This window comes from Butyricimonas synergistica DSM 23225, assembly GCF_000379665.1.
Lineage (GTDB): Bacteria > Bacteroidota > Bacteroidia > Bacteroidales > Marinifilaceae > Butyricimonas > Butyricimonas synergistica.
The window spans coordinates 1-57,671 of record NZ_KB903361.1 but is presented as its reverse complement, the minus strand read 5'-3'; the positions used below and the strand labels follow the sequence as shown (position 1 = coordinate 57,671).

At 47.7% G+C, this 57,671-nt stretch carries 52 protein-coding genes, 1 tRNA gene, 1 rRNA gene and 1 pseudogene (1 of these 55 running past the window's edge); 31 read left to right on the top strand and 24 right to left on the bottom strand.

Annotation, left to right across the window (positions count from 1 at the left end; translation table 11 throughout):
- On the top strand, nt 1-143 hold the 3' portion of the coding sequence (locus A3CY_RS0112265) for a zinc-dependent metalloprotease (protein WP_018338222.1). The gene continues 2,521 nt to the left of window position 1, outside the view; only the last 143 of its 2,664 coding nucleotides appear in the window; its start codon lies off the left edge, out of view; the stop codon is at nt 141-143.
- 255 nt (nt 144-398) lie between these two features.
- Here A3CY_RS0112265 and A3CY_RS0112260 read toward each other — a convergent pair whose 3' ends face one another.
- From A3CY_RS0112260 to A3CY_RS0112205, 12 genes are all read right to left on the bottom strand, one after another.
- Complete coding sequence (locus A3CY_RS0112260; RefSeq protein WP_018338221.1) at nt 399-2,570, bottom strand: S46 family peptidase; 2,172 nt, start codon at nt 2,568-2,570, stop codon at nt 399-401.
- A 76-nt stretch (nt 2,571-2,646) separates the two neighbouring features.
- Nucleotides 2,647-4,596: a 4Fe-4S binding protein gene (locus A3CY_RS0112255; protein ID WP_018338220.1), complete on the bottom strand. Its 1,950-nt coding sequence runs from the start codon at nt 4,594-4,596 to the stop codon at nt 2,647-2,649.
- Nucleotides 4,597-4,620: 24 nt separating this feature from the next.
- On the bottom strand, nt 4,621-6,198 hold the full coding sequence (locus A3CY_RS0112250) for a DUF6850 family outer membrane beta-barrel protein (protein ID WP_018338219.1): 1,578 nt from the start codon (nt 6,196-6,198) through the stop codon (nt 4,621-4,623).
- A gap of 26 nt (nt 6,199-6,224) precedes the next feature.
- Nucleotides 6,225-7,433: a DUF4876 domain-containing protein gene (locus A3CY_RS0112245; RefSeq protein WP_026207611.1), complete on the bottom strand. Its 1,209-nt coding sequence runs from the start codon at nt 7,431-7,433 to the stop codon at nt 6,225-6,227.
- A 12-nt stretch (nt 7,434-7,445) separates the two neighbouring features.
- Nucleotides 7,446-10,292 carry a TonB-dependent receptor gene (locus tag A3CY_RS0112240; RefSeq protein ID WP_018338217.1) on the bottom strand — a complete coding sequence of 949 codons (2,847 nt, stop codon included), beginning with the start codon at nt 10,290-10,292 and terminating at the stop codon, nt 7,446-7,448.
- Nucleotides 10,293-10,333: 41 nt separating this feature from the next.
- Nucleotides 10,334-10,621, bottom strand: coding sequence for a hypothetical protein (locus A3CY_RS0112235; RefSeq protein ID WP_018338216.1), 288 nt, complete (start codon nt 10,619-10,621; stop codon nt 10,334-10,336).
- Nucleotides 10,622-10,694: 73 nt separating this feature from the next.
- The gene (locus A3CY_RS0112230; protein ID WP_018338215.1) at nt 10,695-11,285 is read right to left on the bottom strand and encodes a Spy/CpxP family protein refolding chaperone; all 591 of its coding nucleotides are present in this window, start codon (nt 11,283-11,285) and stop codon (nt 10,695-10,697) included.
- Nucleotides 11,282-11,884 carry an RNA polymerase sigma factor gene (locus A3CY_RS0112225; protein WP_018338214.1) on the bottom strand — a complete coding sequence of 201 codons (603 nt, stop codon included), beginning with the start codon at nt 11,882-11,884 and terminating at the stop codon, nt 11,282-11,284. The genes A3CY_RS0112230 and A3CY_RS0112225 overlap by 4 nt, the downstream gene beginning before the upstream one ends.
- Before the next feature lie 97 nt (nt 11,885-11,981).
- Nucleotides 11,982-13,661 (bottom strand): metallopeptidase TldD-related protein, encoded by a 1,680-nt coding sequence (locus tag A3CY_RS0112220; protein WP_018338213.1) that lies wholly within the window; start codon nt 13,659-13,661, stop codon nt 11,982-11,984.
- Between the two features lie 36 nt (nt 13,662-13,697).
- A complete protein-coding gene (locus A3CY_RS20970) occupies nt 13,698-15,383 on the bottom strand; it encodes a TldD/PmbA family protein (RefSeq protein WP_018338212.1) in 1,686 nt (561 codons plus the stop codon).
- A gap of 364 nt (nt 15,384-15,747) precedes the next feature.
- The gene (locus A3CY_RS0112210) at nt 15,748-17,178 is read right to left on the bottom strand and encodes a bifunctional metallophosphatase/5'-nucleotidase (RefSeq protein ID WP_026207609.1); all 1,431 of its coding nucleotides are present in this window, start codon (nt 17,176-17,178) and stop codon (nt 15,748-15,750) included.
- A gap of 34 nt (nt 17,179-17,212) precedes the next feature.
- Entirely contained in the window at nt 17,213-18,262 is a 1,050-nt protein-coding gene (locus tag A3CY_RS0112205; RefSeq protein ID WP_051082726.1) for a tyrosine-protein phosphatase, read from the bottom strand.
- A gap of 172 nt (nt 18,263-18,434) precedes the next feature.
- Here A3CY_RS0112205 and A3CY_RS0112200 point away from each other — a divergent pair, with 172 nt between their 5' ends.
- From A3CY_RS0112200 to A3CY_RS0112190, 3 genes are all read left to right on the top strand, one after another.
- Complete coding sequence (locus A3CY_RS0112200; protein WP_018338209.1) at nt 18,435-18,746, top strand: hypothetical protein; 312 nt, start codon at nt 18,435-18,437, stop codon at nt 18,744-18,746.
- A 77-nt stretch (nt 18,747-18,823) separates the two neighbouring features.
- Nucleotides 18,824-19,627 carry an AraC family transcriptional regulator gene (locus A3CY_RS0112195; RefSeq protein WP_026207607.1) on the top strand — a complete coding sequence of 268 codons (804 nt, stop codon included), beginning with the start codon at nt 18,824-18,826 and terminating at the stop codon, nt 19,625-19,627.
- Between the two features lie 26 nt (nt 19,628-19,653).
- Nucleotides 19,654-20,019 (top strand): VOC family protein, encoded by a 366-nt coding sequence (locus A3CY_RS0112190; protein WP_018338207.1) that lies wholly within the window; start codon nt 19,654-19,656, stop codon nt 20,017-20,019.
- 40 nt (nt 20,020-20,059) lie between these two features.
- Here A3CY_RS0112190 and A3CY_RS0112185 read toward each other — a convergent pair whose 3' ends face one another.
- A complete protein-coding gene (locus A3CY_RS0112185; protein WP_018338206.1) occupies nt 20,060-21,349 on the bottom strand; it encodes an MATE family efflux transporter in 1,290 nt (429 codons plus the stop codon).
- 188 nt (nt 21,350-21,537) lie between these two features.
- Nucleotides 21,538-22,308, bottom strand: coding sequence for a GNAT family N-acetyltransferase (locus tag A3CY_RS0112180; RefSeq protein ID WP_018338205.1), 771 nt, complete (start codon nt 22,306-22,308; stop codon nt 21,538-21,540).
- Between the two features lie 57 nt (nt 22,309-22,365).
- Between A3CY_RS0112180 and A3CY_RS0112175 the strand changes: the two genes are divergently transcribed.
- Nucleotides 22,366-22,875, top strand: coding sequence for a YbaK/EbsC family protein (locus tag A3CY_RS0112175; protein ID WP_240388157.1), 510 nt, complete (start codon nt 22,366-22,368; stop codon nt 22,873-22,875).
- Here the strand turns inward: A3CY_RS0112175 and A3CY_RS0112170 are convergent.
- Nucleotides 22,805-24,925 carry a HelD family protein gene (locus A3CY_RS0112170; protein WP_018338203.1) on the bottom strand — a complete coding sequence of 707 codons (2,121 nt, stop codon included), beginning with the start codon at nt 24,923-24,925 and terminating at the stop codon, nt 22,805-22,807. The two genes, A3CY_RS0112175 and A3CY_RS0112170, sit on opposite strands and share 71 nt — an antisense overlap.
- 203 nt (nt 24,926-25,128) lie before the next feature.
- Nucleotides 25,129-25,896: a LuxR C-terminal-related transcriptional regulator gene (locus A3CY_RS0112165; protein ID WP_026207606.1), complete on the bottom strand. Its 768-nt coding sequence runs from the start codon at nt 25,894-25,896 to the stop codon at nt 25,129-25,131.
- A 125-nt stretch (nt 25,897-26,021) separates the two neighbouring features.
- On the opposite strand from A3CY_RS0112165, the gene A3CY_RS0112160 reads away from it, so the two are divergent.
- Entirely contained in the window at nt 26,022-27,167 is a 1,146-nt protein-coding gene (locus A3CY_RS0112160) for a bacteriophage abortive infection AbiH family protein (RefSeq protein WP_240388156.1), read from the top strand.
- A gap of 227 nt (nt 27,168-27,394) precedes the next feature.
- Here the strand turns inward: A3CY_RS0112160 and A3CY_RS0112155 are convergent, their stop codons facing one another.
- Nucleotides 27,395-28,438 carry an alcohol dehydrogenase gene (locus tag A3CY_RS0112155; protein ID WP_018338200.1) on the bottom strand — a complete coding sequence of 348 codons (1,044 nt, stop codon included), beginning with the start codon at nt 28,436-28,438 and terminating at the stop codon, nt 27,395-27,397.
- Nucleotides 28,439-28,996: 558 nt separating this feature from the next.
- Between A3CY_RS0112155 and A3CY_RS0112150 the strand changes: the two genes are divergently transcribed.
- Nucleotides 28,997-29,308 carry a hypothetical protein gene (locus A3CY_RS0112150; protein ID WP_018338199.1) on the top strand — a complete coding sequence of 104 codons (312 nt, stop codon included), beginning with the start codon at nt 28,997-28,999 and terminating at the stop codon, nt 29,306-29,308.
- Nucleotides 29,309-29,554: 246 nt separating this feature from the next.
- On the opposite strand, the gene A3CY_RS0112145 is transcribed toward A3CY_RS0112150, so the two are convergent.
- Nucleotides 29,555-29,627, bottom strand: a tRNA-Phe gene (locus tag A3CY_RS0112145).
- A gap of 317 nt (nt 29,628-29,944) precedes the next feature.
- Here A3CY_RS0112145 and A3CY_RS20965 point away from each other — a divergent pair.
- Nucleotides 29,945-30,238: an RNA recognition motif domain-containing protein gene (locus A3CY_RS20965; RefSeq protein ID WP_040371738.1), complete on the top strand. Its 294-nt coding sequence runs from the start codon at nt 29,945-29,947 to the stop codon at nt 30,236-30,238.
- Nucleotides 30,239-30,312: 74 nt separating this feature from the next.
- On the opposite strand, the gene A3CY_RS0112135 is transcribed toward A3CY_RS20965, so the two are convergent.
- From A3CY_RS0112135 to thiL, 4 genes are all read right to left on the bottom strand, one after another.
- Nucleotides 30,313-32,823 carry a heavy metal translocating P-type ATPase gene (locus tag A3CY_RS0112135; protein ID WP_018338197.1) on the bottom strand — a complete coding sequence of 837 codons (2,511 nt, stop codon included), beginning with the start codon at nt 32,821-32,823 and terminating at the stop codon, nt 30,313-30,315.
- Nucleotides 32,824-32,907: 84 nt separating this feature from the next.
- On the bottom strand, nt 32,908-33,483 hold the full coding sequence (locus A3CY_RS0112130; protein WP_018338196.1) for a helix-turn-helix transcriptional regulator: 576 nt from the start codon (nt 33,481-33,483) through the stop codon (nt 32,908-32,910).
- A 14-nt stretch (nt 33,484-33,497) separates the two neighbouring features.
- The gene (locus A3CY_RS0112125; RefSeq protein WP_018338195.1) at nt 33,498-34,100 is read right to left on the bottom strand and encodes a hypothetical protein; all 603 of its coding nucleotides are present in this window, start codon (nt 34,098-34,100) and stop codon (nt 33,498-33,500) included.
- Between the two features lie 10 nt (nt 34,101-34,110).
- Nucleotides 34,111-35,163 carry a thiamine-phosphate kinase gene (thiL, locus tag A3CY_RS0112120; protein ID WP_018338194.1) on the bottom strand — a complete coding sequence of 351 codons (1,053 nt, stop codon included), beginning with the start codon at nt 35,161-35,163 and terminating at the stop codon, nt 34,111-34,113.
- Nucleotides 35,164-35,391: 228 nt separating this feature from the next.
- Here thiL and sufB point away from each other — a divergent pair, with 228 nt between their 5' ends.
- The 9 genes and pseudogenes from sufB to A3CY_RS0112070 all read left to right on the top strand — a co-directional run.
- On the top strand, nt 35,392-36,837 hold the full coding sequence (gene sufB / locus A3CY_RS0112110; protein WP_018338192.1) for a Fe-S cluster assembly protein SufB: 1,446 nt from the start codon (nt 35,392-35,394) through the stop codon (nt 36,835-36,837).
- 40 nt (nt 36,838-36,877) lie between these two features.
- Nucleotides 36,878-37,645, top strand: coding sequence for a Fe-S cluster assembly ATPase SufC (sufC, locus tag A3CY_RS0112105; protein ID WP_018338191.1), 768 nt, complete (start codon nt 36,878-36,880; stop codon nt 37,643-37,645).
- A 6-nt stretch (nt 37,646-37,651) separates the two neighbouring features.
- Nucleotides 37,652-39,013: a Fe-S cluster assembly protein SufD gene (gene sufD, locus A3CY_RS0112100; protein WP_018338190.1), complete on the top strand. Its 1,362-nt coding sequence runs from the start codon at nt 37,652-37,654 to the stop codon at nt 39,011-39,013.
- A 3-nt stretch (nt 39,014-39,016) separates the two neighbouring features.
- Nucleotides 39,017-40,237 carry a cysteine desulfurase gene (locus A3CY_RS0112095; RefSeq protein WP_018338189.1) on the top strand — a complete coding sequence of 407 codons (1,221 nt, stop codon included), beginning with the start codon at nt 39,017-39,019 and terminating at the stop codon, nt 40,235-40,237.
- 5 nt (nt 40,238-40,242) lie between these two features.
- Entirely contained in the window at nt 40,243-40,659 is a 417-nt protein-coding gene (locus tag A3CY_RS0112090) for a SufE family protein (RefSeq protein WP_018338188.1), read from the top strand.
- Nucleotides 40,660-40,665: 6 nt separating this feature from the next.
- Nucleotides 40,666-40,980: a metal-sulfur cluster assembly factor gene (locus A3CY_RS0112085; RefSeq protein ID WP_018338187.1), complete on the top strand. Its 315-nt coding sequence runs from the start codon at nt 40,666-40,668 to the stop codon at nt 40,978-40,980.
- Nucleotides 40,977-41,894 carry a tRNA epoxyqueuosine(34) reductase QueG gene (queG, locus tag A3CY_RS0112080; protein ID WP_018338186.1) on the top strand — a complete coding sequence of 306 codons (918 nt, stop codon included), beginning with the start codon at nt 40,977-40,979 and terminating at the stop codon, nt 41,892-41,894. The genes A3CY_RS0112085 and queG overlap by 4 nt, the downstream gene beginning before the upstream one ends.
- Before the next feature lie 118 nt (nt 41,895-42,012).
- Nucleotides 42,013-42,348, top strand: a complete 336-nt coding sequence (locus tag A3CY_RS0112075; protein WP_018338185.1) for a hypothetical protein — start codon at nt 42,013-42,015, stop codon at nt 42,346-42,348.
- Nucleotides 42,345-42,497, top strand: a pseudogene (locus A3CY_RS0112070) (nucleotidyl transferase AbiEii/AbiGii toxin family protein); the annotation flags it as partial. The gene A3CY_RS0112075 and the pseudogene A3CY_RS0112070, both read left to right, overlap by 4 nt.
- A gap of 116 nt (nt 42,498-42,613) precedes the next feature.
- Here the strand turns inward: A3CY_RS0112070 and A3CY_RS0112065 are convergent.
- Nucleotides 42,614-43,186 (bottom strand): RNA polymerase sigma-70 factor, encoded by a 573-nt coding sequence (locus tag A3CY_RS0112065; RefSeq protein WP_155828314.1) that lies wholly within the window; start codon nt 43,184-43,186, stop codon nt 42,614-42,616.
- Nucleotides 43,187-43,244: 58 nt separating this feature from the next.
- Nucleotides 43,245-44,276, bottom strand: a complete 1,032-nt coding sequence (locus A3CY_RS0112060) for a PDDEXK nuclease domain-containing protein (RefSeq protein ID WP_018338182.1) — start codon at nt 44,274-44,276, stop codon at nt 43,245-43,247.
- A gap of 123 nt (nt 44,277-44,399) precedes the next feature.
- On the opposite strand from A3CY_RS0112060, the gene A3CY_RS20960 reads away from it, so the two are divergent.
- From A3CY_RS20960 to A3CY_RS0111990, 14 genes are all read left to right on the top strand, one after another.
- Nucleotides 44,400-45,482 carry a FecR family protein gene (locus A3CY_RS20960; RefSeq protein ID WP_018338181.1) on the top strand — a complete coding sequence of 361 codons (1,083 nt, stop codon included), beginning with the start codon at nt 44,400-44,402 and terminating at the stop codon, nt 45,480-45,482.
- 153 nt (nt 45,483-45,635) lie between these two features.
- Nucleotides 45,636-49,115, top strand: coding sequence for a SusC/RagA family TonB-linked outer membrane protein (locus tag A3CY_RS0112050; protein ID WP_240388155.1), 3,480 nt, complete (start codon nt 45,636-45,638; stop codon nt 49,113-49,115).
- A 4-nt stretch (nt 49,116-49,119) separates the two neighbouring features.
- Nucleotides 49,120-50,823, top strand: a complete 1,704-nt coding sequence (locus tag A3CY_RS0112045; protein WP_018338179.1) for a RagB/SusD family nutrient uptake outer membrane protein — start codon at nt 49,120-49,122, stop codon at nt 50,821-50,823.
- 2 nt (nt 50,824-50,825) lie between these two features.
- Nucleotides 50,826-51,500 (top strand): fasciclin domain-containing protein, encoded by a 675-nt coding sequence (locus A3CY_RS20955; protein ID WP_018338178.1) that lies wholly within the window; start codon nt 50,826-50,828, stop codon nt 51,498-51,500.
- Nucleotides 51,501-51,517: 17 nt separating this feature from the next.
- Nucleotides 51,518-51,958 carry a hypothetical protein gene (locus A3CY_RS0112035; protein WP_018338177.1) on the top strand — a complete coding sequence of 147 codons (441 nt, stop codon included), beginning with the start codon at nt 51,518-51,520 and terminating at the stop codon, nt 51,956-51,958.
- A gap of 403 nt (nt 51,959-52,361) precedes the next feature.
- A complete protein-coding gene (locus A3CY_RS20950) occupies nt 52,362-52,712 on the top strand; it encodes a LytR/AlgR family response regulator transcription factor (protein WP_018338176.1) in 351 nt (116 codons plus the stop codon).
- 175 nt (nt 52,713-52,887) lie between these two features.
- Entirely contained in the window at nt 52,888-53,037 is a 150-nt protein-coding gene (locus A3CY_RS22970) for a hypothetical protein (RefSeq protein ID WP_018338175.1), read from the top strand.
- 59 nt (nt 53,038-53,096) lie between these two features.
- Nucleotides 53,097-53,360 (top strand): hypothetical protein, encoded by a 264-nt coding sequence (locus A3CY_RS20945; RefSeq protein WP_018338174.1) that lies wholly within the window; start codon nt 53,097-53,099, stop codon nt 53,358-53,360.
- Nucleotides 53,360-53,986 carry a DUF6266 family protein gene (locus A3CY_RS0112020; protein WP_018338173.1) on the top strand — a complete coding sequence of 209 codons (627 nt, stop codon included), beginning with the start codon at nt 53,360-53,362 and terminating at the stop codon, nt 53,984-53,986. Before A3CY_RS20945 ends, A3CY_RS0112020 begins: the two co-directional genes overlap by 1 nt.
- Nucleotides 53,983-54,369 (top strand): 3TM-type holin, encoded by a 387-nt coding sequence (locus tag A3CY_RS0112015; protein ID WP_018338172.1) that lies wholly within the window; start codon nt 53,983-53,985, stop codon nt 54,367-54,369. The genes A3CY_RS0112020 and A3CY_RS0112015 overlap by 4 nt, the downstream gene beginning before the upstream one ends.
- Nucleotides 54,370-54,384: 15 nt before the next feature.
- Nucleotides 54,385-54,990: an N-acetylmuramoyl-L-alanine amidase gene (locus tag A3CY_RS0112010; RefSeq protein WP_018338171.1), complete on the top strand. Its 606-nt coding sequence runs from the start codon at nt 54,385-54,387 to the stop codon at nt 54,988-54,990.
- 33 nt (nt 54,991-55,023) lie between these two features.
- Nucleotides 55,024-55,662 (top strand): DUF6266 family protein, encoded by a 639-nt coding sequence (locus A3CY_RS0112005; RefSeq protein WP_018338170.1) that lies wholly within the window; start codon nt 55,024-55,026, stop codon nt 55,660-55,662.
- Nucleotides 55,663-55,768: 106 nt separating this feature from the next.
- Complete coding sequence (locus A3CY_RS0112000; protein WP_018338169.1) at nt 55,769-56,905, top strand: AAA family ATPase; 1,137 nt, start codon at nt 55,769-55,771, stop codon at nt 56,903-56,905.
- Between the two features lie 486 nt (nt 56,906-57,391).
- Nucleotides 57,392-57,671, top strand: a 16S ribosomal RNA gene (locus tag A3CY_RS0111990); the annotation flags it as partial.

Below are 57,671 nucleotides of genomic sequence, written 5' to 3'. Positions count from 1 at the left end.
CATTCGGGTACAATCAGGCTATGTTGAAACGAGTTATTACTTTGTTGAAGGGTAAGTTGGCATCGGCTAACCGTGATGACAGAGTGCATTACGAAGGGTTGATATCCATATTGGAAGCAATGATGAAGAATGCTAAAGAGTAATTTCACGTTTATTTTATAAGGTAAGGAGGTTGTTCCGAAAGGGACGACCTCCTTTTTTTGATGATTGATTTTGTCGCGTCGGGTAAAAAGAAAGCGACCCCGCGACGGGGTCGCTATGTCAAGGAATCAAACTAAGATCACTTTTTTTGGTGCGTGCTTCAGTGACCGATTGATTAAAAACATTAAATAATCGTAGTGTGCTTTTCGTATCAAGATTACTCACTCCTTGACAAATACAAATATAGTAATTTTTTATTATTCAACAATGGAAATTTCTTTCAGTATATTTGATGCTCCCGCGTAATTGTCTAAAATCCAGAGAACAAAGCGAATATCCACGCAAATACTTTTATTGTATTCGGGATGAAAGTACAAGTCGCCAGCCATGGATTCCCAGTTGCCGTCGTAGGCGAGCCCGATGATTTCTCCTTTGGCATTCAACACTGGACTGCCGGAATTGCCTCCCGTGATGTCCAGATTGCAAGCGAAACTCGTGTATAATTTCCCGTCTTTATCGGCATAACGTCCCCAGTTGCCTGTTTGGAGGGCAGCTAGGACTTCGGGAGTCAGGTCGAATTCCGGGTCGTCTTTCACGTATTTTTCTTTATAGCCGTCGACCGATGCCCGGTAGGAGTACGTGACTCCGTCCTTGGACGAGTAGCCGCCGATGTTGCCGTACGTGATTCGCATGGTCGAGTTGGCATCTGGGGGAAGAGTTTTATCCCGGTTCATTTCGAGCAGGGCTCTCGTGTACAGTGTGCGTAAGTAAGCATTCTTTTTCTCGTTGTCCCGGATGCCGTCCCGTAGATTTTGATTGGTTTCCCGTGTGATGCGGGAAAGTGAATATACCGGGTCGTTTGCCAATAGTTCAAGGGTGAAATTTTTCAATGCCGCGTACAGGCGCTCCTGGTTTGCCAGAAAAGAGCGGGCGTACAGGGAATCGGCTAAACGGGCGTAGTCGCCATTGTATTCTTTTACCAGGTTGGCGACTTCTGCGGGTAGATGTTCCGGTTTCACTTTTTTCACGTAAATCGGGAAGATGGCGGCGAATACTTTTTTGTCTGTCGCTTTGTCATAGTCCTTGAAGTATTTCTCGCAATATTCCCGGAAACCGTCACATTGCGTACTTTGGGGGTCTAACGTGGTGATTTTTTCCCGGATCATGGAGGATTCCAGCCCCCGGACACGCATGGCAAGGCGCATGATGTCGGCACCGTTGACCACCGCTTCCTTGTAATAGACGTCCGACGTGATGTAAGGTGATATGTTGTCGTAAGTGGCTTTCAATTCTTCCAGGAGGTTGCCATAGCGGGCTTGACGGTCGGGATCGGCTTTTAGCCAGCGAGCAAGTCGTTGTTCCTCTTCCGCTTTCCGGGCGGCTACCCGGTAGCGTTTCACGTACTCGGTTTCCCCGATGGTAAATTTCCACGGGTTGCTGATGGAGAATGCCTTGTAGGCGTACTTGATGTTGATTTCCGGATCGGCGTTCATTGCCTCGTTGAGAATGTCGAGCTTTTTGGTTCTGACTTCGATCATGGCGGGATTGGAACGTTCGATTTTTTCGCTGACCCCCCACGAGGGAGTGTAGCGGGAAGTGGTGTACGGGTAACCCAAAATCATGGCGTAGTCACCTTCTTTTATCCCTTTGGTCGAAACCGGTAGCACGTACCGGGGGGTGATCGGGGTGTTTGACGGGGAGTATTCTGCCGGATTGCCGTCTTGATCCCCGTATACGCGATACATGGTGAAGTCCCCTTTGTGTTGTGGCCATGTCCAGTTGTCCGTGTCTTTCCCGAATGCCCCGAAGCACGTGGGGGGAGCGAACACCAAACGTACATCTTTGAAAATACGATAGAAGTAGAGGTAATATTTATCCCCTTTCATGATAGCGTTGCAGGAAACTTCGTAGCCTTCCTTGGCGTAACGTTTCTCGAGCATAAAGTTTACTTTCCGCATGGAATAGATGGGAAATTCTCTTTCCGGAGCGTGTTTCTTCAGTTCTTCCCGGTATTCGTCGGTAACGTCGATTACCCGATCGAGGAACAGTACCACTTTGCCGGGCAGGGGAATCTCTTCCGCCCGGGTCTTTGCCTGGAAGCCGTTGCGCAGGTAATCATGTTCAAGGGTACTTAGTTTTTGAATATCGTTGTAAGCGCAGTGGTGATTGGTGATCATCAGTCCTTGCCGGGAGATCATGCTTCCCGTGCAGGTGCCGTAGTCGATGGCGACAATGGCGTCTTTTATCGAGGGTTGTTCCTCGTTGTATATCTGCGAGGCTTTTAGTTTCAGCCCGTGGGATTTCATCGCTTTGTAGTTGGTCTGTGCCATGAGTTGCACGAGCCACATTCCCTCGTCCGCGGAAGCGATAGAGGGAAATGCAAGGCATAGGATGAGTATCAGACTTTTAATCTGGCGTATTGGTGACATGGTGATAGATTTAATGATTTAGTGATTCGGTGATTTAGCGATTCAGTGATTATAAGAATCACTGAATCGTCAATTGTTAAATCGCAGAATCTATTGTTTTTCCCGGTTGTTTGAAACTGAGGGTCGGATCCATATCTTTCACGGAGCCGTCCTTGAAGTGAATCGTCCATTGGGGCGATTGAAGATATTCCCATATCTTGTCGTCATCGAGGACGTCTTTCACGTAAGTGATGCGGATGACGGACATATCGCCGCGGAGAGCCGTTTCGTAAGCCAGGATACCGGGGTTATTGGAAAGGAAGCTGCCCAGGTAAGGGAGTTGGCGTTGGATCAATGGTTTGTCGATTCCGGGGTAGTCCATCTCGTAGACGGCTGTGGCGACGTTTGTGTCATATTTATCCTTGTTGCCTTTGAACGCGGAGGATGTTTTCGGGAACATATATTCCAGGAACTCCTGGCGTCCTATCGTGTCCACTTGGTCGGATACGCTGGTCAACTCGTAGTTGCAGATGATCTCCTTGACACCGCCGCCGTGTACCGGCATTTCAAACTTGCGGGTTTCCACGATTCCTTGCAGTTCTTTTTTGTCGATCGGTTTGTTCACGTCCATGTATAACTTTACTTTCACCGGGCAGCCATATTCGGACACGATGCCGTAGAAGCCTTCTCTTTCCTTGATGATGTTACCCAGGAAGGTAATATCCATCCGGTCGAAAAGTTTATCTACCTCGAGGGTGACAATCTTCAGTTGCTCCACGTTTGCCGGGGGCGTGTTCAGTTTGCGTTTCGTGGGGGTGAACATACTCTCCTCCACTTTTTCTTTGGTTGTTTCGCTCGGGTCGTAATGAATCACAACGGCAAAACGGTTCACATAGGTAGTTACCCCGTAGACTCCCGGCACGGTACGCATCTTGTTCGCGAAGGCTTTCGAGCTGCCGAAACATTTCACGGTGCGCATTCCGTCCCGTTCAAAGGATTCCAGGCGTTCGATTTTTGCCTCGTTACCCCAGCGCTCGTCGATAGTCGGTAATTCCCAGTGTTGTGACATCCACAAGGCAAGGAAGAACAGGACGATTACCAGGATAACCGGCACCCAGCGTAAGCCGGGACGGCGATTGATATTCAGTGATTTTTCGGGACAAGAGGCGATACATTCGCCGCATAGGGTACAATCCACGTGTTTTACCACTTTCATGCTCTTCACGTCGATCTGCTGCGGACATTTCCGGCTACAAGCCCCGCAATTGGTACACGTCGATTCGTCTTTCGTGATGCGCAGCAAGGGGAACACTTTGCTCTCGTAGTACACGATCTCGAAGATATAGCATACCACGCAAGCCACGCCCAGTAACCATACCCACGGCATGGATAAGCCGAGCGCCCCGGCGATCAGTGAAAGGACTACCAGTCCGGCGAACGTGAGGGTGAATTTGAAAATGTTGCTCAACGCTCCCAGCGGGCAGATGTATTTACACCAGAACATATTGATGAACAAACTGCCGAGGAAGAGCAGGAGCATGGAGATAACCGTCATCCAAGCCGTGATTTCTCCTCTGAACCCGGTAGCCATAGCGTAATAGGGGTCAAAGTTCTTGCAGAAAAGTTCACTTGTCGTGATGGTCATGTAGAATATCCAGAACAGGATGATGTACTTGAATACCCGCAACACTTTGTCCGCCACCGACCCCATGGGAATCTCGTATTTAATCTTCATTTTTTTGCGAAGGACGCTCATCCACTCCGTGATGGTGCCGAGAGGGCAGACGTACCCGCAGAATAGTTTGCTGAACAGGATGACCCCGATTGCCAACACGATACCTATCATGATCTGCACGATAGACATACTACAAGCGAGAGTGTTTGAATTCAGGAAGGTTGCCAGTGATTCCAGTCCACCTAGCGGGCAGTATGCTTCAACATCGGCGGGCTTCCCTCCAAAAAATACTTTCACGATAAATCCGACAATGAGTGCAATCACACCTAATTGCAGTACATGCCTCCATAAATTCTTTTTAATTTTGCTCATGATGTTTCTTTAGTTTTATGTTATTTAGAATGAAAATCCTAACATTACTTTGACCGTCGTCCGGTCGTCGTTTTTGAAACTGCCGCTCAGAGCCCTTTTCCACGTGGCGTGGGCGTCCGCGTACAGGTTCATGCCTTTCTCCTTGTTCAGGAAATAGGTATAGCGGGCTTTCAGTTGTCCAGTGAATTTGTCTGCCGTGATGTAATCGAATTCACGTTGCAGCAGGTCGGTACGTTGTTTGTAGAGGTCTTCCCCCGTGATCTCGTCCGACACGCTCTTTGCTTTCAGCATGGTGCCGTCGCCCACGGCGTAGGCAACACCGATACCGCAGTCGAACATCCCTTTTTTGCATTGGAAATTCTTGTTGAAGGCGGCGTATCCTTCTGTGTTTTCCCATTTCTGGGAGTATTCCACGGGGTAGAGGCGGTACGTGTTTTCCACGTTGAAGCCTTTCACTCCCATGCTGGCGTTCCACGAGTTGTCGAGTGTGGCACGATCCCGGTAGAGGGTATAGCTCACGTCGTAAGTGGTGGCGTCCTGCGTGTTTTTGTTTTTCTTCCCGTATTGGATCCAAGTATTGTAACCGTCGACGAGTTCATTTTTTTGCATATTTTCAAATCCGTGTGTTTCATTGAAATGTGCTTCCCCTTTAATCACGTGGTGAAAGTTATTCCCGTCGATATTCATTTGTCCGTTGTAGGAATAAGTGGTGCGTTCCATGTTGCCGCCCCTTTGTCCTTGCACGTAGTTTATCCAGATGGATTGGTCGGCTTTCTTCCCGGTAAACTGGTTTAGGAATCTTACTTTTCCGGTTGTCAATTCGAATTGGGCTGCCCCTCCATAAGTGTTCGTCGTGTAATTGCGGTCTTCCGAGTAATTACTGGTTGTGATGGAAGAGGTGTAAAACCATAACCCCTCGAAATAATAGACTTCGTGGTTGATACCTTCCCCGAAAAGTTTGCTGGTCACTTTTTCCGTCATGCGCTGGTACAGGAAGTTTGCTCCCAAGTTGAAATATTTCGATTTGTACATGGCTCCCGGGTAGATCTCAAATTCCATGTAGGTATTGGTGTTCCGCACGTCCTTTTTCTTGGAATTGGAGGCAGCCTGATAATGGACGTATCCTCCGACTGCCCAATGTTCACCGAACGTGGTACCCACACCCGCGTCTAATATATAGGATTCCAACGTCTGGCGTCCGGGTACGGAATCAGCGAGGAAGAACGGTGTCGCGTAGGGATCGAGTACGCTCGACCACGATTTGTTTTGCCGGTGGATGTAGTCGAAGGCGAATTTCCCGTAGAAGTAGACTTTGTCGATCTTCCGGTAAGATTCAGCCAAGATCTTCGTGCCGAAGGCAGAAGTCGGGTCGAACACGTTTCTGAAATCCCCTTTGTCGTATTGGAATCCGATTTCGGCAAGGGAGAAGTCTGAAAAACGGTTGAACGTCAATCCCGAGGCATTGTGCGAGTTAATCCACGGGTTGTCTGCTTTCAGACACTCCATGTTGTAGATGTTTTTATCCTCTTTTTGAGCTGAAAGCGATAATGTGCTGCCCAAGATGAGGCTTAAACCTAAGGTATATATTTTATTGAATTTCATAATACTTGCGTTTTAGGGTTATGACCTCATTTGTTTTTCCAGGAAGGTACTGTTGTTTCCAGGTCTAAGGTTGAATTGTTCGTGTCCTGGTAAATGATCCTTCCATCCACGACTTCCTCGACTTTCCTGATGGCTGCCAGACCACATCCGGCGGCACCACCCTCGATGAAGAAGTATCCGGCGTCGACACGGGTTACCAGGCGTTTGTTGTTCTTGTCGGCGCTGGTGACACACTCGATTCCGTCGAGAACCCATTGTTTTGGTATTCTCAGGTAATCCAATGATGATGAGGTTCCGCCCGGTGCTTTAGTAATGTTTTTGGGGTTCGCCACGTATTGGGCGGCGGTTACTCCTTCTATCTTGAATAAGATCATTGCTTTAGCGGCATTTGCAATCGGGAATGCTTTGGTATTTTCCTTTGTCCTCCATATGCACTCCAGGTGTTTTACGCCGATGGCTGGTTTCTGTACTTGGGCGGAACTCATATCGAATTTCTCTGTCCAGAATGCGTAATCTGCTTTTGACAGGTCAATGGAATTGGGATGAAGTGCCTTGTGATTTATTGCCGAGTAAGCGATCACGCACTCTTCTCCCGGTTGCAGGGGATAGTCTTTGCCGGTTCCCGGGAATTGCCATGCCATTTGATCTAATGGTATTGAATCCATGAGGACGCCATTATTGTAAACGAATTTGCTGGGCGAGTTACTGGTCATCGGGGTTACCATCCCGATACAAATACTATCGAGGTAAGCCACTTTGTTCGAGTTGTTGTAGATGCTCAGGTACGTGTCGTACGTGTAATTTTTCCCGTCATTGCCGATGCATCCGAAGTGATAGAATTCTTTGATAATTACTTGAGCCGTGGTCGCCGTGATAATTTCCATCGGGAAAGGTGTGGCGGCTTGTGCCTCTGTTTCGCGGGAAAGGACGATGTTCTCGAAACGCCCGTTAAAGATGTGGATGACCCCATCGTCCGCGATATGCTTGTGTTGGAAATTTGCTTCGTAGAAGCCGTATTCGGCGTTGAACGAGGCGATGCCATTCGCGTCACAGTTGCTCTTGTATTGTACGCCGTTCGACGTGTTTCGCAGGTTTACCACGATGGGTGTCCGGTCCATGTCGGCAAATTCTTCCGGGAAATCCAGTTGGACTTGAATGCCCGTGTATATCTTTTCGTCTTTAAGGCAGCTCGTCATAAAGAATAGAGCCAAAAGAGTGTATATGTATTTTTTCATGGTATTCAGAGTTTAGAATTTTAACTTGAGTTCCGCGCCGAAGCTGATGTCGGAGTTCATTTTTTGGTGTTGTCCCGTGGAACGGAAGTAGCGTTTCGGGGACGAGTTCGTCAAGTTGTTCACGTAGAACGAGAATGTTGTTTTCTTCCCGATCTCTTTCGTCAAGTGTAAGTTCATCATGAAGTAAGGATCCAGGTTGTCCTGCAACAAGAATTTCGGCTTGGAGCTAAGGATCAGGTTTTGGAACTCGGGCATCTTGGCGTGTTCGTCCGTGAAGGTATAGACATTACCCGCGAGATCCATGTAATGGGTCGGGTTGATGTACTTGTTATGTTGCGAATCCTTGTTCGGGTTGCCGGGGACGATGTTGCCTGCCTCGTCTTTCATGTAGATCATGTTCTTCCCGTTGTAACTGAAGGTACGTTTACTGTTGTCTACCCACACGCATTGCGTGGTGAGGCTTATGATGAACCGCAGTTTGGGGATGTGCGTGATGATTTGGAAATTCGTGTTGAAACGTTGGGCTGTTCTTCCGTTGTCGACACCGTTGTCCGTTCCGGCATAGATACCGGCGTAGGCGTAAGAGGTGGTCGACTTGTCACGCATAAGCGGGCTTTGGTCTGTCCGCTTCTCGTAGCGGTAAGCCCCGGTAGCGATCAAAGAAGTCCGTATAGCGGGTATCATCCCAAAGTCGAGGGTGTATTCCACACCCCATTTCTTGATGCGGTTGCCGTTGCTGGGACTGTCGTAGGAGATGAATATGGAGTCCTGGTATGATTCCGCTATTTTGCCGTCGTCATAGACGATTTCCCCGTTGATGTATTCCGGTTTGGTCACGATGTTCAGGTCTTTGTGTCGTGTCCAATGGAACGGAATCACTTGTTTGCTGGTGCTGAACGCGTCTTTCAGGTTCTCGCGGTAGTACGCTATGTTTGCCCGTATCCCGTAGAGGTTGACGTCCACACCGAATTCCATGTTGGTGCTGACCGGGGTTTTCAAGTCGGGATTGTCCGTCGGGGTGACCTGCGTGTGATACACCGCGAGCGTTGTGTCGCCGTTTATATACTGGAAAGCGATTCTGTCCGTGTATCTCGGGTCGGGGTACAGGTAGTACATGGTAGGCATCTTGTGCTGTATACCCCATCCTCCCCGTACACTCAGGTGTTGCAAGCCGCCTTTTTTCCATTTCTGGTCGTAGAGTACTACCCGGGCGTTGAAACGGGGATCGACCATGATGTCATAGTCCGCGGCGTCCGTGCTGATATTGGACAGGCGAACCCCGGTGGAGAGTTCAAAGAATTGTTGTTTACTCAGGGGGATGGTCAATTTGTTCTCCGCGAAGAAGGAATACTCGTGGATGGCGGGAATGTCTTTGAACGAGCGGGGACGTAACCCCGAAGCGGGTTGGTATTGCCCGTATTGTTTCCCGTCGCCTTCATTGCCTTTTACTTTCCATTCGGCACCGATCAGGGCACTGTTGTAGAGAGAGCCGTATTTGCCGGACAGGTTGGCTACCACTTTGGCTTGGGCGCTGTAAGGCTTTCCTTCAACCCAGAACGTGCTGAAGTATTGTGCCGGGAGGAATGTCCCTACATTGGGACCAGTTTCGGTTGCCGACGTGGTCGGTTGCATACTCCCGGAGTTCCATTTCTTCTCGTAGTTGTATTGTTTGCCGTATGACCCGGCTAACGTGTATTTCAGGTTCGTGATCCATGCCTTGTTCAGCATCCAGTTCCCGTAGAGGTTCAGGCTTGCCTGTTTGTCCTCGGCTTTGTACAACCGATCTTGTTTCATGTCGGGATCTTCTTTCTGCTTGTCGAGGGTCATGTGACCGTTGAACTTGGCGTTGAAGCTAAGCGGTGTCCGGTCTTTGTTGAAGGTGTTGGAATAGCCCAGCCCCAGCGTGATCCGGTTGAAGGTCGTGGAGGGCGAGCGGTTGTCTTTGTTGGAGTAGGAGTAGTCCATGTTGGCGTTGAAGAATCCTTTGTTCTCCCCGAGGGCGAATCCTTTCGTGGCGCTCACCTGTTTGATGTTCGGGTCGGTTTTGAACCCGACTTCGAGGGGTGCCTGTCCCGCTCTCGTCTTCACGATAACGGCTCCGGAGGTTAAGTCCCCGTATTCGGCGGAAGCGACCCCGCTGATGACTTCTATCGACTCGACGTTGTTGATCGGTATCTGACGGGTGTCGATACCTCCCTCGCTGCTCGTGGAGAAAGCGTTGTTGTCCGATGAGCGAGTCTGCATATTGGCGTCATTCGAGAGTTGTGCCCCGTCGATGATGATGGCGGTTCCCAGTGCGTTGGTCGTGTTCGGGACAGCCGTTCCGTTCGTGATAGGGGGTAAGTCACGGATGGTGATTTGGTTGATCTTTGTCAACGACGGGTTGAAGGTCAGCACTCCGGGGAGCAGCTGCATGATGTCGGTGAGGCTGGTCGCCTGCAAGTGGTCGATAGCCGTTTTGTTGATCGAGTAGGAACTATTCAGTTTCCCTCCCGATTTGGCGGTCACTGTCACCTCGTTGATGGCGAGCGATTCTTCTTCCAGCCGTAGTTTGTAGTTCAACACGTCTTTCGTGAGTACCATTCTCATCTCGTAGTCCTTGTACCCGAGGCACGAGGCGGTGACGGTGTATGTCCCCGGTTTGATATTTTTGAAAGTAAATACGCCTTCGAGGTTCGAGGTCGTCCACATATTCAGTTCTTTGATATGGACTACCACGACCGGGAGGGTTTCTCCGGTTTTGGAATCAAGGATAGTACCCTCGAATTTTACCTTTTTTTCCGCTTCCTGTGCAGTTACAGGAAGTTGACTTGTGATAAAAATGCACAAGCATAGAAAAATGAAACGATAAAGACTCATAGTTAATTGTGTTTGTAGGTTAAGTTGGTATTAGGTATTCGTCAAAACAGATTGATGTCCATTTTCTCCAGGTTCATGTCGTCGAGATGGTATTGCCCGATCCATTCTTTGAGCATCGAGTCACGGCTCTGCGTGTGCTCCACGTAATGTTGCAACCCGAGCATAATCATCCCCATAATGATGCCGGCTGCCACGCTCATCCCGAGGTAACGTTTCTTGAACTGAAACTCGTGTACGCGCAGTTTGGAAAGGCAGGCGATCACCTGATCCGTGAAATCGGGCGATACCGTCCTGACTCTATCTTTTTGAATTGCATTTTCCCACTTCATGACGCTTGATATTAGGTATTTGTTTGTTTAGACAACGGGTGGCAAGATTACTTGCGCGGGGTATTCGTTTTTTTTACAGCAGGGAATCTCTTTCTTGCTGTCGGAGCCTGTCCTCGGCTTGGTTGTCGTAAGTATAGGCTTTCGTGCAGCGTCGGCATTTTTCCTTTTTCTCGCTTTTGCTGCATTTGGTTTTGCACTCTGAGCAGTGTTTGTCGATCTCCAGAATGTCGATAAATATCTTGTTCAGTTTCTTGGACTGTTCCGGGGTACAGATTTTTTTCACGTTCAGCAGGTGGTATATGGTCTGCTTTTTCAACGCCCGGTGCAGGAACCCGACCGACCTCGCCGTGTTGGTCAGTTCTTCCATGGAGGGTTCGGGTTTTGCCAGTTCGTGTAGTAGCCGGTAGCGGTTCTGGCAAAGCAGTTTCAGAACGGTTTCGTGCCTTTTGAGCACTTGTTGGTCCAGTTCCATGAGTTGGGCGTATTGCTCGTCCGTCAACTCGAGTTCTTCTCTTAAAAATTCCATGTTCAATTCTTGGCTCGTGTTCTCTGCCGGTTGTTCCCGGCTCGTGTTTTGCCACAAGAAAACCAGAAGAGCGGTATTTACCATCAGAAAGATGATATTAAACCAGTAAAATAACTTGTTCTTGCTACCCGTTGTCATGTCAAATCGTTTTTATAGTTACTGAAATATTTTTCCAAATAGCTTTTTGCCCGGAACAGGAGGGATTCGACGGAAGCGAGGGAGATGCCCATAATTTCCGCTACTTCCTTGTAGGGGCGTTCTTCATATTTATTTAAAACCAAGGCGATCCGCTGCCTTTCGGGCAGGTTCTTGATCGCCTGGTGGAGATGTGATATGATTTCTTCTTTCTCTATTTTCTCTTGTGCCAGATCGTCTTTCGAGGCGATGGAGATGGAGGAGTCCCCCTCGAGGCGTATCCTTTTCATCCTGTACCGGACGGATTTCTTGTAATTGATGGCTTTGTTGACGGCTATGCGGTACAACCACGTGGAGAGTTTGCATTCTCCCCGGAATTTGTCGAGGGATTCGTACACTTGTATGAATACTTCTTGTGCGAGGTCTTCGGCTTCTTCCTTGTCGTGAACAAAAGCGTAACAAGTGTTGACGACGATCACTTTATAATCGTCTACCAAATCCTTGAAGGCTCGTTGGTCGCCTTCAAGGATAGCTTTTATTCTCAATTTCTCACACATGCACAACTTCCGGGTCAAAAAACAGTCAATCGATGGTATCGCCAAACGCGATATTTTTAGTCTTTACAGCTACACGACTGTTTCTTGTATTGTTTTGTATATTAGAATGTTGATGAATCGATACGATGCAAATATAATAGAATTATTCAAAATAAATTGTTAACGGGAACCGGAGTGCCGGCTCGCTTTCTTTCTTTACTTCCGCTTTTTTGATTTCAATGTCTTCCAGCAACAGGGCAGACGGGTAGATAATGGACGACATCACTTCCCCGTCCAGCAGGTAATTTGCCACGTTTTCTTTGTTGGAAATAGCGCTCAATCTTCTCAGGTGCGACAGCGTGATCGGCATGATCTCTCCTGTGCGCACGAGGGTTTCGCTGCCGTCTTTTACGCTTACCTTATAGATACGGGTGGCGTTCCCGGCAATCTTGCGTACGATGTAGGCGTGCGGCAAGCCTTCCGATTTGGCTATTTTCAGCAGGTTCTTTTTCAGTGTTTCCGGTTTCACCGCGTTCCTCGCCGACACGTGGATGGTGCCGGGGGCTGTCTTGTACGCTATCTCCCGGGCAGAAACGATATACCTCGAACTTCCGGTCGTGTTCTCGCAATTCAGCGTGGGAACTCTCCCGTTCAGCAGATTTTTCAGGATGCCGTTCTCTACCAGCGTGACTTCCTGTGGCGGGACTACTCCCTCGGCGTCGATCTCGTAGGCTCCGTGCAGTGGGGTGTTGTTGTATTTACCCAGCGTGCTGTAATTCTTGACGGTCAGCCGGTTGTCGATGATCTTCAGACCCATGCGGGGTGCGATGGAGTTCACTTTGTATTGCGATGCCGTGCGGGGATCTTGCGGGGTGCGGTAGGCGAACAGTCCTTCTTGGCTCAGCAGGTTCTCCCGCAGGATAGAGGCAGCGGCACTTCCCTCGAACAGGACGGGACCGCAGTAATACGGGTCGATGGTTTCCGCCTTTTTCAGTGCGGTGAGTTGTTCGGCGAAGTTCTCGATTCTGTTTTTCAATTCTGCCAGCGACGGCAATTCTTCCGGTACGCGAGCCGTGATTCCGAGGGCATCTTTGATTTGCATACCGTCTTCCGTGCGGGTAGTGGCTTCGGCATGAAGGGTCACGACGCGTACGGGCTGTTTTACCACGCTGCCCTCGGAGGTCGTAAGGTACACTTCCATGTCTGTACCCGACAGTTGCACGGAAGAGTTATACAGTTCCGGGTAGGAGGCGAAGATTGCCGATAACACCCGCAGGTTGTCTTCCCACTGTTCCCGGTTATAAACGAACGGCACTTGGGGCGTGATGATCTTTTCCCGGGCTTCTATCTGCACGAGGTCGGGGAGTCGGGTTTCTTCGTCCGTCTGCACGTTCCGTTTCTGCATACTTCGTTTGGTAATCCATTCGCGGGAGGCATTCTTGTAGGCGTAGTCCGTGGCGAGCCAGTAATCTTGGCGGAGCAGGTCGTAATCCGGTTCCATGGACAGGATTACCCGGGTATGCCTGCCGAGGTAACGGCTGTCGCTGTTTTCCTTGTAGTCGCCCAGCAGTAGTTTGACGGAACCTACCAGCTGGTTCGGTTTCTCGGTCGATCGTGTGATGGCGCCCAGGGTTGCCGTGATCTCGAAGTGATGGGATGCCTCGGTAGCGTACGAGATAAAGAACGGTTTCTGCACCTTGGGCAGGCTCAGTTGTTCCATGTTGCGCCGCAACTCGTCTTGCATGGCTTTGATGATAACGTTGTCTTTGTCCGTCTGGGCGGACACGGGGGATAGGCTTCCGAGAAGGAAGAGGAATACTATATAGAGGATAAATCTTTTCATGTCATCAAGGGTTAAAGGTTTGTACTTCGGTTATTCTCATGGTTTCTCCAGAATAGGGGGCAGGTCGGAGGCTTTCGCCTTGCGCTGCATTTCTACTTTTTGGACGAGAATAGTCGGAGAGGTGGCTGTCACCGGGATTCCTCCCGATTCAGCCCCGCACGTCCCGGTAAATATCTCGGGTACTTTGCCGGCGTGAATGATGTTCGAGAACATGGAGAGGGGCGTCCCGATGAGGTCTACTCCCCGCACCAGCTTGTCGGGGCGACCGTCGGCATATACCTCGTAAACCTCGAGGGGCGTGACGTTGAAGGCGTTTGCCCCGCGACGGTTGGTCATCGTGAAGCCTCCTGTCACGCTTTTGAAGAAATAGCCCCGGTCTTTGCCTTGTTTCTTGATCTCGGCAACCAGCAATTGGCGCAGTTCTTCTTCTGTCTTTGGGTCGGAACACTCTACCACAAGGTTGGATTGCCGCGACACGGGATCGTACCCGATGTCGGCACGGGCGTGCCCGTTACTGCGGGGATGCGCGTCGAGGGGCGTCCGGGTCATCAGGAAGTCATTTAGCTTGCCGTCGATCACGACGTCCACTCTTTCCGCTTTCACGCCCTGGTCGTCATATTTGTAATAGCCGTTCATGTCCTGCGCGGCGTAGTTCTTGAGTGTCGGGTCGGAGAATACTTGCAGGTGGGCGGGCAACACGTATTCGCCTACCATTTTCTTGAATGTCTGGGCGTCCTTGTCGCTTTTCATACGTTGTCCCTCGATGCGGTGACCGAATATCTCGTGGAAGAATACCCCGCTGGCACTGCCCGACAGGATGGCGGGTCCCGTGTAGGGATCGACGATCGGGGCGTCCCGCAAGGCGATCAGTTTGTCCGCCATCGTGTTGGCATCCTTCACGATCCGCTCGTTCGAGGGGAGTCCCTCCGGTGTATGGGCGAAATAGGAAAGCACGAGTGGCAATTCCATGCCGTCGTCCGCTTTCGTGGCGCCCTGCACCATGATGCGGGCATACGTGAGGTTCTGCACGACTTCCGTGCCTTCGGTGTTCAGCACGTAGATGCGTTTCACCGTGTAGCGGAAGGATGCGTCCCCTCGCAATATCTTGGGATGTTTCTTGAATACTGCCGAGATTTCTTTCAGTCGCTTTTCCCACGCGTCGAGGTCTACGGTCGTCCGGTCGGCGGGAAGCGGAGCCTCGTAGTATTTTTCCGCGGGAGCCCCGGAGAAACAGGGAGCCTTGTCCTCTTCCGCCACGTTGATCGTGGTTTCGGCTCTTGCCGTCTGGTAGGCGTCGATGGCGAACTTGTAACGATTGTTTACCTCGTGCCAAATGGCTTGCCGTGTGGCGTTCTCGCCGTCCTCGTCCGTGGGAAGCACGGCGTATGACGGTCCGTGGAAACGGGAAATGGAGGTTCCCATCTGCTTGATCTTGAAGTTGTCAAACTCGGGACTACCGATTCTGATTTGTGGTACCAGCGTGCGTTCCCGGTTATTCTCTTTTGCGGTCAGTACCCCGAAGGAGGTGACCACCCGGGCATACTGTTCGTCTACCACCCGGTAGTTCATGTAGTACGGGGGAAATTCTTGCTTTTTCAGCTCGTCCATTTGGGCGTGTAGTTCTTTTCTCAGAAAATCCGTGAACTTGTCCTGTGCACCGGACAGGGAGGGAATCAGAAGGATGGATAGTATCCCTAAAATAATGAAACTGGTTCTTCTCATGGTTTATGTTGTTAGTTTTTTCTCTTTTCGTCACGGGTTTGGACAACCGGGAGAGATAAAACTTGCGCGGGAATAGGATAAAAAAGTTATATCTGTACATTAGTAGCCCTATTTCCCGGGATGAGCTGGCTTTTTGGGTGAGTTTTGAGTGGCTATTAGGCGGGTTTCTACAGGCATCGCCTACTGTTCGCCCGTTTATCGCCTACTGTTCGCCCACGTTTTAGTATAAAATAAGTAAATTTAACGTACTCGATATTTCAGTTGTTTCGGGCAATTCCCGGTTTATTCATGGGTTAAAGAAATGCTTGCGGATAGTTCAACGCGGGTATTAATTACGTGTAACGCCGGAGTGTGGGTATGTGATTTATAGAGGAGCGTGTTGCTTGAGGTAGGTAAGCAGGGTTGCTATGACGGAAATTTCCGAGTGTATCCCGTTGCCTTTGCCGGGGAAGTCGTAGCGGGCGTTTATGTAATCGTTGAGGGCGACTTTGTAACGTTTGTTTGGCACGAGGGGAGTGCCGGACGGGTTGCGGAGGAGGACGTCGATGCCTTTGCCCGAGGAGTCCCGGACGATGGTGAAAGTGCCGCCGCCCATGAAGAGGTCGTCGAAGACAGTGGGGAGGAGTTCGTTGAAGCGATTGAGTAGCAATTGTTTTATGTCGTCGACAGTCATCTCCTGGACGACGATGTGATTGCTGAAAGGTTCGATGGCGAGCAGTGTCTTCAATGTGATGTCACCAGCCGGGATGCCCGATACGCGAATTCCCCCGCGGTTGTAGAAGGCGAAGTCGCAGAGGACGGCTTGCCGCATGGCGGAGGTGAGGAGGCGGGCTATCGCCTCGACGGTGAGGGGACGGGAGGTGGTGCCGACGATGGTGTCGAACCGGGGGGTGTCACGGAAATGCCTCACGAGGGCAAGGGTGGCGGGATGAAGCACGGTGATGGTGTCGATAGGAACGCTGCGATACGAGCGTTGGGTGAGTTTTTTGCCGGAGAATTTCAGGATGGTAATCCCGGCGTGGGTTAATGTCGCCCCCGTCTGTCCGATCATAACGTTGTTTACGATCTTGGGCTTGTCGAGCAAGGTGTGGGTGTGCCCGCCGATGATGACATCCAGCTCGGGCATATGCGTGGCTAGGATGGAGTCGGAGTGGATGCCGAGGTGGGTAAGACCGATGAGGGCATCGCATTCTTGTTTTAAATACTTGTAGCGGGAGGCGGTCTGTCGGAAGTCGTCGAAGGTGATGCTGTCGAAGTGCGTGGGATTGGCGTCGGGCGTGCCCTTGCTGGTTTCGACGATGCCGAGGAAGCAGAGCCGTAGCTCGCCGACGGTGATGGTGTGGTAAGGCGGGACGGTGTCTAGCTTGGCTCGGGAAGAGTTGATGTTGGCACAGACAATGGGGAAGGATGCCTCGTTGATGCGTTGGCGGAGAATCCGCTGCCCGTAGTCGAACTCGTGGTTGCCGAACGTGCCGACGGAATAGCCGAGCGAGTCCATGATGGTGATGATCGGTTTACCCCGTTCGTCGGCGTAATCGACGTAGGGATCACCCGTGAAACGGTCGCCGGCATCGACGAGGATGACGTTCGGGTGGCGTGCCTTTACGCGCTCGACAAACGTTGCCAGTTGCGGGAATTGGTCGATGTGCCCGTGGATGTCGTTGGTGGAGATGATGACAATTTCCTTCTCCGTGGGTTTACATCCGGCAAGCAGCAGGAGGAAGAACAAGAGAATGTCCCGGAAGTAAATACCGGGACGGTGTGTTGCCCGTTTGTTCATGTGTTTGCTTTTCATGGCTCGTTTTATCGGGCGGCAAAGATAATCAAAATTAGTAGAGGAACAGCTCCTTGAAGCGGGGGATGTCTACATTTAATTCTTTGACGAGGAAATTCTCCACGGTGCCGTGGTCTTGTTTTATCCGGTCGATTGCGGCTTGCAGGAATTCCCGTTTTACCGTGAGCACGGATTTAAGACTGGGGTTCTGCGCCAGTTCCTTGGCGTATTTATCGCCGAGGTAATGGTTGGAGGCGAGGTAATCATTCATGATGACCGCCTCGTCGACGCCCAGTGCGTAGAGAATGAGGGCGGCAGCCGTGCCCGTGCGGTCTTTTCCGGCAGAGCAATGGAACAGTAGGGGGGTGCGGGTGCTGTCTTGCAAGAAGTGGAAGAACGTCCGGTAGCGGTCGATGAATGCCGGTTCGGTGACGAGGTGGACGTATATCTGTGTCATGAGGCTGTCCAGTTGCACGGGATCGAGTTCGGAGAAACTGACGAGGGACAGCACGTTGCCCGGCTCGATGGATAGTTTGTCGGCGTGGCGGATGGAGGCAGGCAATTTGTCGGGAGCGTTGGCGATCTCGTTAGGTCCCCGGAAATCCACGACGGAGGTCACGGGGATACTAGACAAGTAGTGCAGGTCGTCTTCCGTGAGGTGATGCAGGTCGTCGGAACGGAACAGCTTGCCCCACTTGACGTGCCGCCCGTCACGGGTGGGAAAGCCTCCCAGATCCCGGAAGTTGTAACCGCCTGCCATGGGGAGTTGCCTTTCCGAGAAAGTGAACGTTTCTTTCGGGGTGACGAGCCGGTAATATTTTTTTTCCGGGGTGGGAATGGTAATGCGGTGGGGCATTTTGCTACCGGAATTGCCCTTGGTGAGAGGGGATTGCATGGCGTCGAGCGCATCAATGGAAGAAGCCTCGAATAGTGCCCACTCTCCATCTATTTGTAGGATGATTGTTGTTTCTTTGGTATTTTTATTGGCAGTGATCTCTGCCATGCCAGGCAGGGCGTGCCCAATAGTGATCGTTTTGTCAGGTGTCTTGTCTTTGCATGAATGGCATACGATGGTTGTGGTAATGATAATGATGGCTATTCTCATAGTGTGTTAATCGTGTTGGTTTTTACAAATATGCGAAAAATATTTTAGATACCTGCGGGGGAATGTCATGTATCTTTAAAAGTTTACAATAAATTCTTAATGTTTTCATAACATGGGTTTCGTGGTGTGATTTTTGTCATAGAGGTATGTATAACCCCTTAAAGATAAAGTTATGAAAGCAGCTTTGTTCCTTGAAAATGACCGCCTTTGCAACCTCGACGAGAACGTGCGCAGAAAGGAAATCAGAATCTCAACCATTACCACGGAAGAAGATAAAGTTGTTTCTATTAAAAACAGCGAGGTGAAGATCCGTAACTTTAATTCTTTTATATCGTGGCTTGTTGATCGCGGGATTAAGATGGTTTACGTTTCCGGTATTGACGAGAAGATTAAGCGTTTTTTTGAACAAGTCAAGATTATCGTGAACGTGAAGGAGAAGTCGGATCAGACGCTTTTGCTGTCAGAGATTACTTCAAGGGACTGAAAAAATGTCCCTTTTTTACAATACATCAAAGGTGTAATGCGTTATCTTTGTTGTATTGTTTAAAAATCTGTTTTTGAATGCAATCATTCCGAATGATAAAACCCGCTCCGGCTTTGGCTCCTTATGTCCGGCATTACTGGATTTTGGAGATTGACGGGGTTGTGCCCGTCCGTGAACGGGTGTTGCCTATCGGGTGCGTGCAGCTGGTGTTCCACAGGGGGGAGTCGCTGTTTCTGCCAGAGGAGGGACGGTTGCAGCCCCGGACGATGATCTGCGGGCACACGGTGGGGTTCTCGGATGTCCTCTCGACGGGACGGCTGGAGATGATTACCGTGGTCTTTCAGCCTCATGCCGCCAAGGCTTTCCTGCGTATCCCGGTGCGGTTGTTCCACGGGCAGAGCGTGGCGATGGACGAGGTGGAAGATAAGGAGTTCAAGGAGCTGACGAGGCAAGTAGGCGACGCGGAGGAGCATGATGATTGCATCCGATTGATAGAGAGTTTCTTGATTCGCCGTTTATACACGTTCCCTGAGTACGAGATGAAGCGGGTGGCAGCCGTGTTGCACGAGATCGAGGTTTGCCCGCGGGTGGATATTCCTCGCTTGTCGAGTGTCGCTTGTCTCGGGGACAAGCAGTTGCGGCGGGTGTTCACGGACTACATGGGAACGACACCCAAGGAATTCGTGCGGATCGTGCGGATGCAGCGGGCGTTGTTTATGTTGCAACAAGACGTGGCGACACCCTTTGCGCAGGTGGCTTACGCTTGCGGGTTTTCCGATCAATCCCACATGATCCGAGAGTTTAAACTTTTTTCCGGTTATACCCCGGCGGAATATCTTGCCGTTTGCGCACCTTATTCCGATTATTTCTCCCGTATGTAAAGGAGATAACCAATAAAGAAAGCTATATGAAAAATTTAATTGCGTTTTTTGAGATTCCTGCTGTCGATTTCCAGCGGGCTATCGATTTCTACGAGAGTGTACTCGATCTGGAACTTACTATCTTTGAATATGAGCACGAGAAAATGGCGTGTTTTGTCGAAGACGGGCAAACGATGGGGGCAATTGCCTCGGTTCCTGATTTCAATCCTTCCGCGGGCGGGGTGCTCGTGCATTTCCGTTGCAAAAGTATCGAGGAAAGCATCCGGAGGGCGCGGAAAAAAGGGGGAGAAGTGGTCATCCCGAAAACAAGGATAGAATCGGATTACAAGGGACATTTTGCCGTGTGCACGGATAGCGAGGGGAATCGCTTCGGGCTGTACATGGATAGGTGAGGTCTGTAAAGTCTTACAGGCTTTACAGACCTTATGGACTTTATAGACTCTTTTTTAAATACAGGTACGATTGAATGCCCTGCATGGCAACAAACACGTACTCTGCCATCAAGTACACCGCTAACGGGGCGGTGAAACAATAACAGAGCAGGTAGAGATAAATCAGGTAGACGGCGATGGTGGTCACCTGGAAGATGAAAGCCGTTTGGGTGTCGCCCGTGCCGGATAAAGCACTGATATACACGTAGCCGGGTACCGCGAAGATGTAGTTTAGCAGCATGACGATGAACGGGGTGAAGGCAATTCCGACCAATAGCGGGTTATCCGTGTAGCAGCCTATGATTTGCCGGTTGAGCAGTATGGCAAGCGCAATCAGTGGCAAGCCGATGGCGTACCCCAGCTTTAGTATCTTGCGGCAAAGCGGGAAAAGTTGGTCGCTCTTGCCCTCGCCGATCAAGTTACTCACGAGAGATGCCGTCGTGGCTCCCAGCGAATTGACGATCACGAAAAAGATCGTGGAAACGCTTCTGGTGATGTTGGATACCGCCAGTTGGACTTCCCCGAGGCGTTCGATGGCGATAAAAAACAGAAACCACGGTGCCACGCTGACGAAGGAGTGCATCATGCTCCACTTCGAGAGATGGAGTATGGCTTTCAATAGTTTTCGGTCGTAGACGGCTTGCAGCCCGTATTTTACCTTGTCCGTTTTGCAAAGCGTGTAAATGACCACGATGAGCAAAGAACCTGCCTCCGCGAAGGAGGACGCCATTGCCGCTCCCGATATGCCGAGGTCGAACGTGAAAATGAGCAGGTAGTTGCAAGGGATGTTGATGAGGACGGCGATTATTGCCGCCAATGTCAGAACCGTGGTTTTGGTGATTCCGACGTAAAAGGAACGGAATGCCAAAAATGGAAACGAGAAGAGTAGCCCGAAGCACCGCCAGTCGAGGTAATCCACTACAGCTCGGTAGATTTGGGGCGAACGGATAAAGTATTTCAAGAGAGTTGGGGACACGAGGGCGGAGATGAAGATGAGGGTTACTGCCAGTCCATCGAGGAAGAACAAGCCTTGAAAGAATGTCCTGCCTGTCTTTTTATATTGTTGCTCCCCGTTGCGGCGTGCGATCATGACTTGCAGCCCGAGACTGAAGCCGAACCCCAGGATATAGATCGCCATGTAATAGACTCCCGCGAGGGCGGATGCCCCTAGTTCCACTTCGCCGACGTGCCCGAGAAAAACGGCATCGGTGATATTGATTAATTGTTCCATTAATATGCTCATCATCACGGGATAGTTGATGAGCCAGATTTGTTTGTAAGTATAATTCATCGCTCAATGAGAATAGCACGAATGATATAGGGTCATTCGTTGATGTAAATAATTGAATATAAAACTCTCTGCCGGCTCGGGATGATCCGTTACGGCTGAATAGCTTTGTTTGGTAAGTGCTATTCGTGGAGCGTAGCTATATGCAGAGTTTCATAAGTCGATGAATGTTCTTTTGTTCAATGTTCGCGCTACAAATGTAGCGATAATTTGTCAAACCTGCTATCCATGCAGGCGCTGATGTCCGTCGTGATGAATTTGCCGTTGTAGAACAGGCTGAATATCGTGGCGGGAGTCGGGGCATTTTGGGCTTGCTCCATGGTTTCCAGCTTGATGATTTTCAGCGGGATGTTTCTGTTCCGAGCCGTTTCGACCAGTGATTCCCGGATATGGTATTCCGTGAAAGGACAACGATTGGAGTAGTAGACGACCAGTCCCTCTTTGTCCGGACATTCGCCGCTTAGCACGCTGGCGTTGAATTTGGGGGTTGCCGCTTTGGGGGTGATCTTTTTCACGAGAAGGCTAAATCCGGAAGGGAGTTTCTCCACGGCTTCGAATCCTTGCAGGAGGAACCATTTGGTGTCGCCCATGAACGGGAATTTCTTCGTGCCGACCACGGTCGCCAAACCGTCTTTGCCTTGTGCTATGGCATCGTTGATGGCGCTTTGCAGCAAGGCTTTGGCGTATCCTTTGCCCTTGTATTGCCCGGCAACCCAAAGGCAGTTGATCATCAGATAGCCGGGAGCCTCCACCGGGAGCCATGCTTTTTCCGCGGGACCGTATTCAATGAAGACCTTTGCCCGTTCGTCAAGTCGGCGGAAGACGTACCCGTTGTCAAATTCCTTTTTCAGCCATTCCTTTTTCAGCGCGTAGCTGTCCTTGCATTTCTTGTCGGAAAAAGCGCAACAGATATGTTCTTTGTTGATGTTCTCCCGGGTCAGGGTAATGAATTGTGCTTCCATGCGTTCAGCAATTTTGTTCCCGGCAAAGGTAGTTTATAATTGTCTGATTGCCTATATTTGCCAGGTAAAATAAAGAAGAGAGGTTCGCTTATGTCATTGGAAAAAGTAAAACAATACTTCGATACCCTCGGTTTGGGACAGCGGGTGATGGTGCTGGATCAATCGAGTGCTACCGTCGAGGAAGCGGCTGTCGCGGTCGGTTGTGAGCCGGAACGGATAGCCAAAACGATGTCGTTCCTGCTGGGCGAGGAAGCCATACTGATCGTTACTGCCGGGGACGCCAAGATCGATAATAAAAAATATAAGGCACATTTTCACCAGAAGGCGAAAATGATTCCGGGAGAACTGGTGGAACAATACGTGGGACACGCTCCCGGAGGCGTGTGCCCGTTCGTGATTCCCCCGGGGACGAAGGTGTTTCTGGATGTATCCCTCAAGCGCTTTGATGTGGTTTATCCGGCAGCGGGAACGAGTAACAGTGCCGTCGAATTGTCGATCAAAGAACTGGAAGATTGCTCCGGGTGCACGGGGTGGATTGACGTGTGCAAAGACTGGTCGGGGGAATAAAACGGCTCGCTTTCCCGTGGCAAGTGAGTGTCAGCCGGTGCATTGCCCGGGTGGCGGCGACGTAGAGCATACTCCTGTCGATGGGGGTGTTGTAGTTTTTGTCGTCCGTCCGGGGGACGATTACCTCATCGAATTCCAGCCCCTTTGCCATGTGGGCTGATGTGACGATAATGCCTTTGGCAAAAGCGGAGCTTTGGTTGGAAAGGAAATAAATGCCGTCCGTGTATGTCTTGAGTTTTTCGGTCATCTCCTTTGCCTGTTCTTCGGTTTTGCATATGATCCCGAGGGATTTGTGGTTCGATGCCTTGAATATCGATAGCAGACCGGCGATGCCGGCAATTTCTTCTCCCGGGTCGGTGAATTGAAGAATGGCGGGGTGTTCTCCGTGGCGCATGACGGGTTCCAGCTCGTCGTTGGTCTGAATCTTTTGCGCGAAATCGGTAATCTCGAACGTGGAACGGTAACTTTTGCATAGTTTCATCACCTCGCCCGTGACGAACGCTTTCCGGATCATGTCGGCAGTCGACGAACCGTAAGGATTCACCGATTGGCAGGCATCCCCGAGAATGGTTTTTCGGCAGGGATAAAGTTTTTGGATGACCTTGTACTGTACCGGGGAATAATCCTGCATCTCGTCGATCAGGAGGTGTTTTACCCGGTGGCAGGCTGCGTTCCCGTCCAATGCCATGTGCAAGTACGCCAAAGGTGCCAGATCGGCGTATTCCAACGTATGGTTCTTGCGCGTCTTGAACATCTCGGGCTTCCCGATCCACCCGAAGAAGTCTTTGTACACTTGCAGGTCATTGTTGCCCGTGAACATTTTCTGTATCTCCTTCTTCAGTAGATTCCTCTCCGCCGTGGTTACCGTGAAACCGTATTTGACTTTCATCCGGTCTAAAATATAGTCCGTCATGGTTTCAAATCGCTGGCGCATGGGATAGCGGTTGAATCGCCGGAACTGTTCCTCGATAAATTCAGCTGGAATGGTAATCAGCCGCGTGAGTTTTACATCCGTCGCCTTGAAATAGTGGTTCTCCATGTACAGGATAAATTTGTCCAGCAGCGAGATGAACTCGAACGACGCCTTGTATTGTATCCGCACGATAAAGTCCGGGGCGGGTTTCCCGAGTAATTCCGTTACTTGATCGAAGAAATTGCGGTAGCGGTATTTATGGTCGAGTATCCCCGAGAGAATCTGTTCCATGCTGGTTTCGGGTACGGTTTCTTCGCCGAGTTCCGGAAGCACGTTGGAAATATAATCGGCAAAGACCTTGTTGGGCGAAACGATCAATATATCCTTGGAAGAAATATCCCCTTTCAGGGCGTAGAGCAGGTAAGCGATGCGATGCAGGGCGATGGAGGTCTTGCCCGATCCTGCCACTCCCTGTATGATGAGCACGGGGGCATCCTCGTTACGGATAATCCGGTTCTGTTCCCGCTGAATCGTGGTCACGATGTTTTTCATCTTGTCGTCGGCGTTGGCACTCAACTCCTTTTGCAGGATGTCGTCGTGAACGGTCAGGGAACTCTCTATCATGTATTCCATTTTCCCGTTGCGAATGCGGTATTGCCGTTTGAGCGAAATCTCCCCGCAGATCTCTCCCGCCGGGGAAAAATAAGCTGCTTCTCCCAGTTCGTAATCGTAAAACATACTCGAAACAGGAGCCCGCCAGTCATAGATCAGGTTCATCTTTTGGTCGGCATCGTAGAACGTGTGTATCCCGATATAGAGAGGCATCGTTGCGCTGCCCTCTTTCCTCTCCCTGAAATCTATCCGCCCGAAATAGGGAATATCCAGAATCTTCCCCAACCGCTCTCGTTTATGAATCACCCCTTCGCCCGATGCAAAATGGCGCAGGATGCTCTCCCGCATGGAGCGTATCTCGTGAGGGTCGATGTCCTTGTTCGACCATAGGTAATCCTTGTACTCCTTCAAAGTATCCACGTGCTCTTTTACCGACTTGTCCGTGTTGTTTATCGTATCGTTGATGATACCGATGATCTGCCGTAAATACTCTTTCTCCTGTTCTTCTGTCTTGTTGAATATCATATACCTCTCCTTAGTTATATAAAAATGCACGAAAAGAGGAACAAAGTTAATTCAACAGGGGGAGGCGGTAAATAGTTATTTATAGCTATCTCAATAATCCACGTGACAATATTTTTTTGATGTTTTCTCTTTTAGTACCTTTTCGGGTATCGTTTTTATTTTGAAGAGTAAATTGATACCCTTTCGGGTATTTTTTAGAGCAATTATTTTAAAAGCCCTAAATCTATTCCTTTATTGATCGCTTCAATCGAATTCTGCACGTCTAGTTTGCGAAGAAGATTCTGACGGTGAATATTCACCGTGTGGATGCTGATACTGAGTTTGCAAGCGATCTCCTTGCTTAGCAATCCACCCTGTATCAAGTGTAGTATTTCTATTTCCCGTTCGGTCAAATTGATTTGCGGTGAGGATAATAGAGTCGGGGAGAACATATCCCCGTTTTTAAGATTAAGCACCGTGCAGTCTACCTGCCCGTGTTCTTTTTGGTCGGCAGCGATATCCATATTCCCCACGACCAACCACGCTTTTCCCGTGCGCTCCTGTTCTAGCACCTGTTGCCTGCTGACCACCCGTACGTACTGTCCTTTGGCATTCTGCACCCGAAAACTGTAAATATTGCAATAATCATTCCGCTGTTCGAGAGGTAAACTATATATAAACCGGCTTAGTTGTATCTGCAATTTTTCCAGTTGCGAGAAATCATCCGGGTGGAAACGGGACTCCAAATAATCCCCCTGTCTTTCCAGCGTGTTGATTTTACGGCTGTCATACCCTAGTAAATCCGCGAAATTCGAGGAAGCGAAAACATATTTGCCTTTATATACGTCAACCACAAACGAACAACTCCGGCTGATTCTCTCCATTTGGTGTAACACTGCCTTATCCCGCTCCCACACGGCATAATCAATATCCTCTGCCGCCAGGCATTGCCTTGCCCACATTTCTTCCCGGGTGATGTTGGTTGGTTTCATAATATCAAAAATACTATAAATTTCTGACAACAAGGAATCTTTATTCAAAAAATCTTTTCATGCACGAGTATTCGCATTTATCAGTCACTTTGTCTAACTTTACCTTATCGTTTATATTTGCCTTTATGCTTAAGAACTTGATTAACGGAGAACCTGTCAGGCATCTTTACGTGATAGGAAATGGATTTGATCGATACCACGGGGCGAAATCCACTTATTGGGATTTCAGGGGGTATTTAATCAGACATGATGACTTTGCGCTAAAGATGTTTGAGTTGTTTTTCGGGTCAAGGTCAATGATGAATAATTTTCAGTCTATAAAAGATTATTTGCTTTGCCTGCAATACGGGCGTGCTTTGTTTGCGCCGAGGAATACGTGGGCTTGTAAATGCTTGTGGAGCGATTTCGAGAGATACCTCGGCGGGTTGAATCGGGAACGGGTATTTGACTTCGTGGATGAGGATCTATCGGAGTCGGAAGAAGGTGGCTCTTGTGCGAATTTTTATGCGATTATAGAGCGGGTGAGCGATATTGTGAAGGCGTGTTCTGTCGAGATGCAGTATCATTTCCATCGCTGGATCAATACCGTGCATTACGAGAAAGGATTTAGGAAGAAGATGTTACAACTTGATGGGAATGCGGCTTTTTTGAACTTCAATTATACATTGTTTCTTGAAACTGAATATGACATTCCACGGGAGCAAATTGTGTATATACATGGAGATCGAAGACAACGGTTTGGTAAGCTGGTGCTGGGACATCGTGTGGAGGATGATGAGGTGGCTTTTGATGAGTGGATTCATAAAAACAGAAACAGAAGAAGGTATCGTCCTAATTTGAAAGGAAAAAACGGAAGGTATTTTGCGAATGACAAGTTGGTTTATTTGGCTTTCTTTTCGGAAAATGAAGCTAAAGGTAATTGGCGCTTGCCTGTTAGGTATTATGCCGTGGATTTGATAGAAGAACGTTTGGAGGGTTATTACAAAGAAAACGTGAAACGATGCGGAGAGATTATAGACCGGAATTTGGGATTTTTCAAGTCATTGCGGGAATTGCGGGAGATAACGGTACTTGGACATTCTTTGAGCGACGTGGATTTACCCTATTTTAAAGCTATTCTTGAGAATGTGGTCGATCCGAAATATTTGAAATGGCAATTTAGTTACTATAATGATGCTGATATATGTAGAATTAAAAGGTTTTGTCGACAACTGAAAATCCCTGAAGGGAAAAATGTCCAGTTGTTCAGTATGTCGGATTTAAAGCGTTAACTGGACTTGCGCCTATTTGCGTACCCTATGAACCCCAACTCGGTTGCGTGGTACGCGACTTGTTAATTACATCCTTGGGATGAGAATTCTACTGTATAGGCGTATTTGAAGTTCTACTTTTGCAGGACTTGTTTTTGAAAACCAAAGTCGTCGGTAGGTGCGTCAGGCATTCGAAAACTACTTGTGAATGGTTATGAGGATAGGTGAAAATCTATCCTCTTTTTAATTCAGCTTTCTTTCCCTGTTATCGCTACTTTTATCACTCCATCTCGTTTATTCTCGAAAATGCGATACGCCTCTTCTATTTCGTTTAACGGGAATTGATGAGTGATGAGTGGGGTGGTATCAATTTTGCCTTCTTCTATCAAGTGAAGTATTTCGGCGCAATCGCAACCATCCACGCCCCCGGTTTTGAAAGTAAGGTTTTTGCCGTACATATCGGGTAAAGGTAGGAATTGCGGTTTGTCGTAAAGAGCGACCACGGTTACGATGGCGTTGGGACGGGCGCATTCCCATGCCATATGGAAGGTGTCATCGCTTCCGGCTACTTCCAGTACCACATCAGCCCCTCCATGGTCACTGTGTTGAAGCACAAATTCTTTGCATTTTTCCGGTTCTGTCACCAGTACATCGGGGTAGTGGTCCCGGACAAATAGTATCCTTTCCGGGGACTTTTCGCAGACAATAATTCGTTTCGGTTTCTTCAGCATCACGCAAAGCAGGGTACATATTCCGGTGGGTCCGGCTCCAATGATGAGTACGGTATCGTCTTCCGTGATCTCCGAAATACGTGTAGCCCAAAATCCGGTGGCAAGTACATCGCCCACGAAAAGAGCCTGTTCGTCGCTTACCGTATCGGGGATGCGGTTGAGTCCGCTGTCTGCATAGGGGACACGCACGTGTTCAGCCTGTCCGCCGTCAATGCGGCACCCCAAAGTCCAGCCGCCATTGGGATCGGAACAGTTGTTCACGAATCCCTTTTTGCAGAAAAAGCACTCTCCACAAAAAGTTTCCACGTTCACGACCACCCTGTCCCCGGGTTTCACGGTAGTAACGTCACTCCCCGTTTGTTCTACAACGCCCACCATTTCGTGCCCAACGGTAATGCCCGGTACGGCACGGGGTACACTTCCGTGTTTGATGTGTAGATCACTGGTACAAATACTTCCAAGCGTGACCCGCACGATGGCATCTCGTGAATCCTTTATTTGAGGTATCGGCTTCTCTTGGATTCTGAAGTTCCCTTTGCTTATGTATGTGTATGCTAACATTTAATCGTAAATATATACTTTGATGTTGAAACGAATAAGAAACATTTTTCTTATCGGGTTTCAAATATAGGTTTTTAATCTCAAAAGAGAGATTTTGGAAGTTCTGAATATGACCTTTTACTACTGAAATCCCAAAGAAGAGCCGAGGAAGTTCTTGGGAAAATAGACTATGTGGGCGTTGTATGAACAGTTTCGCTCCTATGTTTCTATATGAAAGATTATAGGATCTTTACAGGAGAAACGGAGCAAGAACGGAGGTTGTGTAGGGTTACTGTATTTCTTGGGTAGGATTACAGTGGGTCTTCAGTAGGTTCTCGTGTAAAAAAGGAACGAATACGACTTACCCGATGAGTGCGATTCTCTGTAAAAGGTACTTTTTCTTTGATTGTGCTCGTGTCTGGATTATTAATAACTATAATTTCCGCGTGTAATTGTATACTTTTTACGGGAAATGCCAAGTGAGATTAACGTGTAAAGAATAAACCTTTTTGCTCCTTTGTCCGTATAGAGCGGTGTAATTTATGAAATATAGCATATACAATTTATTAAGAGAAAAGAATGAAAGCAGCATTGTTTTTAGAAGATAACCAACTTTGCCACCTTAGTGGAAATATAGAGGAAAAAGCAATAAAAGTATCGACGATTACGACGGAAGACGATAAGGTTGTTTCTATAAAAAACAGAGAGGTGAAAAACTGGAATGTGAATTATTTCGTCCAATGGCTTGCGGAGTGCGGGATAAAAATGATTTATGTTGCCGGAATTGACGAGAGGATAAAACGTTTTTTTGAACAGATGAAAATTATCGTGAACGTGAAAGATTCGTCAGATCATCCCCTATTAGTGAGAGAGATTACCTCTTGGGGGTAAAGTAGGAATCCCGGGTTTGTTTCCGGTTTAAACATGGTTTAAACGAAGGTCAATCGAAAAATCTGTGAGTGAAACAATTTGTGAGCCATAGTTTTTTCGATTGCTCTTTTTTATGAGGAGTTGTTGTTGAAATGTACGCGACAAATGTTGGATGGGTGTTCCAGTTGATCCGACAAAACCATTGAGAATCATACAAAATGAGGCAAAAAGAAAAAAGAGTTACTTTTGTAACTCTTTTTCTTTCAGTGGTGCCACCAGGAATCGAACCGGGGACACAAGGATTTTCAGTCCTTTGCTCTACCAACTGAGCTATGGCACCAGCGTTATGTTTTAACGGGTGCAAAAGTAGGGGAATTTTTTGAAATTACAAGCGATTGTGAAGAAAAAATAGGAATGTACACAAAAAAATAGGGGAAATAATGAGGGGGGGGAGATAGGCTATGTGATTTTCGGGGGGAGTATGGAGGGGTAGATAAATTTATATAGGATGATGAAAAAAAGTGATATTAATTTTTGATTATTAATAAATTAGTTATATTTGCTGCGGTAGAAGTTAAATAGTTGTTTATCGTTGAAACCAAAGATATATCTCTACGTACTCTTCTACATGTATTATTAATTTTAATTATTTTTATTGTGAATATTTTTGTTGCAAAGCTAAGTTCCACCACCACGAGTGAAGACTTGCAAGCTCTTTTCGCAGAGCACGGTTCTGTTTCTTCAGCCAAAGTAATCATGGACAAAGAAACTGGTAATTCTAAATGTTTTGGTTTTGTTGAAATGGAAGATGAAACAGAAGGTTTCAACGCAATCAATGCTTTAAATGAAACTGATTTTCAAGGAAGGAAAATTGTTGTTAAAAAAGCAAGACCGAGAGAAGAGGGAGGCGATAATAGAGGTTATAGAGCACCGAGAGAAAGAAGATTTTAATGCCAATCGCTAAGATTAAAAAAGCCGTGCATTCTAGTTGCACGGCTCTTTTATTTTAGTCTTTATCAAATTATTTACTCGTGCAGTTTGTAATCTCCTGCTTTATCGGTCACGACTTGCTGTAATTCGCTCAATGGCAATTCGCCTTTTGTGAATTCGATCGTGGCAGCCGGGGGATCCAGTGTTACGACTGCTTTTACCCCGTCAATACTGTTCAGTGCGTTTTCCACGTGTGTACGACAATGGTTACACATCATTCCGTCTACTTTGAATGTCTTTTTCATTTCTTCTTTATTTATTAGTTCAACTTCTTTTGATACGATATTTGTCTTGTCGGGACTCTCTTCCGTGTGGGTTGAGGGGATGTTGCTGCGGGAAACGGAGCCTATCTTTTTACGTTTCAGGCGCAGGCTGTTGCTGACGACGCTCACGCTGCTGAATGCCATGGCAGCACCTGCGATCATTGGGTTGAGCAGAAAGCCATTGATCGGGTATAGTATGCCTGCCGCGATAGGTACGCCGATCAGGTTATAAATGAATGCCCAGAACAAGTTCTGCCGGATGGTTTTCACTGTGAGCTGGGAGAGGCGGATAGTTTCCGGGATTTTCATCAAGTCGGAAGCGAGAATCGTAATCATGGCGGTATCCATGGCGATGTCACTTCCTTTGCCCATGGCGATACTCAGGTCGGCTTGTGCCAACGCGGCGCTGTCATTTATGCCGTCCCCGACCATGGCGACTTTCCGACCTTCCTGTTGCAGCTGTTTTATGAAAGTAGCTTTATCCTGTGGAAGGACGCCCGATTTGTAATGCTCGATGTTTGCTTTTCGGGCAATCTCCCGGGCTGTGTCCGCGTTATCTCCCGTCAGCATATGAACGGTTATTCCCATTTTCCGCAATAGGGCGACCGCTTGTGGGGAGGTTTCTTTTATCTTGTCGGTTATGGCGATCACGGCGATGGCTTTTGTCGAGTTGCCGAACCAGATGACAGTTCTAGCTTCTCGCGACCATTTATCGGCTTCTTGTAGCAAGCTCGTGTCGATGCTGATGCCGTTGCCTGCAAGCAAAGCAGCCGTCCCGGCGTAATAAGTTTCATCACCTACCGTACCTTTTATCCCTTTGCCCGGGATGTTCTCGAATCCGGAGACCGTGACGGTGCTTTCGTTTTTCAGTTCGTTTACCACGGCTTCCGCCAGCGGGTGTTCTGACAGCCGTTCGAGGCTATACAGAATTTCCCGTGCATTCCCGAACCCTTCGCTCCACCGGGTGTCCACGACCACGGGATGTCCCTCGGTGATGGTTCCCGTCTTGTCGAGCACTACCGTGTCTATCTTGCGCGCAATTTCGAGGCTGGTGGCGTCTTTTATCAGAATGCCGTGTTCCGCTCCTTTGCCGATGCCGACGATGAGGGCAGTTGGGGTCGCTAACCCGAGGGCACAGGGACAGGCGATGATAAGCACGGTGACCATTGCCAGTAACCCGTGGGTAAACCCGTCCGCCGGGGCAAACAGCCACCAGGCTATAAATGACAAAACGGATATGCCTATGATGACGGGAACGAAAATTCCCGCGATCTTGTCCACCAGTTTCTGCACGGGGGCTTTACTTCCCTGCGCGTCTTGTACCATACGGATAATTTGAGCCAGCATCGTGTCCGAGCCTGTTTTGTCTGTGGTGAAGCGAAAGGAGCCTTTTTGGTTGATCGTTCCGGCGTAGACTTTCTCTCCCGCCCGCTTGCGTGCGGGGATAGGTTCTCCGCTTAGCATACTTTCGTCCACGTAAGATTCCCCATCAGTTACGGTGCCGTCCACGGCTACCCGCTCGCCCGGTTTTACGGCTATAATATCACCTACACGGGCTTCCTCGATAGGTACTGTCCGTTCGCCGGATTCCGTGATGACCGTGACTGTCTTCGGTTGTAACCCGACCAGCTTTTTGATGGCTGTCGACGTGTTGCGTTTTGCCCGTTCTTCCAGCAATCGTCCCAGCAGGATAAAGGCGATGATGACACTTGCCGCCTCGAAATAGAGGTGGGGAGTCACGCCTCTCGACAACCAGAAATCCGGGAACAGCAAGTTGAACACGCTGAACAGGTAAGCGATACCCGTGCTGATGGCTACCAGCGTATCCATGTTCGACGTCCCGTGCTTTAATTGCCGCCACGCGTTGGTATAAAATTCCCGCCCGAAACCGACTACCACGAGAGTGGAAAGAGCCCACAAGAGGTAGTCCATGTAAGGGAGGGCAATGTGTGCCATGCTGATGATCATGATCGGCAGTGACAGTATTACGGCTCCCCATGTCCGGATTTTCAGTTGCCGGTATTTTTTCGCGCGAGCCTGTTCTATCTTGTCGTCCGTGCTGCGGTTCGTGTCGATCAGTAAATCGTATCCTGCGTTCTGCACTGCTGCTTTCAAGGACGATCCGGAGCATTTGTCCGTGTCGTACACGACTTGTGCACTGGCTGTTGCGTAATTGATATTCGCCTCGTACACGCCGGGCTGGGCGTTCAATACTTTATCCACTCTGGCGGCGCAGGATGCACAACTCATTCCCTGCACCGGAAATATTTTTTTGACTTTCATACGCTTTATCTTTTATTCTTTGCATACAAAGATAAAACGTATCGTGCCGCGAATCGTTACAGAATTATGGATATGATTTACATCTTACACTTTGTCCAGCGGTTCTCGCCCGTGTTCCTTGAGGCGTTTGAACTGGCTCGGCGACATTCCCGTCACGTTGTGGAACTGCGTGCTCAGGTGTGCCACGCTGGAATATTGCAACAAGTCGGCTATCTCGCTGATGGAGAGTTCGTCGTAGACCAGCAATTCCTTGATCCGTTCCACTTTTTGGGCGATATAATATTTCTCTATGCTGATTCCGTTGACCTCGGAGAAAAGTTTGCTCAGGAAGCTGTAATCGTAATGGCATTTCTCTTTCAGGTACTCGGATAATTTCAACTTGGAGGTATTGTCCTCGTAGTGTACCAGCTCGATGATCGCCGTCCGGATTTGTTCGATCATGCGCATTCGTTTATCATCTATCAGTTCGAAGCCGTATTTCTCGAGAGCCGCTTTGATCGTTTCCCGGTCAGCGGGTTGCAATTGTTCCTGCACGATAGCCATGCCTAGCTCGACCTTGAGAGGTGTCAGGTGTAAGTCCTTGAGCATCTCTGTTACAACGAGAATACAACGGTTGCAAACCATATTTTTGATAAAGATAACGTGCTCTTGTTCTTCCATGACGATAATGGGAGTTATTCCCTGTATTTCGCTTTTAGGTAGGCGTACAGCACACGGTGCATGAGTTGGGCTTCTTCCAGTTCTTGGTCGGATAGGTTGGGGGCGAGTTCGATGCCGTTGCTGACGTCGGCGAGTTGCTCGTCCCGGTCGATACGATTGCCGAAGTTTTGTTCCATGAAGAAGATGTCAAACAACTGCATCCGTTCGAGGGATTCCAGTGCAAGTTTCCGGGCTTCCAACAAATTGTTCTCCCTGTATTTCTTCAAAAACACCTCGATCAGGCTGTCCGTGAAATAATCTGCAAAATAGTGCATCAATATGATGCGTTTTTTCACGCGGTCATAGAGGTTTTCCGGGTCGCACGCGATTCTCTCGCTGAAGCCCAGGTATGCCAGTTCTGCCAGTTCGATACTTTCCTCTTCTTCCTCGTCCAGTTCGAGCAGAAGGATTTTGTATAACATATCGGCGTATTCCTCTTGGCGGGTGATCGCCCGGCTCTCGTGGTAATACTGGAATCTGTCGGGGATGACCTTTTTCAACAACAGACGGAGAGCTTTCCGATCACCGCTGGCGCTGTGGAGTAAAGATTCGTCCAGTATATTGTTCAATTTGCTCATGACGGAAGGATTATTGTTGGTTATCGGGATTGAAGTTTACCCAGCCTTGGGCTTTCAACTCGAAGGAATTGCCGTCTTTGGTAATCAGGTTGTATCCCTCGCTTTTGGCACAAGTGTGCCCGATGACGCTGATGCCTTCCATGGCGGATAGTTGCTCGAAGTCTTCCAGTGGTGCGGTAAACAGCAATTCGTAATCCTCGCCGCCGGAGAGAGCGCAGACGGTGGCGTTCATGTTTAGTTCCTCTGCCATTTTGTACGTTTGGTAGTCGATAGGGATTTTTTCCTCGTAGATTTTACACCCTAGACCGGAGTCGTGACAGATGTGCAGAACCTCGGACGAGAGTCCGTCGGAAACGTCCATCATAGCCGTGGGGCGAATGCCTTTTTCTTTCAGCAGGCGGACGATGTCCACGCGGGCTTCCGGTTTCAACTGGCGTTCCAGGATGTACTCGTAGCCGGAGAAGTCCGGTTGAGAGTTTTGATTTTCTTGGAATACTATTTTTTCTCTTTCCAGCAATTGCAGTCCCATGTAGGCGGCTCCCAAGTCCCCGCTGACGCAGATGAGGTTGTTTTCTTTCGCCGTGTTGCGGTACGTGATCTCGTCTTCGTTTGCCTCGCCGATGACTGTGATGCTGATGCACATTCCGGTTTTGGAGGAAGTCGTGTCGCCGCCCACGAGGTCAACGCCGTATTGTTCGCAGGCAAGATAGATGCCCTCGTACAATTCTTCCATGGCTTCCAGCGAGAAGCGGTTGGATATGGCTATCGACACCGTGATCTGTTTCGCCGTGCCGTTCATGGCGCAGATATCACTGACGTTGGTCGCCACAGCCTTGTAGCCCAGGTGTTTCAAGGGGGCGTACGAGAGGTCGAAATGCACGCCCTCGATCAGCATATCCGTGCTGACGAGTACTTTTTTATCCTTGTAAGCCAGTACGGCGGCATCGTCGCCGACCCCTTTCACGGTAGAGGCGTTTTTTAGTTTTATATCTTGTGTCAGGTGGCGGATCAGACCGAATTCCCCTAACGTGGACAGTTTCGTCAATGGTTTGTTTTCACTCATATATCGTCTTGTTCAAATTTGAAGAACAAAAGTACACTAAATTGCCGAATGACACAAAAGGTTGAATCATAATCTCTATTTATCACGTAATAAATATTATCTACCCGATAGAGCGTTGGGCGGGTGATATTTTTTTGTACTTTTGCACAAATTGAATAATTGGGTCTTGCCAGGCGATATTTCCCTGTCATTTTCAATTTTCGATTTTCAATTTTCAATTAATAAGTTATGGCTAAAGAACAAGACGATATATTGAATGAAGTAACCGAGGGTGAGTATAAATACGGCTTTGTTTCTGACGTGGAAACCGAGATGATCGGGAAGGGATTGAACGAATCCGTTATCCGGTTGATTTCACAAAAGAAGGAAGAACCCGAGTGGTTGCTGGAATTTCGGTTGAAAGCATATCGGCATTGGTTGACCATGAAGATGCCCACGTGGGCGAAATTGGAGATTCCGCCGATTAATTACCAGGATATAGTGTATTATGCAGCCCCGAAACAGGAAGCGAAGAAGTCATGGGATGAGGTCGACCCCGAGTTGAAAGCGACTTTCGATAAGCTGGGGATTCCTCTGGACGAGCAAAAAGTACTGTCCGGGGTGGCGGTTGACGCCGTTATGGATAGTGTGTCGGTAAAGACTACTTTCAAGGAAACTTTGGCGGAACGGGGGGTTATTTTCTGTTCCTTCTCGGAGGCGGTGAAGACTCATCCCGATCTGATAAAACGTTACCTCGGGTCGGTGGTGCCTTATTCCGATAATTTCTTTGCGGCGTTGAATTCGGCGGTGTTCAGTGACGGGTCGTTCGTGTATATCCCGAAAGGTGTACGTTGCCCGATGGAGTTGTCGACTTATTTCCGTATCAACGCGGCAAATACCGGACAGTTCGAGCGCACGCTGATCGTGGCGGAGGAAGAGAGTTACGTGAGTTACCTGGAAGGTTGTACGGCTCCGCAGCGGGACGAAAACCAGTTGCACGCTGCCATCGTGGAGATCGTAATCGAGAAGAACGCCGAGGTGAAGTACAGTACGGTACAGAACTGGTATCCCGGGGACAAGAACGGGAAGGGCGGTATTTATAATTTCGTGACGAAGCGGGGTATCTGCAAGGGCGAGAACGCCAAGCTGATTTGGGCACAGGTGGAAACCGGTTCGGCAATCACGTGGAAATACCCGAGCACGATATTGAAGGGCGACGGTTCCGTGAGCGAGTTCTATTCCGTGGCGGTGACGAACAATTACCAGCAGGCGGACACGGGAACCAAGATGATCCATATCGGGAATAATACCCGTAGCCGTATCGTGTCGAAAGGTATTTCGGCAGGATTCAGTTCCAATTCTTACCGGGGGAAAGTGAAAGTCGTGAAAAGCTGCCAGGGGGCACGCAATTTCTCGCAGTGTGATTCGTTGCTGCTTGGCGATAAATGCGGGGCGCACACGTTCCCTTACCTCGAAGTGGCTAATCCCACGGCACAGGTGGAACACGAGGCTACGACTTCCAAAATTGGTGAAGACCAGATATTTTATTGTAACCAGCGGGGTATATCCACGGAGGATGCTATCGGTTTGATCATTAAAGGATACGCCGGGGATGTTATCAATAAAATGCCGATGGAGTTTGCCGTCGAAGCGCAGAAGCTGTTGCAGATCAGCCTGGCGGGAAGCGTGGGTTAATAATCACTAAATCACAGAATCACTAAATCTAAAATGAATTATGAAGGGTTTACTAAAGATAAAGAATTTGCACGCCTCGATAGACGGGAAAGAGATTTTGAAGGGAATCGATTTGGAGGTGAATGCAGGCGAGATTCATGCGATCATGGGACCGAACGGTGCCGGAAAAAGTACACTTTCAGCCGTGTTGACGGGACGGGAATGTTTCGAAGTCACGGAAGGTGAAGTTTGGTTTGAGGGTAAGAACTTGTTGGAATTGCCTGCGGAAGATCGGGCTCGGGAAGGGATATTCCTGAGTTTCCAGTATCCGGTAGAGATTCCCGGGGTAAGCACGGTCAATTTCCTGAAGACAGCCGTGAACGAGCAACGTAAGTACAGGGGGCTTCCCCCTTACCCGGCAAGCGAGTTTTTGAAGATGATTCGCGAGAAAATGGAACTCGTGAGTATTGACAGCCGCTTGTTGAACCGGTCGTTGAACGAGGGGTTTTCCGGTGGCGAGAAGAAGAAAAACGAGATATTCCAGATGGCGGTGTTGGAGCCGAAGTTGGCTATCCTCGACGAAACGGATTCCGGTTTGGACATCGATGCTTTGCGTATCGTGGCAAGCGGGGTGAACAAGTTGAAACGCCCGGACAATTCCACGATCGTAATCACGCACTACCAGCGGTTGCTCGATTATATCGTGCCTGACGTGGTGCACGTGCTGTATGACGGTCGTATCGTGAAGACCGCCGGCAAGGAGTTGGTGGCAGAGTTGGAGAAGCACGGTTATGATTGGATAAAAGAGGAAGTGAATTCCGCTAAGTAATAGACAATGGAGAGATTAGAGAAAATAAATAACGATTTCGCCACTCTTTTCCGGGAGGGACAACAGTTGTTGCGGGAGGATTGCGGCGACGTGATGAACCGCTGCCGGGAGGAGGCATTCGGGCGTTTCATGGCGTTGGGTGGTGTCCCGTACAAGACGGAAGATTACCTGTACGCGGACACGTTGCCCGTTTTCGATCGGGATTACAAGGTGGTGTTGAAGCATATCAAGCAAGGGGTAGATTTGAACGAATTGTTTAAATGTCATGTCCCGAACTTGGAAACCGATCTGTTGTTGACGATCAACGGGTGGTTCGTGCGTGAGAATGTCGTACCCGAGATGCCGGAAGGGGTGATTATTTGCAGCTTGGCAGAGGCGAGCGTGAAGTACAAGGAGATTTTCGAGCAACATTATAATCAATATACGCACCCGGCGGATACGGATGGGCTGGTGGCTCTGAACACGGCTTTCGCGCAGGACGGGGTGTTCGTGTATGTCCCCGATAACGTGGTGATGGAACGTCCGTTGCAGGTGGTGAACCTGATGCGGGCAAATGCTGACCTGATGTCTTTCCAGCGGAACATGGTGATCTTGGGACGTAATGCCAAGGCGACGATCCTGGTGTGCGACCATACGTTGTCGGACGATGCGTTCCTGTCGAATAATGCGACGGAAATCGTGGTCGGGGAGAATTCCGCGTTCGAATATTATCACGTGCAGAACCAACATATAGAGGCATCGCAGATCAACAGCGTGTTCGTTTCACAGAAACGGGATTCGCGTTACGATGCGAACGTGATCTCGCTCTACGGCGGGTTTATACGCAACAATTTGTTTGCCGCCTTGACCGAGGAAGGATGCGAATGTAATTTGTACGGTATGTATTTGTCGGACAAGAAGCAACAGGTGGATAATTTTACTTTTATCGACCATATAGCACCGCGTTGCACGAGTAACCAGCATTTCAAAGGGGTATTGGATGATGCCGCATTGGCGAATTTTGCGGGGCGGATTGTTGTTCGACCGGATGCCCAGAAGACGGAGGCTTACCAGGCAAACAACAATTTGTTGTTGACGGATACGGCACAGGTGAACACGAAGCCGCAGCTGGTGATCGACGCCGACGACGTGAAGTGCAGCCATGGGGCAACCGTGGGACAGATTGACGAGGAAGCCATGTTCTACTTGCGTACGCGGGGTATCGGGGAGGCGGAAGCCCGGTTGATGATGATGTTCGGGTTTGCCCACGAGATTGTCGGACGGGTGAAGTTGGAACCCCTTCGTGCGGAGATCGATGATTTGGTGGATAAACGTTTAAGAGGAGAATTAACGAAGTGCCACAATTGCGTGATGCACTGTAAGAAATAAATTATGTTCGATGTAAGTCAAATCAGGAAGGATTTTCCGATACTCGAGGAAAAGATATACGGAAAGCCGTTAGTTTACCTGGATAACGGGGCAACCACCCAGCGTCCGCTGACCGTGGTCGATAAAATGACGGAGTATTACTTGCGTTATAATTCTAACGTGCATCGCGGGGTGCATTATTTGAGTAATAAATGCACGGACGCGAACGAGGAGGCTCGGGAGATCGTGAGAAAATTTATCGGAGCGGCATCCGCGGAGGAGATTATCTTTACCCGGGGAACGACGGAGAGCATCAATTTGGTGGCGCATTCTTTCGGAGAGGCTTTCATTCATGAGGGGGACGAGATTGTCGTGACGGAAATGGAGCACCACGCGAATATCGTGCCGTGGCAGATGTTGTGCGAACGCAAGAAAGCCGTGTTGAAGGTTGTGCCTTTCAACGACAAGGGAGAGTTGGATATGGAGGCATTCGGCAAGTTGATGAATGAGCGGGTGAAGCTGGTCGGCGTGGCTTACGTGTCGAACGTGTTGGGAACGGTCAATCCCGTGAAACAAATTATTGATGCCGCCCACGTTTTCGGTGCGTATGTGCTGGTTGACGGGGCGCAGGCGATACAACATATACCGGTGGATATGCAGGCGTTGGACTGCGACTTTTTCGCTTTTTCCGGTCATAAGATTTACGGACCCACGGGGGTAGGCGTGTTATATGGGAAGAAGAGCTTGTTGGAGCAGATGCCGCCGTGGCAAGGCGGGGGCGAGATGATTAAGGAGGTTCGTTTCGAGAAGACGACTTATAACGAGTTGCCTTTTAAATTCGAGGCGGGGACTCCTGATTTTATCGGTGTGATCGGTTTGGGCGAGGCGTTGGAATACGTGAATCGGATCGGTCGGGAGGAGATTGCGCGTTACGAGCACGAGTTGTTGGGGTATGCGATGGAGCAGATTCGTGCGATACCCGGTATCATCCTGTACGGGGATGCAGCGGAAAAGTCTTCCGTGATTTCTTTCGGGATCGAGGGCATCCATCCTTTTGACTTGGGGACGTTACTGGATAAGATGGGAATTGCGATCCGCACGGGACAGCTTTGTGCCGAACCGGTGATGCAACATTTCGGGGTGAACGCGATGGCTCGTGCGTCGCTTGCCATGTATAATACCCGGGAAGAGATAGATGTCTTCTGTGCCGGGTTGAAGAAGATTGAACAGATTTTCAAAATGTAGGAGAAATGACTATAAAAGAAATTCAAGATCAAATCGTGGAGGAGTTTTCCATGTATGACGATTGGATGGATAAATATGCTTACCTGATCGAAATCGGTAATGGCTTGGAGGCTATGGACGAGGCGCACAAGACGGAAGATAACCTGATTAAAGGTTGCCAGTCACGGGTGTGGTTCCATGCCGAACTGAAAGATGGGAAGTTGTATTTCGAGGCTGACAGTGACGCGATTATCACGAAAGGAATTGCCGGATTGTTGATTCGGGTGTTTTCCGGCCAGGCGCCTCACGACATCGTGAACGCGAATCTGGATTTTATCGATACCATCGGGTTGACGCAACATTTGTCGCCCACGCGGTCGAACGGGTTGCTGTCTATGGTGAAACAAATCAAGTATTATGCCTTGGCTTACGAGGGAAAATGATGTGATATGGGAAAAAGTTTAATGGAAGATTTGGTGATCGAGAAGTTGTCGACCGTGTACGATCCGGAGGTTCCGGTGAATATATGGGAGTTGGGACTCGTTTACGGTATCGAGTTCCCGAAACAGAATGAGGTGATCATCACGATGACCCTCACGGCTCCGGGATGCCCGATTGCCGACCAGATCGTGCAGGAGGTGCACGACGTGGTATTGACGATTGACGGGATTGACGAGGCTACAGTGAACTTGACTTTCGAGCCCGCCTGGACTCCGGAAAGAATGAGCGAGGTGGCGAAGTTGGAGCTCGGGTTCGGGATATGAACCTTATAAACCTCTCCGTTGCCGCCCGGCGATTGGGATTCGATGCTTGCGGGGTGGCTCCGGTCGATGTGTTGACCGGGGAGAAAGAGGCGCTGCTTCGTTGGATAGAAAAAGGGTTCCACGCGGGGATGGGGTACATGGCAAGAAATGTGGAGAAGCGGGAGAACCCCGCTTTACTTGTTGAAGGAGCCCGTTCCGTGATCGTGACATTGACGAATTATTATACTCCTCGGCAACAGGAGAAGAGTGTACCTGTTGTTGCCCGTTACGCCTACGGGAAAGATTATCATATTGTATTGAAAGAGCGATTGTTCCGGTTGTTGGCTTTTTTGAAGGAGATGTCCGGGCGGGACGTTCGGGGCAGATGTTTCGTGGATTCCGCCCCGGTATTCGAGCACGAGTGGGCTCGCCGTGCCGGATTGGGATGGATCGGACGCAATACCTTGCTTGTCAATCCCCGCTTGGGATCGTATTGTTTTATCGGGGTAATTATATCAGACCTGGAATTTTCTAGCTATTCCCAGCCGGAGGAACGTGATTTTTGCGGGACGTGCCGTCGTTGCGTGGAGGCTTGTCCCACGGGGGCTTTATCCCCTCACGAGGTGAATGCCAATCTTTGTATCTCGTATAATACCATCGAGCAGAAAGGTGAAATTCCGTTGGCGGTAAAGGAAAAGATGGGACAACGCTTTTTCGGGTGTGACGCCTGTCAGGAAGCGTGCCCGTGGAATGGGAAAGCGGTTCTGCATCATGTCGGCGAATTTCAGCCTAACGAGTGGTTGATGCGTATGAACCGGGAGGATTGGCTGGAATTGGATGAAGCTACTTTTGAAACCCGTTTCAAGGATTCTCCGCTTTCACGTCCCGGGTTGGAACAGATTAAACGGAATTTATCGCAGCCGCCATTACTGTAACCACGATACAACAGCGTAAAATAGTAGAAGTGCACGTGATGGAGGGTAAATTTCTTTTGAAGAATTTGTTTCTGAATCGGAATCTGGCTAAATTTGTATATCTATAATAATTATTGATATGGCAGTAGCAGATGCAATAAAGCAGGATTTGTTGGAAAAATTGAAACACGAACATTGTTTTTGGTCATTCAATGAGGACTCGATTAAAAATATTCCGGATAATATTTTAATCGAAAAGACTTTGCTGCATCTTGATCTGGACGATATTAAACAATTATTTCAAGTTTATCCTTTCGCTAGGATAAAGAAAGTTTGGTTGGAGAGTCTTGTACCGCAAGGAGATTATCTTTATACTTTAAACCGTTTTTTAGCGTGGTATTATTTTAAGGTAAAGAAACCTGATGTCTATCTTAAATCAATGGAAACTCGTCACTTTAATAAATTGATACAATGAAAGGATTAGCCCCTCGTACTGGAGAAATTTTTGAATCGGTTTCAAGGCTTGAGTGTATAAAGCCTTATATTCTTGTAGGGGGAACTGCTTTGTCTTTGCAGATAGGAACCCGGCAAAGTGAAGATCTGGATTTTATGAGGTGGCGTACATTTTTCGTGTCACCCAAAATTGAAGTTCGTGTCTTTTAGAGAAAATTTAAGGAAAAGACAAGAATCAGGAACAGATTGATTGGACTTTTAATTCGTACAAGGAGATGTTCAATGTATTACATCTGCAATAACCAAGCCAGACACGCTATGGTCAGGTAATCTGCCAGTTCAACCCGGAGTTTACGGAGGGCGATTTCGATATGTTTTTCTACCGTTCGTGGAGAAAGTTGTAATTCTTCGGCAATCTCTGCCACATTTTTATTGTCAAAACGGTTCATGATAAAAATTTTCTGGCATTGGGGAGCAAGTTTGCGAATGGCTTTTTCTATGTGTTCCCGCAATTCGGCTTCCACGTAATATTCCCACGTGAGCATTCCGGTAATATCCCCGTTTTGGAAAATGTTTTCCTGGTAGTTATTGCGTACTTTCAATTGTGCCAGATAATTGAGGGATCGGTTGCGCACGGACGTGAACAAGTACGCTTTGATGCCTTCCATGCGTAGCATCTCTTGTTTTTCCCACATGTGGGTAAACACATCACACACGATGTCCTCGGCTGCGGTAGTATCGCCCGTGAGATAGGCGGCATAAGCTACCAATCCGGAATAGTACGTGTTGAATAAGGATTCAAACAAATCAATATTCCGGCTGAATGGCATTGAAGGGGTATGTTGTTTTGGATGCTTCATTTTATATCCACGTTGTCCGGACAAAGATAGGATATATCTTTTGAAGGATCAAAATGAATTATTTCTTTTTCCTTGATTTCTTAATCTCATCAGTAACTAGTACTTGCAATTTGTTCTTTGGTATTAGGTATTGGTATTCGGCAACTCCTATTGGTTTGTGAATATCTTGCAAAGCTAACTCGACATCTAAATGGTCTTTTTCTGCACATAGGATAATGCCAATGGAAGGATTTTCATCAGGAGCTTTTTCTAACTTATCCAATAATGACAAATAGAAATTCATTTTGCCGACATACTCGGGTTTAAACTCTCCTATCTTTAATTCAATTGCTACCATAGATCGAAGATGGCGATGAAAAAATAATAAATCCACACGGTATTCCTTATTATTGTATTCCAATATATGTTGATTGCCGATGAAACTGAATCCGTTACCTAATTCCATAATAAAGGTTGTAATCTTCTTGATAAGTCGGCGTTCCAATGCCAACTCTTTTAAAGGCTCGACCGCATCGATAAATCCTAAATTATAATTGTTTCGAAATACCTCATTGGCATATTCCGCTTGTTTGGCAGGTAATGTCGTGCTGAAATTATTTGATTTCTCGTCAGTCTGTATTGCAAGATGATAGTTTGATTTCAACGCATGGCGTAACATATCGCGTGACCACCCTTTGGAAAACACTTCATTGGCATAGAACACGACATATTCTTCTGATAAATCATAATTCATTAGAAGCAAATTATGACCCCACGGCAAAAGTGCAACAGCTTGTTGCACTTTTTTATCGCACTGATAATATTGAAGATAGAAACGTTTCATGTTCCAAAGATTTCTTGTCGATAGTCCCATTGTCGGGAATTTTGATTTCAAATCTACAGATAATTGTTTGACAACGCTATCGCCATACTTGCTATCAAGTTTACGCTCCTCTAACAATTTGCCAATCACCCAATATGATGATATGGTAATTGTGTTTATTTGTTTTGCTATCTGTAAGCGTGAAGACTCGATTACTGCTACAGCTTGTTGCAGTAATTCATAATACTCCTCTTCTCTGAAATGTTTTGATGTGGTTAAATCTGTCATACTCCCAATTTACGTTTTCTGGACCTAAACAAAGATATAAAAGATTTTTGAATTTTTTTCCCAAATTAGATTACGTGTATTTCCATGTTGAACTGTTTTATACATGTAAAAGATGAAAAACATATGGAAAAAGACGAACATGATATTGTGGTTCCGGGAGTGGAACAAGCGAAATTGGACGAGGCTATCCATGTATTGAAGCGGATGGAGGCGGTGGATAAAAAGAAGGGGTACGATCGGCTCGTGAAACCTTTGCGGCAACGGGAAAGGCGGTTACGGGCGTGGCGGCGGATAGCGGCGTGTGCGGCGGTTGTATTCCCGTTGGCAATCGGGTCTTTGTGGATGAGTAAAACTCCGTCGGCCGAGATCCTGCCACTTGTGAAAGCGGATTCCATCGTCCCCGGGAGCAACAAGGCCCGGTTGATACTGGCGGATAAAAGCGAGATCGTTTTGGATACCGTGGTCGTGCGTGATATCGTGGAACTAGCCGGGGTGTCCGTGCGGAAAGAGGGGGATGGGGTAATTTACGAATCTCGGCAACAAACCAGGGAAGACAAGATCGTTTACAACGAACTGGTCGTTCCCCGTGGTGGGGAATACGATGTTATTCTGGAGGACGGGACCCATGTCTGGTTGAACGCAGAGTCAAGATTGAAATACCCGGCGGTGTTTGCCGGGAAGGAACGCCGGGTTTACCTGGAAGGCGAGGCGTATTTCGATGTGGCGAGAGATACGGCGAAACCTTTTTTCGTGGAAACCCGGGAACAAAGTGTGCGGGTGCTGGGAACCGCTTTTAATGTCTGTGCCTACGCGGGGGAAAGTGTGAATTACGCCACTCTTGTCCGGGGACGGGTACTCGTGGAGGATAAGCAAACGGGTGTGAACCGGGTATTGCGTCCGGGGGAGCAGGTGTGCTTGAACGTGTCGGACGGCGAAGCGGTTGTGCGTGAAGTGGATGTGCGGAAAGAGATTGCCTGGAAAGACGGATTGTTCGTGTTTAACGGGCAAACGCTGGAACAGATCATGGGCAAGTTAGCCCGTTGGTACAATATCACGGTCTTCTACCAGAACGCGGAGGCGAAAGAGATGCTCTTCAAGGGAAATCTGCCTCGCTATAGTGATTTCCGTACCGTACTGGAGGTACTGGAAAAGAGTAGTGATGTCAAATTTACAATACGTGACCGGTTGGTCGTGATAAGTATATAAAAAAACAAGAGGAATCTGCTAAATTCCTCTCGTGTAGTCAACCATCTGCTGCTAACAGATGAATGTCGAATTTAAAATTTAAACAAAGGTATGAAAAAAAAGCAAGACTATGTCTTTTCCCCGCGGGGGAAATGGCGAAAAATTTTGTTGATTATGAAATTGAAATTATTCATTTTACTATGTTGCGTTCAGACGGTGAATGCAACCGCTTTCTCGCAAGAGCAGAAATTGAATGTCGCCTTCGATAACGAACTTCTCGTGAAGGTAATTGATTATCTGCAAGATCAGACAGGATTGCAATTCTTTTATTTAGATAAAAGCGTGTCTGCTTCCGATCGGGTATCGGTGAAAATGAAACAAGCCACATTGCCGGAAATACTGGATAAAGTGTTGAAGGGTAATGGATATGGTTATGAAATTTTGGATGGAGTGGTCATTATTAAGCCAATGAAGGGGAATGAGCCGGAGAAAAAGTCGGTGAGAGTGAAAGGATTCGTGTATGATATGGCAAAGCAGCCCATGCCGGGAGTAACCGTGAAGGTTGTGGGGGTCGCAGTGGGAACGTCTACGAATGCTAAGGGATGGTTTGTCATGGACTTGCCTTTGCAGAAGGGAGCGTTGGAATTTTCTTTTATCGGTTTCAAGAAAGAACAAGTGGAATTTACTGAAAAGACAGATACTCTCCGAATCGTTATGGAGGAAGACGTTTCGGATTTGGATGAGGTCGTGGTACGTGCGTACGGTACACAGAATAAGCGGGAAATGATTTCAGCCATATCTTCAGTGAAAGCAGAGGAAATGAAGGAATTGCCGGCTGCTAGTATCGTGAGTATGTTGCAAGGACGATTGGCTGGGGTGAACATCGTGAACCAGTCCGGGGCTCCGGGGAGTGCGGCAATGGTGGCTATTCGGGGATATAACTCGTTGTTCACTGATTTGGCAGACGGTAAAGTAACGGATGCTGCCGGGAATAATGGTCAACCGTTGTACGTGGTGGACGGGGTGCCTATGTTCTCCTTCGTATCTCCCGTGACAGGATCGAATGCATTGGCTGATTTGGATCCGAGTATGATCGAGTCTGTGGAGGTATTGAAAGATGCGGCAGCCGCTTCTATTTACGGGTCGCGAGCCGGCAACGGAGTGATACTGATTACCACGAAAAAAGGTAAAGAGGGAACCTCTTCTTTTGCGGCTAATGTTTCTTATACTATTTCGGATTTGATGGAAACTTCCGTGCAAACAGGAGGGCGTATGGAGCGTTGGATGGCTATAATTTTTAAACGAAATCAGGTTAGCAGATATTCTGAACGAATTCCTGGTACTTATAATTACAATTATTATATTCCCACGTCATATACAGATGAAGATGCTTTCCAAAAATATGGAACGTATGATGCATTCTGGAAATCTGGAGAGGACTACATAAATATTGAAAAACCTTTACAAGATAGTTTAAATCCCTTTTATAATAACTGTACAAATTGGTGGAATTATGCTTTCCGTACGGGAAAAGTGTTAAATGCAAACATTCAGGCTTCCGGGGGAAACCAGAAATTTCAGTATATGGTAGGAGCTGGATTTTACAAAGAAAAGGGTATCATGTTGAATAGTAATTACTCTCGAGTGAATTTGATTTCCAACATGACGGTGAAGCCGATCGAGGAGTTACAAGTGGATTCTCGAGTTTATTTGGCCTATATGGATAGAAGTGTGAATGTAAATGGAATGCATAATGGTCGTTATGAAGGTATGACGGTCAATCCGAGAGGGCAATCCACGTTAGAATCGGCAGAAGGGATTGTGGGAGATAAATGGTTGGAAATGATGAACGGAACGGTGACGCGGTCTGATGACTATCGTTTGATGGCAGGTCTTACGCTTCGTTACGAACCGCTTAAGGGATTGACTTTCTCGGCAAATGCCAACGTGGATTATGCGCAAAGTAACATGAATCAGTTTACCCCAAGTTATTTAAGTTCGCTCACGGGAGAGAATCAATCCTCCGGAATGATAAGTCGTTCAGTGGCTTTGAGCACGGAAGAGTTGATGAATTACAAAAAGTCATTTAATGAACGTCATAATTTAGACCTTTTACTAGGATTCAACGCAATGAAGAATCAAACATTCGACATTAGTGGTTGGGGTAAGGGTATGGCTACGGATAATATTTATTATTATAATTCAAAAAGTAATCCGGAGACCGTAGATTACGGAAATGCCAATAACCCGAATGTACATTCGTTACGTAATTATGATTCTTCTTTTAAAGAGAAAACTTTAATAAGTTTCTTTTGTCGTTTGGGCTATAACTACAATTATCGTTATCTTTTAGAGTTTACGTTTCGTCGTGATGGGTCTTCTACCTTTGGAGAGAATAATAAGTGGGCGAATTTTCCCTCTATTGCCGTGGGGTGGAATTTTGCGGAAGAATCTTTTATCAAGAATTGGATCGGTCATTGGATGAATCGCGGTAAGGTGCGTGTCTCGTACGGAACTTCTGGTCAGATTTTCGGTAACGAGTATTTAGCTTATGGTTTATTGACCAATGCAGATGGAGTAAATTTCAATGGGAATGCCGGGATGGCTGCTGCCGATGGAATCAGTCCCGATCTGACCTGGGAGAAATCAAAACAATACGATTTGGGGTTGGATATCGATCTGTTAGAATCGCGTGTTCAAATGAAATTGGATTACTATTATAAATATTCATCTTCTTTGATTTATGCTGTTCCGGCTCCGGGAGATATGTATGGTTATTTGGAGTACATACAGAATGCAATGGAGGTAAGTAATGAAGGTCTCGAATTAGAATTGACCTATGAGGCTTTGCGCAATACCGCTGTAACTTGGCGGACGAAGTTGAACGCTTCCCGAAACTGGAACCGTTTCGAGAAATCGTATGATAATCGGGATAAGGCACAATTAGTGATTGGTCAATCATTGTATCAAATCTACGTGTATGATGATGATGGTTACTATACCTCGGAGAATGAGGTGCCTACCTATTACAAAACCACGGGAGAAAAGACGTATTTGGGAGGAATCTCCACCAATAAAGGTGTCAGCGGTTTGGTGGGTACGCAGAAATTGAGAGATCTGGATAGCGATGGAAATATTAACTATGCATTAAAGGATCGCTATCCTGCGGCTTCCCCGCTGCCTTTGGTATATGGAGGTTGGGTAAATGAAATACGTTGGAAAAATTTGGATTTGAATATTTTATTCAATTACACGCTTGGTCGCCATATCGTCAATCAAAATAGAGCTACGCTTTCGTCGGGAGGAACGTTGTATTTGGATTATCGGGACATTCGCTTTTATGGGCAAAGTGAGAACCCCAATTACCCGCGCTTAGGAACCGAATATAACATTAACGTACGTTCGGCTATAGAGAAAGTGAATCATGTTAGTTTGAAACAAATCACGTTGGGATACGATTTCCCGAAGAAATGGTTTACGGGTAGGTGGAAGTTTTCGGGAGCGCGCCTATTCGTGACAGGGGAAAATCTTTTTTATTTGAGTAATTATTCAGGCTTGAATCCCGAGGTGGTGGATGTGTACACGGGACAAGACACGGGACAAGCTTATCCACTGCCGAGAAAATGGACATTTGGTATAACTTTAAAATTATAATTTCATGAATATAAAACATATCATAAATGGACTCTTGTTCGCCGGGGCATTGATGTTCTCGGGATGTTCTGATTTTATCACTGTGGAGCCGGAGAATGATATAACTTTCAAAAGTTATTTCAACACGGTGAAAGATGCTGAAGCATTATTGAATACCGTTATGAATGACATAAGAACCGTAGGATGTGGTAGTACGTTTGCTTATGCGGGATGGATCGTGGATACGGTTCAAGATCAATGGGTGGATGATGCTCGTCAATTAGAAGTAGATGATAATCCCACGAACTGGAAAGGTTTGTATGATATTATCAAGAATGCGAATGTGATAATAGACAATATTCATCGTTTCCCGGAGACGGTGGATGCTGTTCCCTATTTGTTACAGGCGTATTTTGCCAAAGCGTATGTGTATTTTAGAATAGCACAAAGGTGGGGGGAATGTCCAATTATTAAAAGTACCTCTGACACGGAAGCGAAAGGGAAGAGTTCGATTCCTGAAGTGTTGGAATATACTACGGAATGTGCGTTGAAGGCGTTGGATTTGCCGGTATTTTCAGAATTGAAAGATGGTAATGGAGAAGCACGTACTCTGAAGCAATATGCGAGTAAAGGGGCTGCTGCCGCATTATTGGCACACATCTATGCCTGGCGGGCTGAAATCGAGAACCGTCCGGAGTATTGGGCGGAAGCTGAGAAATATTGTACGATGATTATTGATGGAAAAGCTGGATACTATACGTTGGCAGCTGATCCGGAAGCAGTGGCTCTAAACGTGATGCATCGAGATGATCCTGAAAGCATTTACGAAATGTATCGAACTCCCAAGGAAACTTCTACAATGAATAGTGCTGGCAACGTGTATGTCGGGGCTGATTTCGTGAAATTTCCTGTACGAGAGGATATGCCAGTGGATGATTCGTGGGACTATTCGGTTAAGATATATAAATCTACCGTTCGAAAAATGTTTCGTCCGGAAGATAAAAGACGGGATGCTTGGTTCTGGGGCGTAACTGCGGATTCTATCTATATCGTTTATAACAAAGCTACACTGAAGACAACCCCGGTTTACACGCAAAAAGTAGATGACAAAATTATTTGTAAAAAGTGGGATGGAACTGCTCATGCGAGTGTTGATAAACCGGTTTTGTTGGAAGAGGGTGATTCAATAGTGGAAAATGCCCGTTACGGGGCAGATGAACTTAAACATGCATTCGTGTCAAAAATTCGTTACCCGTATTTTGAAGAATATAAATATTCTACGTCTGGAATACAATTTAGATCATGGGATCAAAATAAGGTGGTTTGGCGTTTGGCAGATATTTATTTGCTTCGTGCGGAAGTGCGTGCCCGTCAAGATGCTAGATCTTCTGGGGCAATTGCTGATTTGAATTGTATTCGGGAGAGGGCTTATGGAAACTCCCAATTTAATTACCCTTGTGCCGATGATGTGGAAAAAGGGTTGGATAAGGATTTGCGATTGGCCATCTTCCGGGAACGAGAGAAAGAATTAATGTTTGAGGATCATCGTTATCTTGATGTGGTGCGTAACGGTCGTGATTATGTGCGGAAGGAACTTCCCCAGGCATTTAGTTACTTGACAGACAAAGATATTGATGATGGTGCGCTTTATTTACAAGTGGGGCGTATGGCTTTTGAAAGCAATGAGTTGATGAGACAAAATGTTTATTGGAATAGAAGAAAACAATAATTATGAAACGAAATTTTTATACGCTGATAGCCATGCTGACTTGCGTGGGGCTAGTAATGGGGTGTACGAAAGATAATTTCATCGCCACGGGTGTGAGCGATGGTCGACATGATTGTAGTCTTTTGGAATATATGATGAAACACTCGTACGATTGGGATTCTACAGTGGTAATGGTGCGTCATGCGGAATTGACTTCGCTGTTCGAAAATAACGAATTGGATGGTCATAAATACGAGGGCTTGACGTTCTTTGGTCCCACAAATCATTCGATTCGCCGTTATTTAATGGAGCAAAAAAAAGCACAGGTGACGGATTTGGACCCGAATATGTGTCGTACTCTTTTGTTACGCTGCATGATAGGCAAAAAATATTATATGGATGATTTTAAAGCTGGGGAGCATACCACGGGCTACGTGATCGTGGGAGAAGGGGGAGATCGATACACGACGTTGGCTGGGACTGAATGTTGGATCTATACGGTTGCTGCGAATTACAACGGAGTGCCATACATGGGTGCCAAATCAATTTATATCAAAATGTTGGATGTGATTAATCAAAATAAAATGGAAATCGCTTCCGGTAATATAGAACCCAACGGTTGTGTGGTTCATGCGTTAGAGTATAAGTTTACCATTGATGATTGGTTGAAAAGAGGAGAGACATTGATAAAGAAGTAATAATTAAAGAAGAAAGAATGATGAAAACAAAAGATTTGTTATTACTGATAGGAATATTGTTCGTTTGCATCACGGGGTGTCAGGATATAACGGAAGGTTATTTGGAAGTCGATGAGGCTTCGTATACGCCAGACACGTTGTATGTTTACAAAACTCTGGATCCCGTGAATGATGCCGTGCGAATCCGAGAAGATGCGCCGTGGGTAAGTTTGGCGATAGAGGGTGTACTCGGGACTGCGCAAATTCATTATAGCGTAGAAAACGTGACTGCACCCGAACTGGGAGAAGCTGCCGCAAAAATTGTAAAAGACGAGTTGACCATTCGTGGAGGTGGAATTATGCAGTACCCATTGAAAAATCAAGCTCAACCCGGTACGTATAAGGTTTCTGTTCGAGTGACGAATCCTGGTTACAGTAAAGTGATACAAGATGCAATGACGATTATTGTGAAGGACTAAATCTGATTCACGAATTTTCGATTTGGCTTATTATTCTTTATTTATAAACTAGTTCGAGAATAAAATTCTGTTGGAAGGATTATCGTTTTCGTTTGTCTGATAACGAGGGTGGTCGCTAGGTTGTTGAAGATGTTTTAGTTTATATCGTGAGGGATAAATAAAATTTTATTATAGAAAGGAGTTTTTACGATAAAGTGAATTTTAATATTTGAAAAGGTCGGGTGATGTGACTCTCGTTCGCGTGCTTTCGAGATTACGTCACCCTCTTTTTATGATTGATTCTTTCTATAAACGATAGACTTTCCGGAATAAGCATTTTATGGCACCTAGTACTTGATAATCATGGAAAAAGACTCCTCCCGGGGACGAGGAACGCATCAACCGTGAAAAATACTGCGGGATAATGGATTTTAAAAAAGATCGGATTTTCGTTTGGGATAAAGATGCCTATTGTAGGATTTTTTATTCGGAAATCACGTGGCTGGAAGCCAGCCGTAATTATTGTTGCATCCACTTGCTCGATCATTCTAAAATACTCGTGGCGAATCCGTTGCAGACGTTTGAAAACACGCTTCCTGGGGATCGTTTTAAGCGAGTACACCGTGGTCACATGATTAACCTGGAGCACGTGGACCGTCTACGGGGAAACACGATTTATATCGGCAAACTGGAAATCCCGCTGGGGCAACCTTACCGGGAGCGTTTTCTCGCCTGTTTCGATTTCTTGGGAAGCGTGAAGGGCTTGCACAAGTGACGGAAGGAGGTGTGGTGCGACACACCTCGATATGGTAGACTAAGATAACGTGCTGATTACAACTCACCAACGATACGTTCTAGATTGTATCTGAATCCGTATCTGTAGTAATATTCATCTTTAAGGAAAATGACTTCGAACATAGTAGAATGAAAATTGTTTTTTAAAAGAAGGAATGGATCATAATTTGAGATATTTCTCGAATGTAAACACAAGCGTTTTTTTGCGGCGGTTATTTTCATGGCGGCGAAATTTGCTTGTCGCAAATGAAGCGTTCGGTCAGTTGAAAGAGGCAATGGATCAGTTGATGCGGCGAACGGGATAAAATAGTTGTATTGAGGGTTATACTAGTTTACTTTTGTCGTGTAATCAAAATTAAACGATATGGATTTATTATTTGAAACGGTTCGGGAGCGAGAGGGCTTCCCGGGAAGAACAAGGCGAAAGCGGGTCGAGAAAAGGGTGAGGACGGGCTATAACTCCAGTACAACACTTACACGTCGGCTGGATAACACCTGGCGGGACAATTGTGGTAGGGTTGTTATCGAAATCGTGTTCCCGTGGAGAGGCTCCATCCTTCCCTTTTGCCGGGCTGACCGCGGCGGGAAGCGGGTAAAAACAATTTATTCACTTAAAAATGTAGGGTGATGGCAGAAGTATGCAGTATTTTCAAGGTTAAGGGGCGAATAGGCAACACGATTTTTAGCGAGCGGAACGGCAAGACTTACGCCCGGTCAATGCCGGCGGCGGTGAAAAACCCGAACACGGAGAAGCAGCAGGCGGTCCGCAACCGCTTCCGGGTGGCTGTCCGATTTTACCAGCGATTGAAGGAAACGCCCCTGGAAAAGGTGTGGCAACGTTCAGGGAGAAACGTGAAACTCACGGGTTTTGCCCTGTTCATGAGGGTGAATTTGAGGATGTTCGACCACCGGGGAAAAATCGTCGATTACGAGGGGCTACGCTTGTCGACGGGGAACCGGGACGGAGAGTACGATTTGTCGGCTTCCGTGGACGAGCGGGATCGGGTTACCCTTCGTTGGGCGGAGTCGGTCGATAGTGCGTACCTGGACCAGGATGACCGCTTGATGGTCGTGCTGTTGCATGACGACCGCGCTTTCTCGCCGGAGGTGGTCGAGGAGGTGCAAACCACGCGGGGGGATAGGACGGCGACTTTCGCGTTGCACCGGAAAAAAGGGGTGCCGGTACACGTGTATTGCTTTTTCGTGTCGCCCTCGTTTTCCGCGTTCTCGGACTCTCAACATTTATTGGTATGAGCGAGGGGGTGAAACCGGTAACGGGTATCGCGGGAGCCATCGGGAAGGTGGTGGACCGCCTGACGCTCCCGTCACGGGAGAAAAAGAGATTGGAAACGGATTTGCTCCGGCTCATCGCCGAGAGCGAGCGGCAACGCCTGGAAGGGCAGGCTGCCGTGATCGGGGAGGAAGCCCGGGGCAACTGGCTGCAACGCTCGTGGCGACCGCTCGTGATGTTGACGTTTGCCGTGATTATTCTCGCCGGAACGTTTACCAGCCTGCCGATCCTGGCGGAAACTTCTCGCTTCTGGGATTTGCTGGAAATCGGTTTGGGCGGCTACGTGGTGGGAAGGAGCGGCGAAAAGGTCGCGGGAACGATTTTGAAATTGATGGTCAGGAAATAATTTTAATTTTTTATCATGGATATTTTAAATCATCGTCTAGTGGACTGCCAGGCGGTTCACCTGACTTGCTCGAAGAATACCCGGGCACTCGAAAAGCCGGACACGATTGTTCTGCATTACACGGCGGGCAGAAGTGTTTTATCCTCCGCGTTTTATCTTTGTCGTCCGGACGTGGCGGCATCCGCTCATCTCGTGATCGGGCGTGCCGGGGAGATCATTCAACTCGTCCCGTTCAATATTGAGGCGTGGCATGCCGGGCGGAGTTTTTACCGGGGACGGGTGGAGTTCAATCATTTCTCGATCGGCGTGGAACTCGATAATCTCGGGCGATTGCGGCGCGACGGGATGCGTTTCTTCGCCGAGTGTGGCGTGGAGGTGATGCCTTCGGACGTTTACGCGGATGACTCGGGCGGAAAAATCAGCTACTGGCACAAGTACACGGACAGGCAAGTGCGCACCTTGCGTGACGTGTGCCGGATGTTGGCAAGGGAGTATTCGATAGCCCATGTCCTGTGCCATTCCGATATCACTCCCCGAAAGATCGACCCGGGACCGGCGTTGGAAGGGGCGCTCCGGGAGATCGGGTACTTAAACATACAATCGCTAATTTCAAATCTTTAATTTTCAATTTTCAACTTTTAATTTTCAATTATCATGGCAGAATTTAATTCTTATTTGTTAGGAAAAGCGAAAAGATCGGTGGGTAACATCACGTTGTGTTACACGAGAAGAAAGAATATCGCCAAGGCGAAGGTGTTTTCCCGCAAGGATAACCCGACGCCGGAGATCCTTGACCAGCGGGCGAGGATGAAAGCCCTCGTGTCCTTGTCACAAAGGATGATACCCGTGATCCGGAAAGGGTTCGCGGGTATCGGGCACGGGACGACCTCGAACGCGTTCGTGGCGCGAAACATGGGAGCGGTTATCGTGGACGAGAAACACGCGGGAACGGTAGATTTTGACTTGTTGAAGGTGGCGGCGGGGATGCTTTACCCGCCCAAGGTGGCGGTCGCGTATAACGCGGAGAGCCAGAAATACGTCTTCGAGCAGGAGATGCAAGAGGAGGAAGATGGATTCGCCTTGCAGGATGATAAGGTGTACGGGGTGCTTTACGAGACGGAGCTGGAGCGGACGAGGCTAGTCACCTTGCGGGATCGAGGCGAAAGTGGTAGCACGACTTACGCGTTACCGGAGGACTGGAATAACGAGAACGTGAAGGCGTATTGCTTCGCCACGTCGAAAAACGGGCGACAAGCCTCGGATAGTAGAGCCTTGACGATAGGGGAATCCTAAATTGATGAGATATTTTAGACTATCTGTTTTAGATTATCTAAAATAGATAGTCTAAAACAGATAGTGAAAAGATATTTTTCATACCTTTGTCAAAAATGAAATCGGTATGAAAGGAGTAAAGAATCCATTTTTGGTAAAGGGGTACCTGACAAAAGAGCTGTTTTGTAACCGGGAAAAGGAGCTTGAGGTGTTATACGAAAATGTATCTAATGGAATAGATACCACGTTAATATCTCCCCGGCGTATTGGAAAAACGGGATTGATATTACGTTTCTTTGATTATTTGAAAGAAAAAAAATGGGGAGAGAGCGTGTACGTGGATATATACGCTTCCCGGGGGTTGGAAGATTTTATTCGCATGTTGGCTGAAGCTATTTTATTGAAATTTCCTGAAAAGACAAGTATCGGGAAACGGTTTATGCATTTTTTGAAAGGGTTGCGTCCCTTGATCGGGTATGATGCGTTGACGGGCGAGCCTCAAGTGCAAATTGTGTACCATACGCCACAAGAGAGAGAAAACACGTTGAAGGGGCTTTTGGATTTTTTGGACATGCAAAACGTGCCGATAGTTTTGGCTATTGATGAATTTCAGCAGATAGCGGAATACCCGGAGAAGAACATGGAAGCCTTGCTACGGACTTGCATGCAGCAACTCAACAATATCCGTTTTATTTTTAGTGGTAGTCGGAGAACTCTTATGCTGGAAATGTTCTCGAGCGCGAATAGACCCTTTTTTGCCAGTACACAGTATTTGACCGTGGATAAAATAGATCGGGAAGTGTATGCCTCCTTTATAATTCATTTGTTTGAAAACTATGGCAAGGAGATTGAACGGGAAGCCGTTTATGAAATATTGGATTGGAGTAATGTACATACCTTTTACACGCAGAGTTTGTGTAATCGGGTGTTTGCCATGGATGAATTTCCCGTAACCGCGGAACACGTGAGGATGGCTTGTTCTGATTTGTTGGAACGTAACGAGCCCGCTTTTCTACAATATCGTCAATTGTTGACACCTATACAATGGAATTTTTTGATAGCCGTGGCTAAAGAGCGGGAGGTGAGGCAAATTTCCGCGCAAGGTTTTGTCGGGAAATACAATATTGGAACTCCGGCAAATGCCCGAAGATTAGTGAAAGCATTGGTTGATAAAGAATTGTTGCTGGAATCAGTGGATAAGAAGGGGATTGTTTATCGGGTTTATGACGTGTTTTTGTCCCGTTGGCTGGAACGGGAGTATTAATCCATGTCGATACTTTGAGGTTTTTTGGGGCGTGTCGTGTTATTTTTAAATATTTGTTTTCTAGTGTCTTGTAAAAAAGTTCAAAAAAAGGTGGTAAAAAATTTGGAAAAGGTGATTTTCTGCTATTATCTTTGCACCCGCAAAACCGAAAGGGGCGCGAGTGATAGAAGATGTCGAGTGGCGGTTTTAGCGGAGTTCTCGAGATGTTTGAAGAGGTAAATCGAGGGGTGGAATTTATTATTAACGATCCCGCTCGAAAAAAGTTTGAAAAAAACTTTGGAAAAGATTTGGAAGGGAAGGGAAAAACGATTTATCTTTGCATCCGCTTTCGCCACTAGAAATGGCGGCAGTGAAGACGAGAAAAAGAAGAGTTCTTTAACAATATTGACGTGAAAAAGAAACAACGTAGCGAGCGTGAATCGACCGACGCGATGTCGGGATTCATACACATGACCCTGCCAGATATAAATTTCTGAATAATATTTTACAATGAAGAGTTTGATCCTGGCTCAGGATGAACGCTAGCGACAGGCTTAACACATGCAAGTCGAGGGGCAGCATGAGGTAGCAATACCTTGATGGCGACCGGCGCACGGGTGAGTAACACGTGTGCAACCAACCTCGTGCCGGGAGATAACCCGCGGAAACGTGGACTAACATCCCATGGGACTTTTTGGTCGCATGACCAAAATTTTAAAAGTAATGGCACGAGACGGGCACGCGCGGCATTAGGTAGTTGGCGGGGTAACGGCCCACCAAGCCGACG

Excerpts from the sequence above, each read along its gene's own strand:
- A3CY_RS0112260 (WP_018338221.1), bottom strand. The coding sequence starts at position 2,570 with ATGTCACCAATACGCCAGATTAAAAGTCTGATACTCATCCTATGCCTT.
- A3CY_RS0112255 (WP_018338220.1), bottom strand. The coding sequence starts at position 4,596 with ATGAGCAAAATTAAAAAGAATTTATGGAGGCATGTACTGCAATTAGGT.
- A3CY_RS0112250 (WP_018338219.1), bottom strand. The coding sequence starts at position 6,198 with ATGAAATTCAATAAAATATATACCTTAGGTTTAAGCCTCATCTTGGGC.
- A3CY_RS0112245 (WP_026207611.1), bottom strand. The coding sequence starts at position 7,433 with ATGAAAAAATACATATACACTCTTTTGGCTCTATTCTTTATGACGAGC.
- A3CY_RS0112240 (WP_018338217.1), bottom strand. The coding sequence starts at position 10,292 with ATGAGTCTTTATCGTTTCATTTTTCTATGCTTGTGCATTTTTATCACA.
- A3CY_RS0112235 (WP_018338216.1), bottom strand. The coding sequence starts at position 10,621 with ATGAAGTGGGAAAATGCAATTCAAAAAGATAGAGTCAGGACGGTATCG.
- A3CY_RS0112230 (WP_018338215.1), bottom strand. The coding sequence starts at position 11,285 with ATGACAACGGGTAGCAAGAACAAGTTATTTTACTGGTTTAATATCATC.
- A3CY_RS0112220 (WP_018338213.1), bottom strand. The coding sequence starts at position 13,661 with ATGAAAAGATTTATCCTCTATATAGTATTCCTCTTCCTTCTCGGAAGC.
- A3CY_RS20970 (WP_018338212.1), bottom strand. The coding sequence starts at position 15,383 with ATGAGAAGAACCAGTTTCATTATTTTAGGGATACTATCCATCCTTCTG.
- A3CY_RS0112210 (WP_026207609.1), bottom strand. The coding sequence starts at position 17,178 with ATGAAAAGCAAACACATGAACAAACGGGCAACACACCGTCCCGGTATT.
- A3CY_RS0112205 (WP_051082726.1), bottom strand. The coding sequence starts at position 18,262 with ATGAGAATAGCCATCATTATCATTACCACAACCATCGTATGCCATTCA.
- A3CY_RS0112200 (WP_018338209.1), top strand. The coding sequence starts at position 18,435 with ATGAAAGCAGCTTTGTTCCTTGAAAATGACCGCCTTTGCAACCTCGAC.
- A3CY_RS0112195 (WP_026207607.1), top strand. The coding sequence starts at position 18,824 with ATGCAATCATTCCGAATGATAAAACCCGCTCCGGCTTTGGCTCCTTAT.
- A3CY_RS0112190 (WP_018338207.1), top strand. The coding sequence starts at position 19,654 with ATGAAAAATTTAATTGCGTTTTTTGAGATTCCTGCTGTCGATTTCCAG.
- A3CY_RS0112185 (WP_018338206.1), bottom strand. The coding sequence starts at position 21,349 with ATGAATTATACTTACAAACAAATCTGGCTCATCAACTATCCCGTGATG.
- A3CY_RS0112180 (WP_018338205.1), bottom strand. The coding sequence starts at position 22,308 with ATGGAAGCACAATTCATTACCCTGACCCGGGAGAACATCAACAAAGAA.
- A3CY_RS0112170 (WP_018338203.1), bottom strand. The coding sequence starts at position 24,925 with ATGATATTCAACAAGACAGAAGAACAGGAGAAAGAGTATTTACGGCAG.
- A3CY_RS0112165 (WP_026207606.1), bottom strand. The coding sequence starts at position 25,896 with ATGAAACCAACCAACATCACCCGGGAAGAAATGTGGGCAAGGCAATGC.
- A3CY_RS0112160 (WP_240388156.1), top strand. The coding sequence starts at position 26,022 with ATGCTTAAGAACTTGATTAACGGAGAACCTGTCAGGCATCTTTACGTG.
- A3CY_RS0112155 (WP_018338200.1), bottom strand. The coding sequence starts at position 28,438 with ATGTTAGCATACACATACATAAGCAAAGGGAACTTCAGAATCCAAGAG.
- A3CY_RS0112150 (WP_018338199.1), top strand. The coding sequence starts at position 28,997 with ATGAAAGCAGCATTGTTTTTAGAAGATAACCAACTTTGCCACCTTAGT.
- A3CY_RS0112135 (WP_018338197.1), bottom strand. The coding sequence starts at position 32,823 with ATGAAAGTCAAAAAAATATTTCCGGTGCAGGGAATGAGTTGTGCATCC.
- A3CY_RS0112130 (WP_018338196.1), bottom strand. The coding sequence starts at position 33,483 with ATGGAAGAACAAGAGCACGTTATCTTTATCAAAAATATGGTTTGCAAC.
- A3CY_RS0112125 (WP_018338195.1), bottom strand. The coding sequence starts at position 34,100 with ATGAGCAAATTGAACAATATACTGGACGAATCTTTACTCCACAGCGCC.
- thiL (WP_018338194.1), bottom strand. The coding sequence starts at position 35,163 with ATGAGTGAAAACAAACCATTGACGAAACTGTCCACGTTAGGGGAATTC.
- sufB (WP_018338192.1), top strand. The coding sequence starts at position 35,392 with ATGGCTAAAGAACAAGACGATATATTGAATGAAGTAACCGAGGGTGAG.
- sufC (WP_018338191.1), top strand. The coding sequence starts at position 36,878 with ATGAAGGGTTTACTAAAGATAAAGAATTTGCACGCCTCGATAGACGGG.
- sufD (WP_018338190.1), top strand. The coding sequence starts at position 37,652 with ATGGAGAGATTAGAGAAAATAAATAACGATTTCGCCACTCTTTTCCGG.
- A3CY_RS0112095 (WP_018338189.1), top strand. The coding sequence starts at position 39,017 with ATGTTCGATGTAAGTCAAATCAGGAAGGATTTTCCGATACTCGAGGAA.
- A3CY_RS0112090 (WP_018338188.1), top strand. The coding sequence starts at position 40,243 with ATGACTATAAAAGAAATTCAAGATCAAATCGTGGAGGAGTTTTCCATG.
- A3CY_RS0112085 (WP_018338187.1), top strand. The coding sequence starts at position 40,666 with ATGGGAAAAAGTTTAATGGAAGATTTGGTGATCGAGAAGTTGTCGACC.
- queG (WP_018338186.1), top strand. The coding sequence starts at position 40,977 with ATGAACCTTATAAACCTCTCCGTTGCCGCCCGGCGATTGGGATTCGAT.
- A3CY_RS0112075 (WP_018338185.1), top strand. The coding sequence starts at position 42,013 with ATGGCAGTAGCAGATGCAATAAAGCAGGATTTGTTGGAAAAATTGAAA.
- A3CY_RS0112065 (WP_155828314.1), bottom strand. The coding sequence starts at position 43,186 with ATGAAGCATCCAAAACAACATACCCCTTCAATGCCATTCAGCCGGAAT.
- A3CY_RS0112060 (WP_018338182.1), bottom strand. The coding sequence starts at position 44,276 with ATGACAGATTTAACCACATCAAAACATTTCAGAGAAGAGGAGTATTAT.
- A3CY_RS20960 (WP_018338181.1), top strand. The coding sequence starts at position 44,400 with ATGGAAAAAGACGAACATGATATTGTGGTTCCGGGAGTGGAACAAGCG.
- A3CY_RS0112050 (WP_240388155.1), top strand. The coding sequence starts at position 45,636 with ATGAAATTGAAATTATTCATTTTACTATGTTGCGTTCAGACGGTGAAT.
- A3CY_RS0112045 (WP_018338179.1), top strand. The coding sequence starts at position 49,120 with ATGAATATAAAACATATCATAAATGGACTCTTGTTCGCCGGGGCATTG.
- A3CY_RS20955 (WP_018338178.1), top strand. The coding sequence starts at position 50,826 with ATGAAACGAAATTTTTATACGCTGATAGCCATGCTGACTTGCGTGGGG.
- A3CY_RS0112035 (WP_018338177.1), top strand. The coding sequence starts at position 51,518 with ATGATGAAAACAAAAGATTTGTTATTACTGATAGGAATATTGTTCGTT.
- A3CY_RS20950 (WP_018338176.1), top strand. The coding sequence starts at position 52,362 with ATGGATTTTAAAAAAGATCGGATTTTCGTTTGGGATAAAGATGCCTAT.
- A3CY_RS22970 (WP_018338175.1), top strand. The coding sequence starts at position 52,888 with ATGGATCATAATTTGAGATATTTCTCGAATGTAAACACAAGCGTTTTT.
- A3CY_RS20945 (WP_018338174.1), top strand. The coding sequence starts at position 53,097 with ATGGATTTATTATTTGAAACGGTTCGGGAGCGAGAGGGCTTCCCGGGA.
- A3CY_RS0112020 (WP_018338173.1), top strand. The coding sequence starts at position 53,360 with ATGGCAGAAGTATGCAGTATTTTCAAGGTTAAGGGGCGAATAGGCAAC.
- A3CY_RS0112015 (WP_018338172.1), top strand. The coding sequence starts at position 53,983 with ATGAGCGAGGGGGTGAAACCGGTAACGGGTATCGCGGGAGCCATCGGG.
- A3CY_RS0112010 (WP_018338171.1), top strand. The coding sequence starts at position 54,385 with ATGGATATTTTAAATCATCGTCTAGTGGACTGCCAGGCGGTTCACCTG.
- A3CY_RS0112005 (WP_018338170.1), top strand. The coding sequence starts at position 55,024 with ATGGCAGAATTTAATTCTTATTTGTTAGGAAAAGCGAAAAGATCGGTG.
- A3CY_RS0112000 (WP_018338169.1), top strand. The coding sequence starts at position 55,769 with ATGAAAGGAGTAAAGAATCCATTTTTGGTAAAGGGGTACCTGACAAAA.